This window comes from Streptomyces sp. NPDC093598, assembly GCF_044764825.1.
GTDB lineage: Bacteria > Actinomycetota > Actinomycetes > Streptomycetales > Streptomycetaceae > Streptomyces.
Map to the genome: position 1 here is coordinate 280,601 of NZ_JBIWIV010000007.1, position 41,196 is coordinate 321,796.

General features: G+C 70.8%; 43 protein-coding genes, 1 rRNA gene and 1 riboswitch (1 of these 45 running past the window's edge). Of the genes, 16 read left to right on the forward strand and 28 right to left on the reverse strand.

The features are described from left to right. Window positions 1–332 carry the 3' portion of an excalibur calcium-binding protein gene (locus tag ACIRDU_RS22925; RefSeq protein WP_403582155.1) on the forward strand. Its footprint begins 127 nt before the window's first position, so only the last 332 of its 459 coding nucleotides appear in the window; the start codon falls outside the window, past its left edge; it ends in the stop codon at window positions 330–332. A gap of 16 nt (window positions 333–348) precedes the next feature. On the opposite strand, the gene ACIRDU_RS22930 is transcribed toward ACIRDU_RS22925, so the two are convergent. Further along, window positions 349–762 carry a DUF3037 domain-containing protein gene (locus ACIRDU_RS22930; RefSeq protein WP_403582156.1) on the reverse strand — a complete coding sequence of 138 codons (414 nt, stop codon included), beginning with the start codon at window positions 760–762 and terminating at the stop codon, window positions 349–351. Then, window positions 759–1,514: a HipA family kinase gene (locus ACIRDU_RS22935; protein ID WP_403582158.1), complete on the reverse strand. Its 756-nt coding sequence runs from the start codon at window positions 1,512–1,514 to the stop codon at window positions 759–761. Before ACIRDU_RS22935 ends, ACIRDU_RS22930 begins: the two co-directional genes overlap by 4 nt. Before the next feature lie 197 nt (window positions 1,515–1,711). Here ACIRDU_RS22935 and ACIRDU_RS22940 point away from each other — a divergent pair, with 197 nt between their 5' ends. After that, on the forward strand, window positions 1,712–2,200 hold the full coding sequence (locus ACIRDU_RS22940; protein WP_403582160.1) for a Rieske (2Fe-2S) protein: 489 nt from the start codon (window positions 1,712–1,714) through the stop codon (window positions 2,198–2,200). Here the strand turns inward: ACIRDU_RS22940 and ACIRDU_RS22945 are convergent. Continuing rightward, window positions 2,187–2,837, reverse strand: coding sequence for a cysteine hydrolase (locus ACIRDU_RS22945; protein ID WP_403582162.1), 651 nt, complete (start codon window positions 2,835–2,837; stop codon window positions 2,187–2,189). The genes ACIRDU_RS22940 and ACIRDU_RS22945 overlap by 14 nt on opposite strands. A 132-nt stretch (window positions 2,838–2,969) precedes the next feature. On the opposite strand from ACIRDU_RS22945, the gene ACIRDU_RS22950 reads away from it, so the two are divergent. After that, complete coding sequence (locus ACIRDU_RS22950; protein ID WP_403582164.1) at window positions 2,970–3,446, forward strand: pyridoxamine 5'-phosphate oxidase family protein; 477 nt, start codon at window positions 2,970–2,972, stop codon at window positions 3,444–3,446. A gap of 9 nt (window positions 3,447–3,455) precedes the next feature. Here ACIRDU_RS22950 and ACIRDU_RS22955 read toward each other — a convergent pair whose 3' ends face one another. After that, window positions 3,456–4,358: a LysR family transcriptional regulator gene (locus ACIRDU_RS22955; protein ID WP_403582165.1), complete on the reverse strand. Its 903-nt coding sequence runs from the start codon at window positions 4,356–4,358 to the stop codon at window positions 3,456–3,458. 75 nt (window positions 4,359–4,433) lie between these two features. On the opposite strand from ACIRDU_RS22955, the gene ACIRDU_RS22960 reads away from it, so the two are divergent. Further along, the gene (locus ACIRDU_RS22960) at window positions 4,434–5,387 is read left to right on the forward strand and encodes a DMT family transporter (protein ID WP_403582167.1); all 954 of its coding nucleotides are present in this window, start codon (window positions 4,434–4,436) and stop codon (window positions 5,385–5,387) included. A gap of 191 nt (window positions 5,388–5,578) precedes the next feature. On the opposite strand, the gene ACIRDU_RS22965 is transcribed toward ACIRDU_RS22960, so the two are convergent. After that, window positions 5,579–6,910, reverse strand: a complete 1,332-nt coding sequence (locus tag ACIRDU_RS22965) for an aminotransferase class I/II-fold pyridoxal phosphate-dependent enzyme (RefSeq protein ID WP_403582169.1) — start codon at window positions 6,908–6,910, stop codon at window positions 5,579–5,581. Window positions 6,911–6,945: 35 nt separating this feature from the next. Between ACIRDU_RS22965 and ACIRDU_RS22970 the strand changes: the two genes are divergently transcribed. Both ACIRDU_RS22970 and ACIRDU_RS22975 read left to right on the forward strand, forming a co-directional pair. After that, entirely contained in the window at window positions 6,946–7,632 is a 687-nt protein-coding gene (locus tag ACIRDU_RS22970) for a pyridoxamine 5'-phosphate oxidase family protein (protein ID WP_403582229.1), read from the forward strand. Further along, window positions 7,632–8,264 (forward strand): FMN-binding negative transcriptional regulator, encoded by a 633-nt coding sequence (locus ACIRDU_RS22975; RefSeq protein WP_403582171.1) that lies wholly within the window; start codon window positions 7,632–7,634, stop codon window positions 8,262–8,264. Before ACIRDU_RS22970 ends, ACIRDU_RS22975 begins: the two co-directional genes overlap by 1 nt. Window positions 8,265–8,280: 16 nt before the next feature. Here ACIRDU_RS22975 and ACIRDU_RS22980 read toward each other — a convergent pair whose 3' ends face one another. From ACIRDU_RS22980 to ACIRDU_RS22990, 3 genes are all read right to left on the reverse strand, one after another. Continuing rightward, on the reverse strand, window positions 8,281–9,231 hold the full coding sequence (locus ACIRDU_RS22980) for a DMT family transporter (RefSeq protein ID WP_403582172.1): 951 nt from the start codon (window positions 9,229–9,231) through the stop codon (window positions 8,281–8,283). A 230-nt stretch (window positions 9,232–9,461) separates the two neighbouring features. After that, entirely contained in the window at window positions 9,462–10,466 is a 1,005-nt protein-coding gene (locus ACIRDU_RS22985) for an EamA family transporter (protein ID WP_403582231.1), read from the reverse strand. Between the two features lie 86 nt (window positions 10,467–10,552). Further along, window positions 10,553–11,101: a Clp protease N-terminal domain-containing protein gene (locus ACIRDU_RS22990; RefSeq protein WP_403582173.1), complete on the reverse strand. Its 549-nt coding sequence runs from the start codon at window positions 11,099–11,101 to the stop codon at window positions 10,553–10,555. Window positions 11,102–11,333: 232 nt separating this feature from the next. On the opposite strand from ACIRDU_RS22990, the gene ACIRDU_RS22995 reads away from it, so the two are divergent. Beyond that, window positions 11,334–11,762 carry an SRPBCC family protein gene (locus ACIRDU_RS22995; RefSeq protein ID WP_403582174.1) on the forward strand — a complete coding sequence of 143 codons (429 nt, stop codon included), beginning with the start codon at window positions 11,334–11,336 and terminating at the stop codon, window positions 11,760–11,762. Between the two features lie 60 nt (window positions 11,763–11,822). On the opposite strand, the gene ACIRDU_RS23000 is transcribed toward ACIRDU_RS22995, so the two are convergent. Then, complete coding sequence (locus tag ACIRDU_RS23000) at window positions 11,823–12,449, reverse strand: PadR family transcriptional regulator (RefSeq protein ID WP_403582176.1); 627 nt, start codon at window positions 12,447–12,449, stop codon at window positions 11,823–11,825. 165 nt (window positions 12,450–12,614) lie between these two features. Here ACIRDU_RS23000 and ACIRDU_RS23005 point away from each other — a divergent pair, with 165 nt between their 5' ends. Continuing rightward, window positions 12,615–13,433, forward strand: a complete 819-nt coding sequence (locus ACIRDU_RS23005; protein ID WP_403582178.1) for a PhzF family phenazine biosynthesis protein — start codon at window positions 12,615–12,617, stop codon at window positions 13,431–13,433. A 50-nt stretch (window positions 13,434–13,483) separates the two neighbouring features. On the opposite strand, the gene ACIRDU_RS23010 is transcribed toward ACIRDU_RS23005, so the two are convergent. After that, complete coding sequence (locus tag ACIRDU_RS23010) at window positions 13,484–14,284, reverse strand: CPBP family intramembrane glutamic endopeptidase (RefSeq protein WP_403582179.1); 801 nt, start codon at window positions 14,282–14,284, stop codon at window positions 13,484–13,486. Window positions 14,285–14,352: 68 nt separating this feature from the next. Continuing rightward, a complete protein-coding gene (locus ACIRDU_RS23015; RefSeq protein ID WP_403582181.1) occupies window positions 14,353–15,870 on the reverse strand; it encodes a glutamate-cysteine ligase family protein in 1,518 nt (505 codons plus the stop codon). A 541-nt stretch (window positions 15,871–16,411) separates the two neighbouring features. Here ACIRDU_RS23015 and ACIRDU_RS23020 point away from each other — a divergent pair. The 3 genes from ACIRDU_RS23020 (at window position 16,412) to ACIRDU_RS23030 (ending at window position 18,857) form a co-directional block, all read left to right on the forward strand. Beyond that, window positions 16,412–16,996: a hypothetical protein gene (locus ACIRDU_RS23020; protein ID WP_403582183.1), complete on the forward strand. Its 585-nt coding sequence runs from the start codon at window positions 16,412–16,414 to the stop codon at window positions 16,994–16,996. Between the two features lie 422 nt (window positions 16,997–17,418). Next, complete coding sequence (locus tag ACIRDU_RS23025) at window positions 17,419–17,622, forward strand: DUF5999 family protein (protein WP_350705023.1); 204 nt, start codon at window positions 17,419–17,421, stop codon at window positions 17,620–17,622. Between the two features lie 209 nt (window positions 17,623–17,831). After that, the gene (locus tag ACIRDU_RS23030; protein WP_403582185.1) at window positions 17,832–18,857 is read left to right on the forward strand and encodes a LacI family DNA-binding transcriptional regulator; all 1,026 of its coding nucleotides are present in this window, start codon (window positions 17,832–17,834) and stop codon (window positions 18,855–18,857) included. Between the two features lie 60 nt (window positions 18,858–18,917). Here the strand turns inward: ACIRDU_RS23030 and ACIRDU_RS23035 are convergent, their stop codons facing one another. The 4 genes from ACIRDU_RS23035 to ACIRDU_RS23050 form a co-directional block, all read right to left on the reverse strand. Then, window positions 18,918–19,967, reverse strand: a complete 1,050-nt coding sequence (locus tag ACIRDU_RS23035) for an endo-1,4-beta-xylanase (RefSeq protein ID WP_403582186.1) — start codon at window positions 19,965–19,967, stop codon at window positions 18,918–18,920. Between the two features lie 57 nt (window positions 19,968–20,024). Continuing rightward, window positions 20,025–20,789, reverse strand: coding sequence for a carbohydrate ABC transporter permease (locus ACIRDU_RS23040; protein ID WP_403582233.1), 765 nt, complete (start codon window positions 20,787–20,789; stop codon window positions 20,025–20,027). Window positions 20,790–20,863: 74 nt separating this feature from the next. Then, entirely contained in the window at window positions 20,864–21,862 is a 999-nt protein-coding gene (locus tag ACIRDU_RS23045; RefSeq protein WP_403582187.1) for a carbohydrate ABC transporter permease, read from the reverse strand. A 6-nt stretch (window positions 21,863–21,868) separates the two neighbouring features. After that, complete coding sequence (locus tag ACIRDU_RS23050; protein WP_403582235.1) at window positions 21,869–23,161, reverse strand: extracellular solute-binding protein; 1,293 nt, start codon at window positions 23,159–23,161, stop codon at window positions 21,869–21,871. A gap of 424 nt (window positions 23,162–23,585) precedes the next feature. Between ACIRDU_RS23050 and ACIRDU_RS23055 the strand changes: the two genes are divergently transcribed. After that, on the forward strand, window positions 23,586–25,565 hold the full coding sequence (locus ACIRDU_RS23055) for an amino acid transporter (RefSeq protein ID WP_403582189.1): 1,980 nt from the start codon (window positions 23,586–23,588) through the stop codon (window positions 25,563–25,565). Window position 25,566: 1 nt separating this feature from the next. Here ACIRDU_RS23055 and ACIRDU_RS23060 read toward each other — a convergent pair whose 3' ends face one another. Next, window positions 25,567–25,812 carry a hypothetical protein gene (locus tag ACIRDU_RS23060; protein ID WP_403582191.1) on the reverse strand — a complete coding sequence of 82 codons (246 nt, stop codon included), beginning with the start codon at window positions 25,810–25,812 and terminating at the stop codon, window positions 25,567–25,569. On the opposite strand from ACIRDU_RS23060, the gene ACIRDU_RS23065 reads away from it, so the two are divergent. The 3 genes from ACIRDU_RS23065 (at window position 25,805) to ACIRDU_RS23075 (ending at window position 26,967) form a co-directional block, all read left to right on the forward strand. Continuing rightward, complete coding sequence (locus ACIRDU_RS23065) at window positions 25,805–26,002, forward strand: hypothetical protein (protein ID WP_403582193.1); 198 nt, start codon at window positions 25,805–25,807, stop codon at window positions 26,000–26,002. The genes ACIRDU_RS23060 and ACIRDU_RS23065 overlap by 8 nt on opposite strands. Window positions 26,003–26,076: 74 nt before the next feature. Continuing rightward, a complete protein-coding gene (locus ACIRDU_RS23070; RefSeq protein ID WP_403582194.1) occupies window positions 26,077–26,472 on the forward strand; it encodes a molybdopterin-binding protein in 396 nt (131 codons plus the stop codon). A gap of 75 nt (window positions 26,473–26,547) precedes the next feature. Beyond that, window positions 26,548–26,967, forward strand: a complete 420-nt coding sequence (locus ACIRDU_RS23075) for a molybdopterin-binding protein (protein ID WP_403582195.1) — start codon at window positions 26,548–26,550, stop codon at window positions 26,965–26,967. 64 nt (window positions 26,968–27,031) lie between these two features. Here the strand turns inward: ACIRDU_RS23075 and gcvP are convergent, their stop codons facing one another. After that, window positions 27,032–29,917 carry an aminomethyl-transferring glycine dehydrogenase gene (gcvP, locus tag ACIRDU_RS23080; RefSeq protein ID WP_403582196.1) on the reverse strand — a complete coding sequence of 962 codons (2,886 nt, stop codon included), beginning with the start codon at window positions 29,915–29,917 and terminating at the stop codon, window positions 27,032–27,034. Between the two features lie 175 nt (window positions 29,918–30,092). Then, window positions 30,093–30,188, reverse strand: a riboswitch (glycine riboswitch). A 113-nt stretch (window positions 30,189–30,301) separates the two neighbouring features. Between gcvP and ACIRDU_RS23085 the strand changes: the two genes are divergently transcribed. Continuing rightward, entirely contained in the window at window positions 30,302–30,676 is a 375-nt protein-coding gene (locus ACIRDU_RS23085) for a PRC-barrel domain-containing protein (RefSeq protein ID WP_031143194.1), read from the forward strand. On the opposite strand, the gene ACIRDU_RS23090 is transcribed toward ACIRDU_RS23085, so the two are convergent. The 11 genes from ACIRDU_RS23090 to rrf form a co-directional block, all read right to left on the reverse strand. Continuing rightward, window positions 30,595–32,049 (reverse strand): DNA polymerase IV, encoded by a 1,455-nt coding sequence (locus ACIRDU_RS23090; protein WP_403582197.1) that lies wholly within the window; start codon window positions 32,047–32,049, stop codon window positions 30,595–30,597. The two genes, ACIRDU_RS23085 and ACIRDU_RS23090, sit on opposite strands and share 82 nt — an antisense overlap. A gap of 134 nt (window positions 32,050–32,183) precedes the next feature. Continuing rightward, complete coding sequence (locus ACIRDU_RS23095) at window positions 32,184–32,867, reverse strand: MerR family transcriptional regulator (protein WP_142165133.1); 684 nt, start codon at window positions 32,865–32,867, stop codon at window positions 32,184–32,186. A 294-nt stretch (window positions 32,868–33,161) separates the two neighbouring features. Then, the gene (locus tag ACIRDU_RS23100) at window positions 33,162–33,635 is read right to left on the reverse strand and encodes a bifunctional nuclease family protein (RefSeq protein WP_003988851.1); all 474 of its coding nucleotides are present in this window, start codon (window positions 33,633–33,635) and stop codon (window positions 33,162–33,164) included. A gap of 85 nt (window positions 33,636–33,720) precedes the next feature. Then, entirely contained in the window at window positions 33,721–34,449 is a 729-nt protein-coding gene (locus tag ACIRDU_RS23105; RefSeq protein WP_403582199.1) for a MerR family transcriptional regulator, read from the reverse strand. A gap of 50 nt (window positions 34,450–34,499) precedes the next feature. After that, the gene (locus tag ACIRDU_RS23110; protein WP_403582201.1) at window positions 34,500–35,453 is read right to left on the reverse strand and encodes an FHA domain-containing protein; all 954 of its coding nucleotides are present in this window, start codon (window positions 35,451–35,453) and stop codon (window positions 34,500–34,502) included. 61 nt (window positions 35,454–35,514) lie between these two features. Beyond that, window positions 35,515–36,426: a DUF881 domain-containing protein gene (locus ACIRDU_RS23115; protein WP_403582203.1), complete on the reverse strand. Its 912-nt coding sequence runs from the start codon at window positions 36,424–36,426 to the stop codon at window positions 35,515–35,517. A gap of 5 nt (window positions 36,427–36,431) precedes the next feature. Then, a complete protein-coding gene (locus tag ACIRDU_RS23120) occupies window positions 36,432–36,764 on the reverse strand; it encodes a small basic family protein (protein WP_003988855.1) in 333 nt (110 codons plus the stop codon). Then, window positions 36,761–37,675: a DUF881 domain-containing protein gene (locus ACIRDU_RS23125; protein ID WP_403582205.1), complete on the reverse strand. Its 915-nt coding sequence runs from the start codon at window positions 37,673–37,675 to the stop codon at window positions 36,761–36,763. Before ACIRDU_RS23125 ends, ACIRDU_RS23120 begins: the two co-directional genes overlap by 4 nt. Before the next feature lie 98 nt (window positions 37,676–37,773). Further along, window positions 37,774–40,269, reverse strand: coding sequence for a sugar phosphate nucleotidyltransferase (locus ACIRDU_RS23130; protein WP_403582207.1), 2,496 nt, complete (start codon window positions 40,267–40,269; stop codon window positions 37,774–37,776). 114 nt (window positions 40,270–40,383) lie between these two features. Next, the gene (locus tag ACIRDU_RS23135) at window positions 40,384–40,992 is read right to left on the reverse strand and encodes a CDP-alcohol phosphatidyltransferase family protein (RefSeq protein WP_403582209.1); all 609 of its coding nucleotides are present in this window, start codon (window positions 40,990–40,992) and stop codon (window positions 40,384–40,386) included. Between the two features lie 109 nt (window positions 40,993–41,101). Next, window positions 41,102–41,196, reverse strand: a 5S ribosomal RNA gene (gene rrf, locus ACIRDU_RS23140); the annotation flags it as partial.

A 41,196-nucleotide genomic window follows, 5' to 3' on the forward strand; every position in this document is an offset into this window, starting at 1 on the left:
CCTTCTTCGACGCGGATCCGAGCGATCCCCACAGACTCGACGAGGACCAGGGCCCGGACGACGGCATCGCGTGTGAGGCCTTGGCCCACCGCGGTGTCATCTCCCCCACCACTTCGCCCCACCCCTTCCCCAGTCCCTTCGTCAGTCCCGCCATCAGCCCCTCCGCTCCCGTCACCGCCAGTCCCACGAGCGCCCCGACCCGGGGCGTGCGAGGCGGGATCGGAGGTGCGGTGGCCTCCGGGCCGAGCGACTGGGACGTCGCCATCGGCCTGACCTTCGCGGTGGGTGCCGCCGTCGCCGCCGGTTACGTGGTGAAGCGCCGCCGACGCTGACGGCCGGGGGCTTGCGTCATCTCACCAGCAGGTCCAGCAACCGCTCGGTCTCCGCCGCCGGGTCCGTGGTCAGGCCCGTGTGCACGGGGCCGGGCTGGACGATCGTGGAGCGGGGGGCGACGAGCCAGCGGAAGCGGCGGCCCGGGTCGTCGGAGGCCGCCTGGCCGGCCGCGGTACCGCCCGCGCACAGCCCCTCCACGGCCCTCAGGGCGGCTCGGACCCCGGCCACGTCGGCCCGGGGGTCGAGGGCCAGCAGGCGGGTCTCGTCGAGGTGGGTGCGGGCACCGACGTAGGCCTCGGCGCGGCAGTAGACCAGGACGCCGGCGTTGATGCACTCACCGCGTTCGACGCGCGGGACGACGCGCAGAACGGCGTACTCGTAGACGTGGCGGTCCCGCGGCCCGCCCTTGATGATGTGCCGGTCGTTCACTTGAGCCCCTGGATGCGGTCGTGGATGACGGCGGCCCGGGCGAGCAGCGGTCGCGCGTAGGCCCGCCTCAGGTCGTCCGGAGTGGCGAAGCCGGGTTCGTCCGTGAGCCAGGCGTCCGGGATCTGCGCGGTCACGTCGGCGAGGAGTTCCTCGGTGACCAGGGGTGCCGACTCGGCGGCGGCGGAGGCGACATCGGGCGCGAAGGACGCCAGCGCGTGGTCGGAGGCGTCGTACGGGCGCGCGGCTGAGGCCTCCACGCCGGGCCAGTTGTGGTGCCAGATCATCGACGCGCCGTGGTCGACGAGCCACAGCTCGTCCCGCCACCTCAGCAGGTTGGGGTTGCGCCAGGACCGGTCGACGTTGTTGATCAGCGCGTCGAACCAGACCACACGTCCGGCCTCTTCGGGGCTCACCGAGAAGGCGAGCGGGTCGAAGCCGAGCGCGCCGGAGAGGAAGTCCATGCCGAGGTTGGTGCCGCCGCTGGACCGGAGCAGGCTCTGCACCTGCTCGTCGGGTTCACCGAGCCCCAGCTCCGGGTCGAGCTCGACGGTGACCAGGCGCGGCATGCGCAGCCCCAGGCGGCGGGCGAGCTCCCCGCAGACCACCTCGGCGACGAGTGTCTTGCGGCCCTGTCCCGCGCCGGTGAACTTCAGGACGTAGGTGCCGAAGTCGTCGGCCTCGACGAGACCCGGCAGCGAACCGCCCTCGCGCAGAGGCGTGATGAACCGGGTCGCGATCACTTCCTTGAGCATCGCCCCAGGTTACTGACGCCGGCCCGGACCCCGGCGTCGGCCTCGCGGCGCCGGCCCCGGAACCCGACAGCGAACCGACAGCCCGGCTTTACCCACGCCCCTCCCCGGACGGGTCAGGATTTCGACGGTGTCTGAACAGCCGGTCCCCAGGGGCCGTACCTCTCGGCAGATCACGAACCCCCGGAAGGAACGTCAGCATGACCAGCGAATCAGTTCAGCCGATGTCGGGACCGAACCGCCGTACCGTCGTGGCGGCGGTCGGCGCGGCGGGGCTCACCGTGGCGCTGACAGCGTGCGGCTCTGACGACAAGGCGTCCGAACCGTCCACCGGACAGAGCGCCGGAGGCGGCGGCGCGACGAACACCGAGGGCGGTTCGTCCGCCGGAGCGGGAGCCGGTGGTGCGGCGCTCGCGAAGACCGCCGACATCCCCGAGGGCAGCGGGAAGATCTTCAAGGAAGAGAAGGTCGTGGTCTCCCAGCCGGCCGCGGGCGACTTCAAGGCCTTCTCGACGATCTGCACCCACCAGAACTGCCCGATGGTGGACCTCAAGGACGACATCATCTCCTGCACCTGCCACGGCAGTCAGTTCTCCGTCCTCGACGGCAGCGTGAAGAAGGGCCCCGCGGTCAAGCCGCTGGAGGCGAAGCAGGTGACGGTGAACGGCGACTCCATCACGCTCGCCTGACCCCACGCGGACGCTCCAGACACGCCAGCACCTCGTCCGTGGTCGCGACCGTGGCGACCAACGCGAGGGTGTGCCGGATCATCGCGGGGGTGTAGTCGGACGGCACCCCCGCGATGGCGTCCGCCGGGACGACGACGGTGTAGCCGAGGTTGACGGCGTCGAACACGGCGTTGGGCACGGCCACGTTGGCCGAGACCCCGGTGACGATCAGCGTGCGGCAGCCGAGGTTGCGCAGCAGCGGATCGACGTCGGTGCCGTGCAGGGGTGACAGCCCGTGCAGCCGCCGTACGACGAGGTCCTGCTCGGTGACCTCGATCGGGGCGGCCACCCGGACCGCCGGCGTGCCGGACAGCTGCTGGACGGGCAGGCGTGCGGCGGCGCGGAAGAGGCGGGCGTTGCGGCCGGCGCCACGGCCGTCGGGGCGGCGCTCGGCGACGGCGTGGACAACCTGGACACCGACGTCATGGGCGGCGGCCACCAGGCGGGCGACATGGTCGAGGGCTCCGCCGGCGCGTGCCTCGGCGGCGAGTGCGGGCAGTGCGCTGTCCGCCCCCACGACGCCCTCCTGGCACTCGACGGTGAGCAGCACGGTGGTGTCCGGATCGAGCAGTTCGCTGAGCGCTTCGTACGAGGGCACGTCTCCCCCTGTCGCCGGCGGCTGGGCGGGCGAGCGTAGCCACCGTTGCGCACGGACGGAAGAGCACTCATCCTTTTCTGACGTGATGTCAGAGGATCTCCTCTGGCACGACGTGGGAGAAAGAGGGGGAGCATGACCGTCATGCAGCAGCGCCGGGGCCGGAAGATCATGATGACGCCGGGCGAGCTGGACGATTTCCTGACCACACAGCGCACCTGCCGGGTCGCCACGGTGTCGGCCGACGGCGCGCCGCACGTCAGCACCCTGTGGTTCGCCTGGGACGGCGCCTCGATGTGGTTGTACTCGGTCGTCCGCAGCAAGCGGTGGACCGACCTGCGGCGCGATCCTCGCGTGGCGATCGTGGTCGACACCGGCGAGGAGTACGACGAGCTGCGTGGGGCCGAGCTTTCCGGCACCGTCGAGTTCGTGGGCGAGATCCCGCGCACGGGCGAGCTGCGCGCCGAACTCGACGTGCCGGAGACGCTGTTCGGGCGGAAGAACTTCGGTCTGGAGGAGATGCCGCACGACGGCCGGCACGCCTGGATCCGTCTGACGCCACAGAAGATCGTCTCCTGGGACTTCCGCAAGCTGGCCGGGCAGCAGGTCTGACGGGGGCGTTCAGCCGACGCTCTCCCCCGCCGCCCGCAGGGCCTTCACCGCCGCCCGGATCGAGGGGCGGCGGTCCGCGTCCGCGCGCCAGACCACGTACACGTGCCGCCGGACCCGCTGCCTGAGGGGGACGGTCACGACCCCGGCGGGGACGGGTCGGCGGCCGAGCACCGGGGCGATGCACACGCCGAGGCCCGCGGCGACCAGCGCGAGCTGGGTGTGGTTCTCGGCGGCGCGGTGCCCGACGATCGGCTCGACGCCCTTGGAACGCAGCGTGAACATCAGCCACTCGTGGCAGAACTCGCCCTCGCCCCAGGTGATCCACTCGTCGTCGGCGAACTCGGCGAGATCCACCTCCTCGCGCTCCGCGAGCCGGTGGCCCACGGGCATGGCGACCTCGGCGGGGTCGTCCAGGATCGGCGCCTTGACCAGCCCGTCGGGCAGCGCCATCGGCTTGTTGTACCAGTCGAGCACCACGGCGAGGTCGAGGTCGCCCCGCACGACTCCGGCGATGCCGTGCTCCGGTTCGAGCTCGCAGGAGCGCAGCCGGAGCGCGGGATGCTGCTCGCGCAGCGCGGCCAGCGCGTGGGGGAACAGGCCGCGTGCGGCGGTCGGGAACGCCGAGAGTCTGAGCTCGCCGACGACCTGCCCGCGCTGGGCCTCCAGATCCGACTGGGCGAGTTCGACCTGGGACAGGATGCGCGCGGCATGCTCGGCGAGCAGCCGGCCCGCGTCGGTGAGCCGCACGCCCCGGCCGTTCTTGGCCAGCAGCTGCTGGCCGACATCCCGCTCCAGCTTGGACAGCTGCTGCGAGACGGCGGAGGTCGTGATGTGCAGGCCCTCGGCCGCACCGCTCACCGAGCCGTGCCGGGCGAGGGCGTCCAGGGTGCGCAGGCGCTCCAGGTTCAACATGTAAGCAATGCTACGCAGTACCGAGTGTGAAATCTCGATTGTGCTACGAGGTTCCGGTGCAGCATCGTGGCCGGCATGAGCACCGTCACCACCCCGCCCGGCCGGGTCGCCGGCGTCCCGTCCGCACCGCCCCGTCGCCGTCTCGACTGGCGTCTCCGATTCGCTGCCCTGTCCCTGATCTGGGGCTTCAGCTTCCTCCTCATCAAGGTGGGCACCCACGGGTACGCGCCGTTCCAGGTGACGCTCGGCCGGTTGGTGTTCGGCACGGCGGTGCTGGCCGCCGCGATGGTGGTGCGTCGCGAGCGGCTGCCGCGCGGGGCACGCCTCTGGGGACATCTGGCGGTCGCCGCGTTCCTGCTGAACGCCCTGCCGTTCTCCCTGTTCGCGTACGCCGAGCTGACCATCCCGTCGACGCTGGCGGGCATCTGCAACGCGACCTCACCGCTGTGGGGCATGGCGCTGTCGCTGGTGGCCCTGTCGGAGGACCGCCCGACCCGGGTGCGGGTCGCGGGGCTCGGGCTGGGCTTCCTCGGGGTGCTCACGGTGCTGGGCGCCTGGCAGGGCTTCCACGGCCTGGACGCCACCGGAACGGCACTGGCCCTGCTCGCCTCCCTCAGCTACCCGATCGGCTGGATCTACGTCCGCCGCACCCTGGCCGGCACCGGCCACTCGCATCTGTCGATGACCGGCGCCCAGCTGCTGCTCGCGACGGCCCAGCTGGCCGTCGTCACGCCGCTGTTCACGACCCTGCCCACCCGCGTGTCCGTCGTGCCGCTGCTGGCGATCGCCGCCCTGGGCGCCCTGGGCACCGGCCTCGCCGTGCTCCTGCAGTACGGCCTGGTCGCCGAGGTCGGCCCGACGACCGCCCAGATGGTCACGTACTTCGTCCCGGTCATCGCCACGGCCGCGGGCGTCGCCCTCCTCGGCGAGGCGGTCACCTGGTCGACACCGGTCGGGGCGCTGATCGTCCTGACGGGCGCGGCGCTCACCCAGGTGCGACCGAAGCCCCGTCCGGCACCTCAGCCGTAGCTGCGGGGCGGCCCTAGGGGGTGTCCGCAAAGTCGCGTCGTTCGCCCGGAGGGCGGGCCCCAGGGACAAAGCCGGTGCCCCGGTCGTGACCCCGGGCCGGGCCCCCTGGGGCCAAGGCCGGGTGTCCCACTCACAGCTCCACGTTGGTTCCCGAGGGCCGAGGTGATGTCTGCGCGGGCCGAGGCCGTGTCTCAGTCGTAGCTGCGCGCGGGGGCGGGCCCGACGGCCGAGGCGATCGCGTCGGCCAGCGCCTCGATCTCGTCGCCGGCGAGCGTCGAGACGGTGACCCGGATGCCGGGCGGCGCGCTCAGCCGGAAGCGGGCGCCGGGGGCCACCGCCCAGCCGGCGTGCAGCAGCCGGGCGACGGCGCCGGTCTCGTCCGGCACGGGCACCCACACGTTCATGCCGCTGCGCCCGTACGCCACGACACCGCGCCGGTCGAGCGCGCCGATCAGCGCGTCCCGCCGCCGCCCGTACGACGCCGCCACCTCCGCCGTGTCCACCGCGCCGTCGGCCCACAGCCGGACCAGGGCCCGCTGCATCAGCCGGCTCACCCAGCCCGGTCCGAGCCGGTGCCGCCCGCGGACCCGGTCGACGGTGACGTCGTCCCCGGTGAGTACGGCGAGCCGCAGATCGGGGCCGTACGCCTTGGCGGCAGAGCGCACGAACGCCCAGTGCCGGGTCGTGCCGGCCAGCGGATGCAGGGGCACGTCGACGATGCCGTGGCCGTGGTCGTCCTCGATCAAGAGGACCTCCGGGTGCTCGCGCAGCACGGCTCGCAGGGCACGCGCGCGTGGGGCGCTCACCGCGGCGCCGGTCGGGTTCTGCGCCCGGTCCGTGACGATCAGGGCCCGCGCCCCGGCCTCCAGCGCCCGGCGCACGTCCTGTGCGCGCGGCCCCTCGTCGTCGACGCCGACGGGGACGGTCCGCAGCCCGAGCGCGGGCACGAGATCGAGGGTGCGGCCCCAGCCGGGGTCCTCGACGGCGACGGTGTCGCCGGGCTTGAGGTGGGCCGCCAGCACCCGTTCGACGCCGTCGAGGGCCCCGGAGACCACGGCGAGCGGCCCGTCCGGCACCCCGTCGGCGTCGAGCCCGGCTCGTGCGATCCGGGCGAGCTCCGGCTCCACGGGGGTGTCCCCGTAGAGCACGGGCGCCCGGTCGCCGTCGGCGGCCGCCGCCGCGAACGCGCCGGCGAGCGGCGGCAGCAGCGCCGGGTCGGGGTTGCCCTGCGCGACGTCCCGCACGCCCTCGGGGACGTCCACCCTGATGTGATCCCGCCCGGTCGTCGCCGGTGCCGGCCGCACCCGGCTTCCGCGCCGCCCCGCGGTCTCGATGACCCCGCGCTCGCGCAGGGTCCGGTACGCGGCCGCGACCGTGTTGGGGTTCACCCCCAGTTTCTCCGCCAACTGCCGCATGGGAGGCAGCAGTTGACCCGGCCGCAGCTCACCGGCCCCTACCGCGCGCTCGATGCTCGCGGAAATGTCCGCTGCGCGACGCCCACTGATCGGATACTCTCCTAGCACAAAGTAGATTATGCACTAGTGCAATGGAGAACGCCATGCAGGGGACCGCGCAGACGCCGTCGCAGCCCGACACCGGTTACCGCCCGACCGACCGCACCGTCCCCACCCGCTCCCCGGACCGGGCCTCGTACGACAGGGAGTTGGTGCACTCGATACTCGACGAGGCCTACGTCTGCCATCTCGGGTTCGTCCGCGACGGGGCGCCGGTCGTGCTGCCCACGCTGTACGCCCGGGTCGGCGAGCGGCTGTACGTGCACGGCTCGACGGGCTCGCGTCCGCTGCGGGCGGCCGGTCAGGCCGACCCCGGCCTTCCGGTCTGCCTGACGGTCACGCACGTCGACGGTCTGGTCCTGGCCCGCTCGGCCTTCCACCACTCGATCAACTACCGGTCCGTGGTGGTGCACGGCGTCGCCCACGACGTGACGGACCCCGAGGAGAAGCGGCAGGCCCTGGACGCGCTGGTGGACCACGTCGTGCCCGGCCGCTCCGCCGACTCGCGGCCCGCCGACAAGAAGGAGCTGGCCGCCACCGCCGTGATCCGCCTGGACCTGGACGAGGTCTCCGCGAAGCTCCGCACCGGCGGCGTCAACGACGAACCGGAGGACCTCGCGCTCCCCCATTGGGCCGGTGTCGTCCCGGTACGGCGCACCTACGGCGCGCCGGTCCCCGACCCTGGCCTGGCTCCCGGCACCGAACTGCCCGGCTACCTCGAAACCCTGTGATGCTGGTCCACCCCTGGGACGCGCCCCGCGACGACACCGAATGGCAACAGTGGCTGGCAGGTCACGACTTCGGCCAGCTCGCCGTCAACGGCCTGCCGGGCGAACCGCCCCACGTCCAGCCCCTGCACTTCGCCTACGACGCCGGGCGCCGCGAGGTCGTCACCCACCTCGCCCGCCCGAACCCGCTCTGGCGCGCGCTGGAGGCCCACCCGGACGTCCTGCTGAGCGTGGTCGACGACTACGTGTTCGTGCCCGGCCCCTGGCAGGCCGCTCCGGACGTCCCGCCCGAGCACGGCACCCCTACGAGCTTCTACGCGGCCGTACAGCTCCGCTGCCGCGCCCATGTCGTGGACGACCCGGCGGAGAATGCCGCGCTCCTCAACCGCCAGGTCGACCACTTCCAGCCGCGCGGCGGCTCCGCACGGGCAGCGGCGGGTCAGGCCCCGTACGGCAGGATGCTCGCCGGCATTCGTGGTCTGCGCCTCGAAGTGACGGACGTGCGGGCCAAGTTCAAGTACGCGAACCACAAGCCGGCCGAGATCCGGGACCGGATCGCCGCGGGCCTCGCGGCCCGCGGCGGTCCGGGCGACTCGAGGGCTCGCGACCATCTCCTGCGCAGGCGGGAGGCGTAGGCCGCGGGGCCCCGCCTCACCCAGCCATCACCGGCTCCTCGCGCGTCCGGGCACCTCGCGCCTCCCCCACCGCGAGGCCCGCCACCGAGCCGAGCATCAGCAGCGTCCCGGCCAGTGTCGCCGCCGTGAGGTGCTCGCCGAGCAGGACGACGGCGAGCACCGCCGCGCTCACCGGTTCGAGCAGCATGATCACCGAGACGGTGGCGGACCGTACGACGGCCGCGCCCGCGAAGTAGAGGCCGTAGGCGAGCGCCGTGGGCACGGCGGCGACATAGGCCAGCAGAAGGAGGAGCCTGCCGGGATCCCCGGTGTGCGGCAGCAGTCCCTCGGCCAGGGCGAACGGCAACAGGCACAGGCTCGTGACGGCGAAGGCCCCGGCGGTCGTCCGGGAGGCGTCGGCCTCGCCGTCGCGGCCCCACCGGCGGATGAGCAGTGTCATCACGCAGTATCCGGCCGCGGACAGCAGCGCGAGCAGCACACCCACCGGGTGTACGGCCGTGCCTCCGCCCCCGAGGACGAGAACCGCGAGCCCGGCGAGGGCACCCACGACGGCGACGGTGCCGCCCCGGCCCAGGCGCTCGGCCAGGGTCAGCCGGGCGCCGAGCGCGATGAGGACGGGGCCCGCGCCCAGGGTGACGACGGTGGCCACGGCGAGGCCGGTGGCGGAGACGGCCGCGAAGTACGCGGTCTGGAAGACGGCGAGCCCGAGCCCGGTGACCCCGGCCCGCAGCACCCGGCGGCCGAGCGGCTCCCGCACGGGCGTCGCGGCGCGCGGCCGCATGAGGCGGACGGCGAGCAGCAGCACGAGACCGGCGGCGCAGCGCCAGAAGGAGAGGGCGACGGGCCCCATGTCACTGGCCCGGTAGACCAGAGAGGCGGCCGCGCCCGCGGTGCCCCAGGCGACACCGGCGACGATCAGATAGAGGAGGCCTCGCCCGATGGGCAGGCCGGAGGCAGTGTTCGACACGTGTTCTCTCCGCAGACGCGCACGGCGTGCCGCACCCGCGTCGGGCGGCGGCTGGTGCGCGGAAGTTCGGGAAGGGCCCCGGATCAGTAAGGATCAGCGGGGTCCGCGGACTTCGTCTGCGGGCAGCACCGTTCGGCCCGGCGGCCAATCGCCGGGCACGGTTTCCGGAGGGCCCGCCTCAGGCGGCCGGAGGCGGAAGAACGAGTGCGTTCGAAGGCATGATCGACACCCTATGCGCTGGTCCCGCGCCCGGACAATTCCCTTTCCGGGCCGCCGCTCGCCACCGGCTGCGGGGAACCCTTGGCGGGCGCCGAGGACTGCGCGATGAACGCGCCCACCAGCACGATCACGCCACCGGCGATCTGCGGCGCGGAGAGGTGCTCGCCGAGCAGGACCCAGGCCAGGACGGTGGCGATGACCGCCTCGAGACAGGCCACGACCCCCGCGACCTGCGGGGAGAGCCGGCGCACCGAGACCACACCGGTGACGTAGGCGACGACCGTGGCGACGAGGACGATCCACGCCAGCAGGACGGCGGCGGCGACGGGCCTGCCGTCCATGCTCGCGGTGCCCTGGAGCACCGGCCAGTCCATGGTCCAGGGCCGGGCGACGACGGTCAGCACGGCCGCGCCGACGAGCAGCCCGTAGGCGATGACGCCGAGCGGGTCGGGCGCCTCGTCCCCGGCGCCGCTGCCCTGGTCCGAGAGCACGAAGTAGCCGACCTGGCAGCAGGCCGCGCCGAGCGCGAGGAGCAGCCCGAGGGCGTCGAAGCCGAGGCCCGACCAGACCTCGACGACACAGGCGAGTCCGCCGACCGCGAGGACGACACCGACGGCCGCGGCACGCGTCACGGGCCGCTTCTGCACGAACCGCACCCAGCCCAGCACGAGTGCGGGCGCCAGGTATTCGATGAGCAGCGCCACCCCGACGGGGATCCGGGAGAGGGCGGCGAAGTAGCAGGCCTGGACACCGGCGACGGCCAGCAGCCCGAACCCGGCGAGCAGCCCGGGTCGCCGGCGCAGCAGCGCTCGGTGCCGTACGGCGAGCGGCAGCATGACCAGGGCCGCCCCGGCCACGCGCAGCCACACCACGTGCAGCGGGTCCAGACCCGCCTCGATCAGCGGCTTGGCCGCGACACCGGATCCGCCGAAGGCCACCGCGGACAGGAGCGCGAGGCCGAGCCCCACACCCCTGCCGCGCCCGCTCGCGCTGCTGTCAGAGGTACGCACCGGCACATGATGGCAGGACATGACAGGAGCGTCATCCTCTATGGCACCTGTCTCACAGCCTGGACGGCGCGGACGGCCCCGGGCCGCGCCGCTCAGTGAGTGGCTTCGCCGCACTCCTCGGTGATGCCGGACCAGTCGTCCAGCCGGGCGTACACCTCGCGCGGGTCGATGCCGGCCCGTTCGAGCACCTCGACCGCGCGCGCCTGCGGGTCGACGACGATCGCCGCGAGCAGGTCGGTGCCACGGGCCGGTCCGCCGTGCTCGGCGGCGCGTTCACAGGCGTACTCCATGCAGGCGGCGGCGAGCGGGGAGAAGCCCGCCGCCCCCGTCACCACGGGGACGGCGCCGGAGTCCTCGACACCGCTCTGCCAGCGCAGGCCGTAGCCGATGCTGCGCTGGACGAGATAGCCGAGCAGCCGCGCGATCTGCGGTCCCTCACCGAAGACGGCACGCGCCTCGGGGTCGGACTCGAGCAGAGAGTGAAGCAGATGGGCGGTGTCGATCTGCCGGTCCCCGTCCCGGACCGCCCGGCGCCGGGCACCACCGACCACCGACGCCAGCTCGTCACTGAGCCTGGCATCGTTGTCCACGCGCTGAATGCCAAGCTCATGGGCCGACTGCCGGGGGGTACGGGGTTGCACATCCCCACCCCATCAGTCCCGCGGGGCCGGGTCATCCCCGGCGGGAAGCATCTTCGCGTCCCACGGGAAGTGGACCCGACAGGCCGCGATCTCCTCCTCAGGGAGGAGATCAGGCGGATTCGATGAGGCTCCGGCCTGGCTGACAGTTCGTCAGTATTGAACATTGCGGCCGCCGCGGCTACGTTCCGCGACACTCAGCCCGACACTCAGCCGGACACGAAGAGGTGGTCGCATGGCCGAAGTCAGCGCGGAGGCACGCATCGGGGCGCCGGCCGAGAGTGTGTGGACGAGACTCACGGACTGGTCCGCGTACGGCGAGTGGAACGCGACCCACACGAGCTTCCCGGCGGGCGGCCCCGAACCCCTCGAAGTGGGGGCGACGTTCCAGGAGAACATGCGGCTCATGAACTTCCCGGCCGAAGTGGCCTGGACCGTCGAGGAACTCCAACCGGCCCGCGTGCTCGCCATCCGCGGCAAGGGCCCGATGGCGGTGACCGTCGCGACGCGCTACACCCTCGTGCCCGACGGCGACGCCACGACGGTCCGCATCGACGGAGAGTTCACGGGCGCGACGGTGTCCCTGATGGCGGGCAAGCTCAAGGACTCCGCCACCGCGGCCCTGAACGAGTCGCTGCGCAGGCTGGACGGGCTGGTGACCTGAGCCCCCGGCACACAGAAGCGCCCCCGGACCACTCCGGGGGCGCTTGTCGTCCTGTGCGGTTCAGTCCTCGTCGGCGAGGATGAGATACAGCTTCTTGCGCGCTTCGTTGATGACACCGAGCGCCTTCTCCCGCTGCTCCTTGCTGCCGGTCTTCCAGACCTGGCCGAAGGCCTCCATCAGACCGAAGCCGGCCTGGCGGATCTCACCGAGAGCTTCCCAGTCGACCCCGCGGGAGGCCTCCTCCCAGGGCGCCTCGGGCCCCTCCTCGGCGGCCTCGCGGCCCGCCTCGGTGAGCGAGAACAGCTTCTTGCCGCCCTCGGACGCACTGGCGATCAGCCCTTCGTCCTCCAGCAGCTGGAGGGTGGGGTACACCGAACCGGGGCTGGGCTTCCACGCCCCGCCGCTGCGCTCGGCGATCTCCTGGATCATCTCGTAGCCGTGCATCGGCCGGTCCTTCAGCAGGGCCAGGATCGAGGCGCGTACATCACCGCGCCGCGCCCTGCCCCTCGGCCCCCCGCGTCCTCGTCCACCCCAGGGGCCCGGACCGAAGCCCGGTCCACCGGGTCCGCCCCAGCCGGGGCCGCCGGGCCCGAACGGACCGAAGGCCGCACGCAGCCCTTCGAAACCGCCCCGACCGGGATGCGGGCCGCCGTGTCCATGTCCACGCTCGAATCCGTGGGTACGCATCGAAGCCACTCTCCATTCCATCGTTGATCTGTCGCGATGCTTCAACGATATATCGGTACGACTGCGGAGGCAAGACCCGGCTCGTGGGTTCCGGTCGCCGGAACCGGGCCGCCACTCATGAATTGGCCTTGGCCTGCGGCTTCGGTGGAGCCCTAGCGTCGGGGCATGCGGATCCGAATCGTCGACGCCTTCACCGATCGCCCCTTCTCCGGCAACCCGGCCGGGGTCCTGCTCCTGACCGACACCGACGTCTTCCCGGACGACACCTGGCTGCAGAACGTCGCCCTGGAGGTCAACCACGCCGAGACGGCCTTCGCCCACCCCCTCCCCGAGGGCGCCGAGGCCGACTGGGCGCTGCGCTGGTTCACGCCGGCCGCCGAGGTGGCGATGTGCGGCCACGCGACCCTCGCCACCGCCCACGTGCTGCACACGACCGGCGCCCACGAGGGCCCGGTGCGGTTCGCCACGCGCAGCGGCGTCCTGGTCGCCACCCCCGCCGCGGACGGCTCCGTCACGATGGACTTCCCGACGGCCCCGCTCACCCGCCTCGATCCGCCCGACGGCCTCGCCGAGGCCCTGGGCACCGACCTGCTCACGGTCCTCGACACCGGCCCGACCGTCGGCGACCTGCTCCTCGAGGTGGCCGACGAGAAGACGGTGCACGCCCTCACCCCCGACCTGAAGAGGCTCGCGGCTCACTCCGAGCGCGGCGTCATCGCCACGGCCCGCGCCGAGGATCCCGCCCGGGGCTACGACTTCGTCTCGCGCTGCTTCTTCCCGAACGTCGGCATCGACGAGGACCCGGTGACCGGCAGCGCCCATACCGCACTCGCCCCGTTCTGGTCCGAGCGCCTGGGCCGTTTTTCCCTCACCGGACTCCAGGCCTCACCCCGCTCCGGCCGCGTCCGCACGGAGCTGCGGGGCGACCGCACCCTGCTGACCGGCAGGGCGGTCACCGTCATCGACGGCGACCTGCTGGCCTGAGACGAACGAAGGGGCGTACGACACCGCCGTACGCCCCTTCCCTCATCGCTTCACGCCGTCGGCAGCCAGCCCACCTTGCCCGCCAGCAGCGCGTACCCGACGAACGCGCCGATGTCGAGCAGTGAGTGGGCCACCACGAGCGGGCCGACCCGCCCCCACCGGCGGTAGAGCCAGACGAAGACGACGCCCATGACCATGTTCCCGACGAAACCGCCGATGCCCTGGTAGAGGTGGTACGAGCCGCGCAGAACGGCGCTGCCGGCCAGCGCGGCCGTCGGGGTCCAGCCCAGCCGGCCCATGCGGCGCAGCAGATAGCCGACGACGATCACCTCCTCCAGCACGGCGTTCTGGATCGCCGAGAGGATCAGCACCGGGTACTTCCACCACACCCCGGGCAGCGCCTCGGGCACCACGGTGAGGTTGAAGCCGAGGCCGCGGGCCGCGAGGTAGAAGGCGATGCCGGTGCTGCCGATGACGGCTGCGACCGCCGCCCCGCGGCCGAGGTCGGGCCAGGGGCGGGTGCGGTCGAAGCCGATCGTGCGCAGGCTCGCGTTCTCGCGCAGCAGGAAGTGCGCGACGAGCGCGACGGGCACGAGGGCCGTGGTGATCCCGAAGAGCTGCCAGGCGAGGTCGAGCCAGGGCCGGCCGGGAGCGGCCGAGGCGTTCATCGTGGCCGCCTGGTCCTTGAGCCCGCCCGGCTCGGTGACCGACCCGATGAAGCTGATCAGCGCGGACACTCCGCTCGCGCCCAGAGACAGCGCGAGGACGAGCAGTGTCTCGTTGCGGAGCATCCGCCGCGAGAGCCCCTGCCGGGGAATGGAATCGCCCACCGGGCTCGCCTCCGCCTGCACACCTGCCTCCACTTCACCGATCTGTCGGATCAGTATGGCGGCAGCGGGATGTCACCCCGGCGGCGGCGTCAGCCCAGCGACACCGGCTCCGGCAGTCCCACCGGCCAGCTGTGCACCGGCTCTCCCTTGTGCATCAGTTCGCGGTAGCGCCGGGTCGTGGCGGCCAGGGCGTCCTCCCGGGTAAGGCCCGCGTCCAGCGCCTTGTGGAAGGTGGCGGCCTGCCAGCTCGCCCCGTTCACCCGGCGCCGGCACCGTTCCTCGATCACTCCCAGGTACAGGTCGCGGTCGGCCGGTTCGACACCCCAGGCGTCCAGCCCGGACTCGGCGAGCGGCAGCAGCTCGTCGCGGATCAGGCTCACCGCGTCGACCTCGGCGGTGCCGCTGTACCGGCCGCGCCGTGGCCAGGTGAGGCGGGCGTCGATGCCGTCCCTGCACGCTGCGTCGAAGTTGGCGGCGGCCGCCTCGAACGGCATCCGGGACCACACCGGCCGGGACTCTTCCGCGAGCGCCCGGACGACTCCGTAGAAGAAGGCCGCGTTGGCGATGACGTCGATGACGGTGGGCCCGGCCGGCAGGACGCGGTTCTCCACGCGCAGGTGCGGGACGCCGTCGGCGATGCCGTAGACCGGCCGGTTCCAGCGGTAGATCGTGCCGTTGTGCAGGACGAGTTCGGCGAGCGAGGGCGTGCCGCCCTGGTCGAGGACCTTCAGTGGGTCCTCGTCGTCGCAGATCGGCAGCAGGGCCGGGTAGTAGCGCAGATTCTCCTCGAAGAGGTCGTACGCCGAGGTGACCCAGCGCTCCCCGAACCAGGTGCGCGGCCGGACGCCCTGGGCCTGGAGCTCGGGCGGGCGGGTGTCGGTGGACTGCTGGAACAGCGGGGGCCGCGACTCGCGCCACAGCTCGCGGCCGAACAGGAAGGGCGAGTTGGCGCCGACCGCGATCTGCGCGGCGGCGACCGCCTGGGCCGCGTTCCACACGTCGGCGAAGCGGGCGGGGGTCACCTGGAGGTGCAGCTGCACGGAGGTGCAGGCGGCCTCGGGCGCGATGGACTTCGAGGTGCAGCTCAGGTGCTCCACGCCGTCGATGTCGAGGGTGAACTCCTCGCCGCGGGCGGCCACGATCTGGTCGTTGAGGAGGGTGTAGCGGTCGACGTCGGAGAGGTTGGACGACACCAGGTCGTCACGGTCGAGAGTCGGCAGAATACCGATCATCACAATACCGGCGTCGACCTCTCCCGCTTTTCGGTCGGCATATGCCAGTGACGTGCGGAGTTCCTCCGCGAGCCGGTCGAATACCCGGCCCCCCAGACGGTGTGGGGGAATGTTCACTTCCAGGTTGAACATGGCGAGTTCTGTTTGGAAATCGCGGCTCGCGATGCGCTCGAGGACTTGCCCGTTCAACATTTTAGGCATGCCGTCGGAGCCCGCGAGATTCAATTCGATCTCCAGCCCCATGAGGTTCTTGGGGCGATCGAACCGCTTCTCCGCCAGGAGTCGCTCCAAGCCCGTCAGGCACTGACGCAGCTTGTCGCGGTAGCGCTGGCGATCGGACAGGTCGAACCGGCCTGCCACGACCTTCTCCCCCATCGAAGCGTCCCTTCTCGGTGATACGGGCCGGGATCCGGCCGCCTGGGTCCCGGTCAGGTGGAGGATGCCCAGCGAAAGCGATCGATAACGTCCCCGGCGGGCCCGCCGACCGCTACGCTGGGCATGTGTGACCGGTGGCACATTCCCTCGGCATGACGCACCGGACAGGTTTCGGGCCCTGCCGGACTCGTGAAAAACGCCGACGAGAATAGGCCGACCGGTTCGCGGACATTCGCCGAGGTCATCGTCGTACACCTCCGCCCGGAATCGGGATAATTCTCGCGTATCGCCGACCGAATGTACCCTTGTTCTACTCACCGGAAACGGCTAGACGAAACACAGTTCGAACCCGTGTCGTATAAACTCCGCGAACAAGGCAGAAGGTTGGCGCCCACGGTCGATGGGTCCGGCCGTCGAGGCGACGCGGACCCCACCCCCCTCTCGTTCAGACCCGGCCCCTGCCTCTCTGACCCTCGTGAGCTGACAGCGCCGTCCGCCCCGCCCTCGCGCCACCGTGCCTTTGAATGAGAGGCGACCCACCATGCCGCTGCATGTCCCTCCGGCTCCCGCGCCCGCACTCCGTTCCGTCCTCACCGCGCTCTCCTCTCCCACAGCGGTCCGTGAAGCCCGAACTCCCTCCCTGCTCGGCACTCAGGGACCTGCCACACCCGAGCTCCCCCTGCCCGTCCACGTGCTCGACCACGTCACGGCCGAGGGCGCGTCCGCGACCCGGCTGGCCGGGTGGCGCTTCCTGATCCGCTGCGGTGATCGCGCCGTGGCCGCGGCGGAGACCATGCTGACTCCCGACGGCTGGGCTTTCTCCCACTTCTTCGAGGGCCCGTACATCACCTCCACGGAGCGCGCCCTGCGCCAGGCGGAGACGATGCCGCAGCCGTACCAGCCCCGTCTGCTGTCGGTGCCCGGCCTGTACATGCTGACGCTCTGGCTCCACGAGGACTGCACCGCCGACGGTGCCGCCGGCCACCCCGCCGCCACCGACCTGCTCGTCCCGCTGGCGCCCGCACCCCCCGGCATCGCGGCCCATCGTCCGCACCGGGTCGCCGAACTCCTCCCGGTGCTGACCCACCGGGTGACTCCCACCAGACTGCTCGGCTCACCCGCCTGAAAAGCCACGACGTTCCCCGTGCCCCGTCGCCGAATTCCGGCGGCGGGGTCGGTCATGTGACGCCCGGACGCTCGCACGATCGCCTTTCCGCTCAGACGATCGCTCGTACGAGCATCAAATGGCTCGTACGAGCCAGAATTGCCGCCGACCCGAGCGGACTAGCCCCATCCGGCCACTGCGAACCACCCGAAGGGACAGTCCAGTTGGAGTGAACCGTCCGCGTGGGTGACGCGTCCTGAACCTGTGAGAGGCGGTGCCGCGAAATCCCTGCGGATTGACGCCCGTGGGGCAACACTGGGTTCCGACGACTTAAACAACGGGGGGCGGCCATGAGCGATACTTCCAGCCGCGGAACAGACACGACAGCCAACTCGACCCACTCGGTCTCATCGTCCATCTCGACCCAGCGAAAGATCCCACCCATGTGCCAGCACCAGACCCAGTGCCCCTCAGCCGACTCCGCCGACCGGGAATCCGCCCGCCTCGTGGCGCACCACCCGGAGCAGGGATGGAGCCTGCTGTGCAACGGCGTGGTGCTCTTCGAGGACACCGGCGAACTCCTGCCGGACGGCCGGGTCATCGCCCCGCACCGTCCGCTGGCCGGCCAGGTGATGACGGCCGCCTGAGGCCGCTCGGCGGGGGGACGCCCCGCCGCCCGACATGAGGGGCCGGCCGTGGGACACCCTGCGAACCGGCCCCGACGCATGTCCGGAGGTCGTCACGTAAGGTCACCACCCGCGACGTCCCGTTCCCGGCTCGTAGCCTTCCCACGGCTGCCCGTTTTCCGGAAGACTCCTGGAAGTTTCGCGGTCACCCGTCGACGGAGGTGGGGCAAGTGGGAGCACGTGAGGCCGACGCCGCAGGCAAGGTCACGATCACGGAGATCGCCCGGCAGGCCGGGGTCTCCGTACCGACCGTGTCCCGGGTCGTCAACGGCCGGTCCGACGTGTCGCCGCAGACCCGGGCCCGTGTCGAGGACCTGCTGCGCCGGCACGGCTACCGCAAACGCCCCGCGGCCCCGGGCGCCCGTGCCGCCCTGCTCGATCTGGTCTTCAACGACCTCGACAGCCCCTGGGCCGTGGAGATCATCCGCGGAGTCGAGGAGGTCGCGCACGCGGCCGGGGTCGGCACGGTGGTGTCGGCCATCCACGGGCGCTCCGGCGACGCCCGCGAGTGGATGCGCAACCTGAGGGCCCGCGCCTCCGACGGCGTCATCCTCGTCACGTCCGCCCTGGATCCGACGCTGCACGAAGAGCTGCGGATCCTCGGCGTGCCCCTGGTGGTCGTCGACCCGGCGGGCTCCCCCTCCCTGGATGCCCCCACGATCGGCGCCGCGAACTGGTCGGGCGGTCTGGCGGCCACCGAGCACCTGCTGTCCCTCGGACACCGGAGGATCGGCCTGATCGCCGGCCCGTCCCGCCTGCTGTGCTCCCGGGCCCGCCTGGACGGCTACCGCGCGGCCCTGGAAGGCGCCGGCATCACGATGGACGCGTCCCTCGTCGTCACCGGCGACTTCCGCCCCGAGTCCGGCTTCACCGCCTGCACCGCCCTGCTCGACCTGCCCGAGCCGCCGACCGCCCTCTTCGCGGCCAGCGACCAGATGGCACTCGGCGCGATCGAGGCACTGCGCCGGCGCGGGCTGCGGGTGCCGCAGGACATGAGCGTGGTCGGTTTCGACGACCTTCCCGAAGTCCGCTGGTCCGCGCCGCCCCTGACGACGGTCCGCCAGCCCCTGGCCGACATGGGCAAACTGGCCGTGCGCACGGTGCTCCGGCTGACCCGCGACGAGCAGCCCGACTCACCGCGGGTGGAGCTGGGAACCGACCTGGTGGTCCGGGCGAGCACAGCACCTCCGGCCTGACCTCGGCGCGAGGAACGGCGCCCCGCCACCCCCTGTCCGGCAGGGCGCCGCCCACCCCCGCTACCTCCCTCCGAGCGCCTCACGCAGAGCGAAGTACGCCGGCTTCCGCCGCAGTTCCTCGTCCCACGGCAGCGCCGCACCCTCCCCGGGGAAGAACGCCGGGATCCACGAGTACTTGTCGGTGTAGTCCCACAAGGTGATGCCGACGCACCGGCGGACCGCCAGGCACGCCTCGGTCAGGTCGGCGTACCACTCGGCCTGCTGGGCCAGTTTCTCCTCGGTCGCGGGCAGTTGCATCCGTATGTCGACCTCGGTGAGCGCGGTGTCGAGGCCGAGCCGCGAGAAGCGGCGGAGGTTGTCCTCCAGGGTGGCCGGATAGCCGTACTGCAGGGCCAGATGGGCCTGGAGGCCGATGCCGTGCAGCGGGACGCCCGCGGCCTTCAGCTCCTTGGCCAGCTTGTAGTACGCGTCGCTCTTCGGGCCGATCCCCTCGATGTTGTAGTCGTTGAGGTACAGCTTGACCCGCGGATCGGCCTGGTGCGCCCAGCGCAGTGCGTCGGCGATGTAGCCGGGGCCGAGCGTCTTGTAGAACACCGACTCGCGGTAGGTGCCGTCCTCGTTGAACGCCTCGTTGACGACGTCCCAGGCGAACACCTTGCCCCGGTAGTGCCGTACCTCCGTCTGGATGTGCTTCTTCAGTACGGACCTCAGCTCGGGGGCCGTCCACTCCCTGCTCGTGATCCACCCGGGCAGCTGGCTGTGCCAGACCAGGGTGTGGCCGCGCACCTTTTGCCGGTTGGCCCGGGCGAGATCCACGATCTCGTCGCCCTGGGAGAAGTCGAACACACCCTGCTGGGGCTCGGTGGCGTACCACTTCATGCCGTTGCCGGGGGTGATCTGGTCGAACTCGCTGCCGAGCACGGCCGTGTACGGCCCGTCCACGAGCTCGGGGTTGTCGGTGGCGCTGCCGAAGTAGCGGCCGTGCCGCTGGGCGAGGTCGGCGAGGGTGGGCTGATGGTGCCCGGCCTGGGCGGGGGTGCCGGCGCCGATGCCGGCGGCGACCAGGAGCGCCGTGACGGCGCCGACGAGTCTCAGACGGTTCTTGCGCATGGTGCGACTCCTCACGACGGGGACGGGGAGAACAGAGCCGTACGTTCGCGGTGCGCGTCAGCCCTTGGTGGCGCCGGCGGTGAGGCCGCCGACGAGCTGACGCTCGGCGACCGAGTAGAAGGCGAGGGCGGGAACCATGGCCAGCACCAGGTAGGCGAAGACCTTGGCGTACTCCGCGGAGTACTGCCCCTGGAACTGCTGGACGCCGATCGGCAGCGTCCACCACTGGGCGTCGGTGAACACCAGCAGCGGCAGGAAGAAGTTGTTCCAGCTGGTGACGACGGCCAGCACGGAGACGGTGCCGAGCGCGGGCCGGGCCATGGGCAGCAGCACCCGCCAGAAGAAGCCGAACGAGCTGCACCCGTCGAGCGTGGCCGCCTCCTCCAGCTCACCGGGGATCTGCCGGAAGAAGCCCCGCAGGATGATGATCGTCATCGGCAGTCCGAAGGCGGCCTGCGGGAGGATCACGCCGAGGGGGTTGTCCAGCAGGTCCAGCGAGCGCAGCAGCAGGAACAGCGGCAGGGCGGCCACCGCGAACGGGAACATCAGCCCCATGGTGAACAGGGTGAAGAGCGCCTCCCGGCCCCGGAAGGCGAACCGCGCGAAGGAGAAGGCCGACAGGGCGGAGACCGCGACGACCAGGACGGTCGTGCCCACGGCGATCAGCGTGCTGTTGCCGATCAGCCGCCAGAAGTCCCCCGAGCCGAGGATCTGGGTGTAGTTGGAGGTCACCCACGACTCGGGCAGGCCGACCGGGTTACGGGAGAGCTCGTCGGTGGACTTGAAGCCGGAGAGCGCGGCATACAGGAGGGGGACGGCCATGACCGCTCCGACGACGGTCAGGACGAGGTGCAGGCTCCAGGTCTTCCTGCCCCCACGGATCTTCTGACTCGCTGTCACTTTCCGTCACCCCGCATGGTCGTGGTGGCCCCTTCCAGATCGCGCCGGAGGACGAACCGCTGGTAGGCGAGGGCGAAGACGAGGCTGATGCCGAACATGACCACGCTGATCGCGCTGGCGTAGCCGACCTGATAGCGCTTGAAGCCGTACTGGAACATGGTCACGGCCATGGTTTCCGAGTGATGGTCGGGACCACCCGCGGTGGTGACCCACACCAGGTCGAAGAGCTGGATCGACCCGATGACCGACAGGAACACGCTGATGCGCAGGGTGGGCGCGAGCAGCGGCAGCGTCACGTTGCGGAACCGCTGCCAGGCACTCGCCCCGTCGATGAGCGCCGCCTCCGTGAGTTCCCGGGGAACGGCCTGGAGCCCGGCCAGGTACAGCATCATGTGGAAGCCGAAGTACTTCCAGGTCATGACCAGGAACACGGTGGCCATGACGGTGGACGGATCCGCGAACCACTCCCCGCCCAGCCCGTCCAGCCCGATCCTGCCGAGGACCTGGTCGGCGAAGCCGTCGTCCGGGGCGAAGATCATGCCGAAGAGGATGCCGGTGATGGCCTCGGACAGGACGTACGGGGCGAAGAACAGCATCCGGTACACCGCCCGGCCGCGCATCCGCTGGTTGAGCAGGACGGCCATGGCGAGCGCGAACGGCAGCTGGAGGGCGAGCGACAGCACCACCAGGACCAGGCAGCGCCACAGGTCGCCGAGGAAGACGTCGTCCTGGAAGAGCCGGGTGAAGTTCTCGCCGCCGATGTGGTCGGAGGGCATGCCGAAGCCGCCCCAGCGGAAGAACGCGGCGTACAGGGCGAACAGCATCGGCAGCAGCACGAGCCCCATGAACAGCACCAGGGCGGGGAGCTGGAAGCCGACCGCGGTGAGCCAGTGCAGCGCGCGTCGCCGGGCCCGCCCGTCGGGCCGGTCAGCCGCCGGGGGCGGGGAACCGGTGCCGGGGCCGGTCCGTTTGTCCGGCAGGAACGTGGAGGTCATCGCCGGCTACTGCTCTTCCTTCGCGGTCCTGGTGATCGACTGGGCGACCTGCCCGGGTGACTTGGAGCCGGCGATGAGCGCGGCCACGCTGTCGTTGACCTCCTGGCCGACGGCGGGCGCGTAAGCCTGGTCGAGGTAGAGCTGGAAGCCGGTGGCCGCCTTCAACTGTGCCTGTACGGCCTTGATGTTGGGGTCGGCGATGGCGCTCTCGGCCGCCGGGACCACGGGCAGGACACCGGTCTTCTTGACCAGCTCCAGGTCGGTGGCCTCGGACGCGAAGAACTCGAGGAAGTCGACGGCTGCCTGCGGGGCGCCCCGGCGCAGAGCGTGTCCGCCGCCCCCGCCGAACACCTCGGTGATGGCGCCCTTGCCGCCCTCGACCGCGGGGAACGGGAAGAAGCCGAGGTCCTTGCCGAGGCCCTTGCCCGCGTCGGCCTGCACGGTGGGCGCCCACTGGCCCATCAGCTCCATGGCCGCCTTGCCGTTGCCGACGGTGGCGGCCTGCCCGGTGGGCGAGGAGTAGGCGGCGCCCAGGAAGCCCTTCTGGAACGGCTGGAGAGCGACGAGTTCGTCCAGGTGCTCGCCAGCCTCGACGAACGGGGCGCCGGTGAAGTCCTTGTCCTCGTAGGCCTTCTGCAGCGCTTCGGCGCCGGCGGTGCGCATCGCCAGGTAGGCCCAGTAGTACATGCCGGGCCACTTCTCCTTGCCGGCCAGGGCCAGGGGTGTGACCTCGGCGGTCTTCAGCTTGCGTACGGCGTCCAGGAAGCCGTCCCAGGTGGTCGGCGGCTCGGCGATGCCGGCCTTCTTGAAGAGCGCCTTGTTGTACCAGAAGCCGATCATGCCGATGTCGAACGGGATGCCGTAGACCTTCTCGTCGAGCAGGTACGGCTCCTTGGCGACCGGGAGCAGGGCGTCGGCCCACGGCTTGGTCCGGTCCGTGAGGTCCTCGACGAGTCCGGCGTCGACCTGCTGTTTCAGTACGCCGCCGCCCCAGGTGTGGAAGAGGTCGGGCAGCTTCCCCGAGGCCGTCAGGGCCGTCATCTTCGACTTGTAGGCGTCGTTCTCCAGCTGGACGATCTTTATCTTGACCTTGGGGTTCTGCGCCTCGAACTTCCGGGCGAGGGCGGCCCAGACGTCCTTGGCCGGCTGGGTGGTGGAGATGTTCCACCACTCGATCGTGGTCGTGCCGGACGCCCCTCCGTCCGAGTCCCCGCCGCATGCGGTCAGTGCCGTGGTTGCCAGACCGGCCGCGGCGGAGGCCGCCAGGAAGCAGCGGCGAGACAGTGCCGGGTCGCCCATCATGCGCTCCTCGAAAGTTTCGAATGAGATCCAGAAAGCTTCGCTGTTGCCGCACCCTAGAGACAGCGGCCAAACGGTGGCAACCCCTTGGGCACGGTGAATCTTTCGTCGACAAAGGGACGGGATGAGCGGGACGAAACATTCGAAGTAGCAGTCGAACCTTACGAAGTCGGCGCAGCGGTGATCACACAGGGTGTCGCCCACGCGCCGACGGATCGACGCCCCGCTCCCCTCCGGCAGGGCCGTCCCACGCCCTCTCAGCTCGCGTTTTCACAGGTGCGGCGGTCTCGGCCATCAGTCTTAACGGAAGCTTGACGCGCACGGCCCCCTCATCCACGGGCCACGGCATCACGCTCCGCTTACAGTGATCGGGCCGTCCAGTGATGGCCGGAACCACGCTGAGCCGCACATCGGGAGCACGTCGATGGCCACCACCGAGCACCCGGCACCGAGCCGTCCTGAGCCCACCCCACCCAGCCGCCTGCGCGCCTGGATGCTGGAGGGCCTGTCCGACATGGGCAAGGGCGGCGGCCACACCGGGCCCCATGCCGAACCGGAGCCCCCGCACCGGGGTCAGCCCTGGTGGCGGGTGATGTGCCTGACCGGCGTCGACTACTTCTCGACCCTCGGCTACCAGCCGGGCATCGCGGCCCTCGCCGCCGGACTGCTGTCACCGATCGCGACCATCGTCCTGGTCGTCGTCACGCTGGCCGGTGCCCTGCCCGTCTACCGCCGCGTGGCCGAGGAGAGCCCGCACGGCGAGGGCTCGATCGCGATGCTGGAGCGGCTGCTCTCCTTCTGGCAGGGCAAGCTGTTCGTACTGACCCTGCTGGGCTTCGCCGCCACCGACTTCCTCATCACCATCACCCTGTCGGCCGCCGACGCCTCCACCCACCTCGTCGAGAACCCGCATCTGACCGGTGTCCTGCACGACCGGCAGATGCTGATCACCCTGGTCCTGGTGGCGCTGCTCGGCGCGGTGTTCCTCAAGGGCTTCCTGGAGGCGATCGGCGTCGCGGTCGCCCTCGTCGGTGCCTACCTCGCCCTGAACGTGGTCGTGGTGGCCGTCGGCCTCTACCACGTCATCACCGCGGGTCATGTGGTCACCGACTGGTCGAACGCCCTCACCACCCAGCACAGCAACGTCTTCGCCATGATCGGCGTCGCCCTGCTCGTCTTCCCGAAGCTGGCACTCGGCCTCTCCGGGTTCGAGACCGGCGTCGCCGTGATGCCGCACGTCAAGGGCGACCCGGACGACACCGAGGCACGGCCGAGCGGCCGCATCCGTGACACGAAGAAGCTGCTCACCACGGCCGCTCTGATCATGAGCGTCTTCCTGATCACCACGAGCTTCATCACCACGCTCCTCATCCCGGAGAAGGAGTTCGAGGCGGGCGGCCAGGCCAACGGCCGTGCGCTGGCATACCTGGCGCACGACTACCTGGGCAACACCTTCGGCACCGTCTACGACGTCTCGACGATCGCCATCCTCTGGTTCGCCGGCGCCTCCGCGATGGCCGGCCTGCTCAACCTGATGCCGCGCTACCTGCCCCGCTACGGCATGGCCCCGCACTGGGCCCGCGCGGTACGGCCCATGGTCATCGTCTTCACCCTGATCGCCTTCCTGGTCACCTGGATCTTCGACGCCGACGTCAACGCCCAGGGCGGCGCCTACGCCACCGGTGTGCTGGTCCTCATCAGCTCCGCCGCGATCGCGGTGACCATCGCCGCCCGCAAGGCCCGCCAGCGGAACTGGACCATCGGGTTCGCGGTGATCTCCGCGGTGTTCCTCTACACGACCGTGCTCAACGTCATCGAGCGCCCGGACGGCGTGAAGATCGGCGCCTGCTTCATCGCCGGCATCATCCTGGTCTCCCTGCTGTCCCGGCTGGCCCGGGCGTTCGAACTGCGCGTGACCAGCGTGACGCTGGACGACATGGCGCAGCGCTTCGTCCGGGACATGGCCAGCCGCCGGATACGGTTCATCGCCAACGAGCCCGACCGGCGCGACATCGCCGAGTACCGCGACAAGATCGAGCAGATCCGGCACGACAACGACGTACCGGGCCAGGAGGACTTCGTCTTCGTCGAGGTGACGGTCACCGACCCGTCCGAGTTCGAGGCGGGCCTGACCGTACGCGGAGAGGTGCTGCACGGCCGCTACCGCGTCCTGACCCTGGAGTCGTCCTCCATCCCGAACGCCCTGGCCGCTCTCCTGCTGTACGTCCGCGACGCGACCGGCCGCACCCCCCACATCTACTTCGAGTGGACCGAGGGCGGGCCCTTCGCCAACCTCCTGCGCTTCTTCCTGTTCGGCCAGGGCGAGGTCGCCCCGGTGACCCGCGAGGTGCTGCGTGAGGCGGAACCGGACCGAAGGCGGCGGCCGAGGGTGCACGTGGGCTGAGTCAGGCCGTCCCTCTCCTGCGGCCGAGGCCCCGGCGCGGCGGCCGCACCACGACCTGCCCGAAGTCGATCTCACCGGTGATCCGAACGCGCAGCAGGACCGGGGCGTCAGCCGGCCGGCGGGCCTTGATCCCGGAGTAGTTCACCACCAGGTCGCCGGTGTCCACCACGACCCCCGGCCGGGTCAGCAGCTTCAGGGCGCCGGCGCGCAGATCCACATCGATGTCCAGCGTGTCGTGCGTGATCACCGCGTCGGAGAAGTCGAGCGTCACCTCGCCCCACGCCGAACGGATCTCCAGCCGCCGCGGCACCACCCAGCCGTCGCCCCGTCGGATGGAGGCCCTCCTGCCGGATCCGGACGATGTCCTCGGCCTCGCCGGATGTCCCACCGGCCACCGCGGGCAGATCCGCCGTCAGCACGGCGAGCTCGACCACTGACGCTATATCGCGTTATACCCAACGGCCAACCCCGCATCCACCGTTCCCTTCCCCCGCCCCATATCGTGACCGGCATGCAGTCCTACACGATCGGCCAGGCAGCGCGGCTGCTCGGCGTGAGCCCGGACACCGCCCGGCGCTGGGCGGACGCGGGCCGCGTCACGACCCACCGCGACGAGGCCGGGCGACGGCTCATCCACGGGCGGGACCTGGCCGCCTTCTCGGTCGAACTCGCCCGGTCCGGCGCCGCCGAGGAGGACGCCCCGTACACCTCGGCCCGCAATGCCTTCCCCGGCATCGTCACCGCGGTCAAACTCGGCGACGTCGCCGCCCAGGTCGAGATCCAGGCCGGCCCGCACCGGCTCGTCTCCCTGCTCACCCGCGAGGCGGTGGAGGAACTGGGCCTGGAGGTCGGCATGGAGGCGACGGCCCGCGTGAAGTCGACGAACGTCCACATCGACCGCGTCTGAGCCCGGGGTGACAGTGCGGGCGACGCAGACGCACGCATACCGGGCCTGACGCACCCGCGGGGCTACCGTGCGCCTATGAGCCTGAGCATCCGCAACCAGCTCCCCGGCACCGTCACCGACGTCACCCCCGGCGAGGCCATGGCGACCGTCAGGGTCCGCCTCACCGGCGGCCAGGACCTCACCGCGGCGATCACCCGCGAGGCGGCGGCAGACCTCCGCCTCGCTCCCGGGAGCGCCGTGCGCGCCCTGATGAAGTCGACGGAGCTGTCGCTGGCCACGGCCCCCGTCGAGGGCCTGTCGATCCGCAACCAGCTCCCCGGTACGGTCACGGACGTCGCGGCCGGGGAGGCCATGGCGTCCGTCCGCGTCACGGTCGAGGGCGGCGAGCTGACCGCCGCGATCACCAGGGACGCCGCGGACGATCTCGCCCTGTCGCCCGGGATCCCCGTCGTCGTCCTGATCAAGGCGACCGAGGTGTCACTCGCCACCGCATGACTCGCCGGCGAACGGCGAGAGGGGCCCCGCACCGCGGAGCCCCTCCCTGTGACCGGTCCGCCGGTCAGTCCTCGTACGCGTCCAGCGGCGGGCAGGAGCACACGAGGTTCCGGTCGCCGAAGGCCTGGTCGATGCGGCGCACCGGCGGCCAGTACTTGTCGGCGGTCGACACCCCGGCCGGGAACACGGCCTCCTCACGGCTGTAGGCGTGCTCCCACGCCCCGGCGAGCGCGCCGGCGGTGTGCGGGGCACCGCGCAGCGGGTTGTCGTCGGCGGGCCACTCGCCGGAGCCGACCTTTTCGATCTCCGCGCGGATGGCGATCATCGCCTCGCAGAACCGGTCCAGCTCGGCCAGGTCCTCGGACTCCGTCGGCTCGATCATCAGCGTCCCGGCCACCGGGAACGACATGGTCGGCGCGTGGAAGCCGTAGTCGATCAGCCGCTTGGCGATGTCGTCGACGCTCACTCCGGTCGCCTTGGTCAGGGGCCGCAGGTCGATGATGCACTCGTGGGCGACGAGACCGCCGGGGCCGGTGTAAAGCACCGGGTAGTGCGGCTCCAGCCGCTTGGCGATGTAGTTGGCACTGAGCACGGCCACCTGCGTGGCCCGCTTCAGCCCCTCACCGCCCATGAGCCGGACGTACGCCCACGAGATCGGGAGGATGCCGGCGGAGCCCCACGGCGCCGCGGAGATGGGACCGACGCCCGTCTCCGGGCCCGCCTCGGGCTGCAGGGGGTGGTTCGGCAGGTAGGGGGCGAGGTGCTCGCGCACCGCGACCGGGCCGACGCCGGGACCGCCGCCGCCGTGCGGGATGCAGAAGGTCTTGTGCAGGTTCAGGTGCGAGACGTCGCCGCCGAAGTGCCCGGGCTTGGCGAGCCCGACGAGCGCGTTGAGGTTGGCCCCGTCGACGTAGACCTGCCCGCCCGCCTCGTGCACCTGCGCGCAGATGTCGGCGACGTGCTCCTCGAACACACCGTGCGTGGACGGGTACGTGATCATCAGCACGGCCAGCTCGTCGCGGTGCTGCTCGATCTTCGCCCGCAGGTCCTCGACGTCGATCTCGCCGTCCTCGGCGGTCTTCACGACGACGACCTTCATGCCCGCCATCACCGCGCTGGCGGCGTTGGTGCCGTGCGCGGACGACGGGATCAGGCACACGGTGCGCTGCTCGTCCCCGTTGGCCCGGTGGTACCCGCGGACGGCGAGCAGACCGGCCAGCTCGCCCTGTGACCCGGCGTTCGGCTGGAGGGACACCTTGTCGTAGCCGGTGACCTCGGCGAGCCGGTCCTCCAGCTCATGGATGAGCGTGAGGTAGCCCGCGGCCTGCTCGGCGGGCGCGAAGGGGTGCAGCTGCCCGAACTCGGGCCAGGTGACCGGCTCCATCTCCGTGGTCGCGTTGAGCTTCATGGTGCAGGAGCCCAGCGGGATCATGCCCCGGTCGAGCGCGTAGTCGCGGTCGGCCAGCCGGCGCAGGTAGCGCAGCATGGCGGTCTCGGAGCGGTGCTGGTGGAAGACGGGGTGCGTCAGGTAGTCGTCGGTCCGCAGCAGGGCGTGCGGAAGCCCCTCCTCCGTGGCCGCGTCCAGCGCCTCGACGACACCCTCGACCCCGAAGGCGGCCCACACGGCCCGCAGCTGGGCACGCGTCGTGGTCTCGTCGCAGGCGATCGAGACGTGGTCGGCGTCGACGAGACGCAGGTTGACCCCGTTGTCCCGGGCGGCGGCCACGACCTCGGCGGCGCGGCCCTCGACCCGCACGGTCAGGGTGTCGAAGTAGGCGCCGTGCACGACCTCGACGCCGCCGTTCGCCAGCCCGGCGGCGAGGACGGTGGCGTACCGGTGGGTGCGCCGCGCGATGCCCTTCAGGCCCTCCGGGCCGTGGTAGACGGCGTACATGCCCGCCATGACGGCGAGCAGCACCTGAGCGGTGCAGATGTTGCTGGTGGCCTTCTCCCGGCGGATGTGCTGCTCACGGGTCTGCAGCGCCAGCCGGTAGGCCTTGTTCCCGTCGGCGTCCACGGAGACGCCGACCAGCCGCCCGGGCAGGCTGCGCGCCATCTTGTCCTGGACCGCCATGTAACCGGCGTGCGGTCCGCCGAAGCCCATCGGCACACCGAAGCGCTGCGTCGTGCCGACCGCGATGTCCGCCCCGAGCTCACCGGGCGACTTCAGCAGCGTCAGCGCCAGCAGATCGGCGGCGACGGTGACGAGCGCCCCGAGCTCGTGCGCCCGGTCGATGACCGGCTTGATGTCCCGCACGGCACCGGAGGCGCCCGGGTACTGGATCAGCACGCCGTTGATCTCGCGCTCGGCGACCTCGGCGGGGATGCCGTCGCCGAGGTCGGCGACGACGACCTCGACGCCCGTCGGCTCCGCGCGGGTCTGGATCACGGCGATGGTCTGCGGCAGCGCGTCCGCGTCGACCAGGAACAGGCCCTTCTTGTTCTTGCCCAGACGCCGCGACAGCGCCATGGCCTCGGCGGCCGCGGTGCCCTCGTCGAGCAGGGAGGCACCGGAGGTCGGCAGTCCGGTCAGATCGGCGACCATCGTCTGGAAGTTGAGCAGCGCCTCGAGCCGGCCCTGCGAGATCTCCGGCTGGTACGGCGTGTAGGCCGTGTACCAGGACGGGTTCTCCATGACGTTGCGCAGGACGACCGGCGGCGTGAACGTGCCGTAGTACCCGAGGCCGATCATCGAGCCGAGGACCTGGTTGCGGTCGGCGAGGGAGCGCAGCTCGGCGATCACCTCCGCCTCACTGCGGGCACCCGGCAGGTCCAGTGCCTCGGCGCTCGCGATCACGGCCGGGACCGCGGCGGTGGTGAGTTCGTCCAGCGAGCCGTAGCCGACCTGCGCGAGCATCTTGGCGCAGGCCTCGTGGTCGGGGCCGATGTGGCGCTGCTCGAAGGGGACTGCCTCTTCGAGCTCGGAGAGCGGAATGCGGTGGGCGGTCATTGCGGAGGCCTCCTGGTCGACACGACCTTCGAGGGGCACCACGGCGCGGGTACCCGGACGGCCTCCCCCTCTGTCATCTCAACCTGAGAGCTTCACCGGAGCGCCCGAAGACGTCCGGCTTTCACCGTCGGTGAGAGCGGAAGCCGTCGACACCCGCCCTGCTTTCCAGAGTGACCTCGTCCGTGCGGTACGTGAGCCTGAGAGATTCCGGGGAGGATTTGCTCCTTCGGCGCCTCCGATGGTGTCTGGAGGACTCTCCCGCACGGGGTCAACAGCCGCTGCCAGCGTACCAGCGAGGTCAACGCACGAACCTTCGAGTGGCCGCATCCCCGCTTGTGCCGTTTTGTAGTGCTTACGGATGAGGTGCGACCATGTGGAGGGCCCGTGCGAACCGATATCGATCCGCGCAACCTGATCGGCCGCAAGGCGTTCGACCGCAACGGGACCAGGATCGGCACGATCGACGAGGTCTACCTCGACGACGCCACCGGCGAACCGGAGTGGGCGGCCATACGGACCGGCCTGTTCAGCAGGGACGCTTTCGTCCCCCTGGAGCCGAGCGAACTGATCGAGGGCGCCCTCCACGTCCCCTTCGACCGCGCCCTGATCAAGGACGCCCCCGACTTCGGCGTGGGCCGCCATCTCTCACCCGAGCAGGAACTGCAGCTCTACCACCACTACGGCCTCGACGTCGCCGCCCCGCCCCCGCTGCCGGACCACGACTTCGGCAAGCTGGCGGGCACCGACGAGACGGCCTGAGACCCCGCCCCGGGGGCCCCGCCTCCCGCTTCCGGCCCTCGTAACACCAACGGCAACGGATCCGCCGCCTCCAGCTCCGGATCGTCGACCCGGAAGGTCCGCACGCGCCCGGGCTCCGAGGAGGGCGTCTCGAAGCGGACGGTGACCCGCCCCAGGCCGCTGCCCTGCACCCATCCGTGGCCGAACTCGGCGTGCCGCACGTCGTGCCCGGCAGGCCATCTGCGCTCGGCGAGCGACGGCCGCTCCTCGGCCGGCGCGGCGGAGGGCTCCTCGACCGGGCCCTCCGCGACCGTCCGCTCCCCCGCCGCCTGCGCGAACAGGTCTTCCTGTGTGTAGTCGGCGAGCCCACTGACGCCCACCCCCAGCAGCCGCACCCCGCCCGTCGTGTCGACCGAGTCCAGCAATCTGCCCGCCGCCTCACGGATCACCGCCGGATCGTCCGTCGGCCCGCGCAGCGTCTCGGACCGGGTGAGCGTCGAGAAGTCGTAGCGCCGCACCTTCAGGACGATGGTCCGGCCCGACAACCCGGCTCCGCGCAGTCGCCGCACGCACCGCTCGGCGAGCCGCTGCACCTCCAGCCCGACCCGCGTCCGGTCGTGGATGTCCACGTCGTAGGTGTCCTCGACCGACACCGACTTCGCCTCGCGCTCCGCCACCACGGGCCGGTCGTCCCGCGCCAGGGCCATGGCGTACAGACCATGCCCGTGCGCCTTCCCCAGCAGCCGGACCAGCTCGTCCTCACCCGCCTCGACGATCTCCTCGACCGTGGTGATCCCCGCCCGCCGCAGGTGGTCACCCGTCGCCGGCCCCACCCCGGGCAGCGTCCGCACCGACATCGGCCCCAGCATCGCCCGCTCGGTCCCCGGCTCGATCACCACCAGCCCGTCGGGCTTGGCTTCCTCCGAGGCGATCTTCGCGAGCATCTTGGAGGCGGCGAGCCCCACCGACCCCGTGAGCCCCGTAGCGGCCCGGATGTCCGCGCGCAGCTTCACCCCGGCCAGCCGCGCCGACCGCTCGTCCCAGGCCACTCCCCCGGCCTCCAGGTCCACGAACGCCTCGTCCAGGCTCAGCGGCTCCACCAGCGGCGACAGCGCACGCAGCAGCTCCATCACGCGCTCGCTGATCGACCGGTAGAAGGTGAAGCGCGGCACGAGGTACGCGGCGTTGGGCGCGAGCCGCCGGGCCTGCCCCATGGGCATCGCCGAATGCACCCCGAAGACCCGCGCCTCGTACGAGGCGGTCGCCACCACGCCTCGCGGTCCGAGCCCGCCCACGACCACGGCCTTCCCGCGCAGACTCGGCTTGGACGCCTGCTCCACCGAGGCGAAGAAGGCATCCATGTCGAGATGCAGGATCGTGGGCGCGGTTCTCACACCTCCGATGCTGCCCTACGCCACTGACAACGCCCCGCGCGACTGCCCTGCCGGCCCCACGGGAAACCGCTTACGGCCCGGCGCGGAAACGTCCGGCCTCCTGCGGCCACGTGCGCCCCGCGCTGCCGGGCGGCTCAGACAGCGCGGTTCCGCCGACGCGCCAGTTCGTCCGCCGGATTGGGCCCGACCAGGGTCTCGCCGGTGTCGATCCGCTCGCCGTGCAGCTGGGACAGCGCGCTCTCGACGTCCCGCCACACCACGCCCACGGCGATCCCGAACACGCCCTGGCCTCCCTGGAGCAGGGCATGGACCTCGTCGGGCGAGGTGCACTCGTAGACCGTCGCGCCGTCGCTCATCAGCGTCATGCGCTCCAGGTCGCTGAAACCGCGTTCCCTGAGGTGCTGGACCGCCGTGCGGATGTTCTGCAGCGACACCCCGGTGTCGAGGAACCGCTTGACGATCTTCAGGACGACCACGTCCCGGAAGCTGTACAGCCGCTGCGTCCCGGACCCGTAGGCGGGGCGCACGCTCGGCTCGACGAGCCCCGTGCGGGCCCAGTAGTCCAGTTGGCGGTAGGTGATACCGGCGGCCGCACAGGCCGTGGGGCCGCGATAGCCGATCTGCTCGGACGCCATGGACGTCGTCCCTCCGCTGCTCGGCACCGCCGTCGGCCGCTGCGGAGCGTGATCGGCCGCGCCACCGGGCTGGGGGCACCCTCCACCCGGGAGGGGCCGTGAGCCGGGGGGAGGGTACGGACCGCTCGCCCTGAGACTGCGCTCGGGGCCGCCCCCAGCCGTACCGTCGCCGCTGCTTCTCACGCCGACCTCCGTCCTTGACCTGCCTTCTCGACGGTAGGCAGTCACCAGGGGTGCGTCAACGATCGCCACACTCGCCACGCCGAGTGATAATCACCCTGAGAGTGGTTTCCCGTGCCCCGCCGCGGGGAAAGGCTAGCCGAATGCCTTCGGCACGGGCCGTGTGACGCTCTCACTCGCCACCGGCACATGCGGGCATTTCACCCGTGACACATACGGCGGGCGGCCCTGCCGCGGACCACATCGTCCGCCGGGCCGCCCACACGCCTCTGAGATTCCTGCCGCCGACCGCGCGGCTCACTGACTGCTGCTGCCGAAGTCCTCCGGGGAGATCTGGTCGAGGAACTCGCGGAACTTCTCCACCTCGTCCTCCTGCTCGTCCGGGATCGCGATACCGGCGTCGTCGAGCACCGTGTCACTGCCGTAGATCGGCGTCCCGGTGCGCAGCGCGAGCGCTATGGCGTCGGACGGGCGGGCGCTCACCTCGACGCCGCTGGCAAAGACCAGCTCCGCGTAGAAGACGCCCTCACGCAGGTCCGTGATGCGCACTTCCGTGAGCTCCTGGCCGACCGCTTCCAGCACGTCCTTGAACAGGTCGTGGGTCAGCGGCCGCGCGGGAGCCATGCCCTGCTGGGCGAAGGCGATCGCCGTCGCCTCCCCCGGTCCGATCCAGATGGGGAGGTAACGGTCGCCTCCCACTTCACGCAGCAGCACGATCGGTTGGTTGGAGGGCATCTCGACCCGGACACCTACGACATCGAGCTCGTTCACACAGCAACCCTAGGCCGTGCTCGGGACGTTTGGGTAGTCGGGCCGGGATGAGGCGCCTGATCCGGCCCCCGGGCACCGGGCCCCGTCAGGGCAGCCGCACCCCGAGCGCCGTCTGCACCAGCGCGGCGTGCAGCTTCACCGTGAGCCCCGCCAGCTCCTTGATGCGGTCCTCGGCGTGAGCCCTGGTCTGCGGGTTCCGGTGCCGCCTCAGTGGGGCCACCACCTGGTCCACGAGCCCGGCCTCCCGGTCGGCGGCGGCCTTCATCACCCGCAGGTGCCTCGGCTCGATCCCGAACCGCCCGAGCTCGGCGATGAGCGAGGCGACCGTGACCGCCTCCGCGTCGTAGGCCCCGTCCTCCAGCGGAGTGAGCAACCCGTAGGACTCCCACTCCCTGAGCTCCTGCTCGTCGACGCCGGCGGCGGCGAGCAGCTCCGCACGCCCGATCCTGGCCGCCGTGGGCCCCTCGGGCGCGGGCTCACCGTCCCGCTGACGGCCCACGACCGGCAGCGGGACGGCATCACCACGCTCCATGGCCGCCAGGTGCTCCCGGATGACCTTCAGGGGCAGATAGTGGTCCCGCTGCATCCTCAGGACGTGACCGAGACGCTCGACGTCGCGGGCGCTGAACTTGCGATACCCCGACGGGGACCGCTGCGGCTCGATGAGCCCCTCCGACTCCAGGAAGCGGATCTTGGAGATGGTCACTTCGGGGAACTCGTCGCGCAGCACGTTCAGCACCGTGCCGATGCTCATCAGCCCACTGTCCGTGGCGGCGGTGCCGTGCCGGGCACCGCCGCTCGGTGTTTGAAGCATGGACCTTTCCTGACGGACGGACCTTCGCTGGGCCTCCCCGGAGGAGCCGGTCAGTAGCCCCGCTGGCTGGCGTAGAAGACCAGCCGGTACTTGCCGATCTGCACCTCGTCGCCGTTGTTCAGGGCGACCTGGTCGATCCGCTCCCGGTTCACATACGTGCCGTTCAGGCTGCCCACGTCGGCCACCGTGAACGAGCCGTCCTGACCACGGCGGAACTCCACATGCCGCCGGGACACCGTGACATCGTCCAGGAAGATGTCGCTCTGCGGGTGCCGGCCGGCCGTGGTCAGATCGCCGTCCAGCAGGAAACGGCTGCCCGAGTTCGGCCCACGGCGCACGACCAGGAGCGCGGAACCCAGCGGCAGCGCGTCGACGGCCGCCTGCGCCTCGGGGGACAGGGTCGGCATCGGCGTCTGGCCGGTGGTCTCACTGTCGTAGGCCTCGAGACCGGAGATGGAGATCGTGGAGGTCGTCTCGGACGGACGCTCCGGCGTCGCCCCCGCCCGCAGCGGCGCGCCGCAGTTGGAGCAGAAACGGCTGTTCTCCGCGTTGCGGTTACCGCACCTCGTACACACCAGGGCCGACATCGGATCCTCCTGCCGCGGCTGCCCACCGGGGGCGTTGGACGCGTACGGGTCGGAAAACCCTCCACCCGCACTTGAGGTTGACGGTTGCCCGAAACCTATGCCGCCGGGCTGCGCAGGGTCAACCGACGGCGCGCCCTGACCACCGGAAACACCGCCGCCCGGGCCACCGACCTGGTCCCGGAACAACGGCCGCTGGCCCTCCGCGTCAGGCTGTGCGCGATGACGGGCGGTGGCGTTGTCGCTGCCCTCTCGCGCGCTCTTGCCGAACAACTTCGCAAACAACTTCACGGGCGATTCCCCTTGACCGAAACAGACCCGCCCGTGGGGCAGGACGAACCCTGACTGAACACTCTGGCCGACCCGGACATCCTGACAACGTCCGTCTGCACCAGACAGTTTCCACCACGCACCGCCCATTCGGTGCGCCGACCCCCCGCAACCTCATGCCCTCGCCCGACGCCGCCCATGCACCCCCGGTTCACTGCGAGGACGACCGAGCGTAGTCAGGCCGCTTCGCTGCTCGCAAGGCGTCCACGACGATCTTGGTCGACCGCTCGATCGTGACGGTGGCCTGTTCCTTCTCAAGAGTCTGCACCACGCCTCCGGGGATGTTGAGCGCCGGCTCGAGGTCCTGCGGCTTGCCGATGACCTTGAAACGATAGGGCGCGTTGATCTTGTTCCCGTCGACGCCCACGCCCTTGCCCGAGTCCGTGAGATACGTGCCCGCGACGACCCGAACGCCGTTGACCTGGATCGCCTCGGCACCCGCCGCACGCAGCTCCTGGATCGCGTCGAGCAGCATGTCCGCCTCGACCGTCCCCTTCGTGTCCTGGATCGTCATGGTGATGCCGGGCCCCTGCGCGGCCACGGTGCCCGCCAGGATGCCGAGTTGCCTCTCCTTCTCGATCGTCTGCTTGCGGGCCTCCTCGGCCTGGTCCGAGCTGTTCTCCAGCTCGTCGCGCTGCTTCTCGAGACCCTGCTTCTCGTCCTCTAGACGCTGAGTACGGTCATCCAGTTCATCGAGGATGCGGACAAGATCTTCCTGCCGCGCTCCCCGCAGGGCGCTGTCACTGTCACTGTTCGAGGCCACCTGCACGGCCAGCCCGAACCCGAGGCCGAACAGCAGCACCGCGACGATGAGTTGGGCCCGGGTGACCCGCGGTGGCCACACCCCCTGCACCAGCCGCTGCCGTCCGGTCAGTCGCGGCTCGGGGTCCGGCTGCTGATCCGGTGCCTGCTCGGGCTCCGGCTCCTGCGGGGCCTCCTCCGCGGCAGGCGCCGCCGCGGGCACCTCCTGGGGCAGTTCCTTGCGCAGCCTGTTCCCCGAATCGCCGCCGCCGGCGCGCGTGTCGCCCCGCTCCTCGGCGGGCGTCTCGTCGTGATCGCTCATCGGCCTCACGCCCGGAACACGTGCCGGCGGATCGCCGCGGCGTTGGAGAAGATCCGGATGCCGAGGACGACCACCACACCGGTGGACAGCTGGGCACCCACGCCCAGCTTGTCGCCCAGGAACACGATCAACGCGGCCACGACGACGTTCGACAGGAACGACACCACGAAGACCTTGTCGTCGAAGATGCCGTCGAGCATGGCCCGCAGACCGCCGAAGACGGCGTCGAGCGCCGCCACGACAGCGATCGGCAGATAAGGCTCGACCACCGCCGGAACCTCAGGCCGGACCAACAGGCCGGCCACGACTCCCACGACGAGGCCCAGTACGGCGATCACGATGTGCCCTTCTCGCTCTTCTCAATGCTCGGCTGTGCTGTACGTACGGTCACACTCGGAGCGGCAGGCAGCCGGAGGTCGTCCTCCACGGAGATGCCTGTCCTGATGCCGTAGCTCTCCTGCAGCGCGTTCAGATACAACCCGTCCGCACTGTTCTGGAACCGCGTGCTCAGCCGCTGCCCGTCCCCCACCGCGAGCACCGTGTACGGCGGCACCAGCGGCTTGTTGTCGACCAGTATGGCGTCCCCCGCCGCCCTGATCGCGGACAGCGCCGTCAGCCGCTGCCCGTTGATGGAGACGGCCTCGGCACCCGACTCCCACAGCCCGTTGACCACCCGCTGCATGTCCCGGTCACGCACCCTGCCGGTGTCGGAGAACCCGGAGGCCTCGCGCGGGTTGCCGTCGCCGCCCGAGGCGGCTTCCTTGGCGTCGTTCACCACGAGCTTCACACCGGGGCCGTGCACCGCGACCGCGCCGGACAGGATTGCCGCCAGGTCGGAGTCCGCGCTGCCGCGGCTGTGCTTCAGTGCCTCGCGCTGCCGCGCGCTCACGTCCGCGCGCAGCTCGTCGACGGAGTCCTCCAGCTTGTCCGCCGCCTCGGTCTCCCGGTCGATGCGGTCGACCAGCTCTCCCCGTTCCTTGGCCACGACCGGAGCGGCGACCCGTGCCTGCGCCGCTCCCACGGTCACGAGGAGGGCCGCCAGCACCAGGCCGGCGGCGAGCCCGAGCTTCGCCCTGAGCGTCTTCGGCATGCCGCTGTCGCCCGCGGCCTTCTTGCGCGCGGCGGCCTCGGCATAACCGTCGTCGAGGCTGTGGTCCATGACGTTGGTGAGCAACGACATGGACGCATCCGGGCGCCGGGGCCGCGCGGGAGTGCTCCGAATGGGGGGTGGCTGCGGCATGCCGCACATCGTCGCACGTCGCGAGCGCTACCTCCGAACGGCCCCACCGGCGTGCCGGACAGGCCCCGTTGAGGACACGTGTCCGGCACGCACGCGTGCAGCCCGTTCTACCGGCCGGCGCTGTCCACGACCGCCGACCATTCGTCCAGCAGGGCCTGCGCGGAGGCGTCGTCCGGCCCCTCCGCCCACAGGTGGGTGACGGCCTCGGCCGGGTCGGGCAGGACCATCACCCAGCGGCCGTCGGTCTCCACCACACGCACCCCGTCCGTGGTGTCCACGAAGCGGTCTCCGGCCGCTTCGACGACCCGCCGCATCACCAGACCCTTGACGGCCCACGGGGTCGCCAGATCCCGCTTCAGGACGTGCGCCCGCGGGATCCGCGCGTCGATCTGGCTGAGCGTGAGCTGCGTCCGCCCCACGAGCCCGATGAGCCGTACGAAGGCCGCGGTGGCGTCGTACACGCTGCTGAACTCGGGGACGATGAAGCCGCCCTTGCCGTCACCGCCGAAGATCGTCCCTTCCTCACCGCCCACGCGCGTGAGGTCGTCGGGAGAGGTGGTCGTCCACTCGACCTGTGTCCCGTGGTACGCCGCCACCTGCTCGGCGATCCGGGTCGTGGTCACCGGCAGCGCGACCCGGCCGCTGCGCCGCTCGGCGGCGACGAGGTCGAGCATCACGAGCAGCGCCCGGTCGTCCTCGATGATCCGGCCCTTCTCGTCGACGAGGGACAGCCGCTCACCGACAGGGTCGAACCGGACGCCGAACGCGGCACCCGAGGACGCCACGATCTCCCCGAGACGCACCATCCCCGACCGCCGCATGTCGGCCGTCTCAGTCGGCCTGGACTCGTCGAGCCCGGGGTTGATCGTCAGCGAGTCGACACCGAGCTTGCCGAGCAGGCTCGGCAGCACGAGGCCGGCGCTTCCGTTGGACGCGTCCACGACGACCTTCAGCCCGGATTCCGCGATCCCGGTCGTGTCGACGTTCCGCAGCAGCGACCCGGTGTACGAGTCGAAGACACTGGCCGGGAAGTGCAGGTCACCGATCTCCCCGGGGAAGGCACGGCGGTACTCCTGCCGCGCGAACACCCGGTCCAGCTTCCGCTGGCTGCCCTGCGACAGGTCGGCGCCCTGACCGTCGAAGAACATGATGTCGACGGAATCCGGCACCCCTGGGGTGGTACGGATCATGATGCCGCCCGCACTGCCCCGCGCGGTCTGCTGCCGGGCCACGGGCAGCGGCACGTTCTCCAGGTCCCGCACGTCGATCGCGCTGGCCTGCAACGCGGAGATCACCGCCCGCTTCAGCGCACGGGCACCACGCGAGTGGTCCCGGGCCGTAGTGACGGTCGAGCCCTTCTTCAGGGTCGTCGCGTACGCACCGGCGAGACGCACCGCGAGTTCCGGCGTGATCTCCACATTCAGGATGCCGGAGACACCGCGGGCACCGAAGAGATGCGCCTGGCCCCTGGACTCCCAGATCACCGAGGTGTTGACGAAGGCGCCGGCCTCGATGGTCTTGAACGGGTAAACCCGCACATTGCCCTGGACGATCGATTCTTCACCGACCAGGCACTCGTCACCGATGACCGCCCCGTCCTCGATCCGCGCCGCGCGCATGATGTCGGTGTTCTTGCCGACCACGCAGCCGCGCAGATTGCTGTGCGGCCCCACGTAGACGTTGTCGTGGACGACGGCCTTGTGGAGAAACGCGCCGCTCTTGACGACGACGTTGGAGCCGACGACGGTGTGCTCGCGAATTTCGGAGCCGGCCTCGACCTTGGCGTAGTCACCGATGTAGACGGGCCCGCGGAGAACAGCGTCGGGATGGACCTCGGCGCCCTCGGCGACCCACACGCCCGGAGAGATCTCGAACCCGTCGATGTCGACGTCGACCTTGCCCTCCAGGACATCGGCCTGCGCCTTCACATAGCTCTCATGGGTACCGACGTCCTCCCAGTAGCCCTCGGCGATATAGCCGTAGATGGGCTTGCCTTCCTTCATCAGCTGAGGGAAGACGTCACCGGACCAGTCGACGGGCACGTCGGGCTCGACGTAGTCGAAGACCTCGGGCTCCATCACATAGATGCCGGTGTTCACAGTGTCGGAGAAGACCTGGCCCCAGGTGGGCTTCTCGAGGAAGCGCTCCACCTTCCCTTCCTCGTCGACAATGGTGATACCGAATTCCAGCGGATTGGGCACACGCGTCAGACAGACCGTGACCAGCGCGCCCTTCTCCTTGTGGAAATTGATGAGCTCAGTGAGGTCGAAGTCCGTCAGAGCATCGCCGGAGATGACGAGGAAGGCATCGTCCTTCAACGCCTCTTCGGCGTTCTTGACGCTTCCGGCGGTACCGAGTGGCTTCTCCTCATTGGCATAAGTGAGCTCCATCCCGAGCTCTTCGCCGTCACCGAAGTAGTTCTTGACGAGCGAGGCCAAGAACTGGACAGTCACGACTGTTTCGTTGAGCCCATGCCTTTTGAGCAGCCGCAGAACATGCTCCATGATCGGCCGGTTGGCCACCGGCAGGAGCGGCTTGGGCATGCTTGAGGTCATAGGGCGAAGGCGCGTGCCTTCGCCTCCGGCCATCACGACGGCCTTCATGTCGGAAGCGTCCTCCTCGAAGAGACGGTCTAGCCGACTTCCCCCGCCAGGATTGTCCCGCACTTATCCAGCACGGGCCATCGCTCCGCTACGGCAGCAGGACCATCCGGGAGTTCAATCGGCCGTGGCGTCCGCACGGACCAGGCGGCGGACTTGTACCACGTAGAGGACTCCTGCCCACCAGTACAGCGTTGTACCCCATCCAGCGAACGCCCATCCGAAAATAGCAGCCAGTGACGAGATCCAGCCAGTTCCGTCACTGAGCAGAAGCAGGGGGAAGGCATACATCAGGTTGAAGGTGGCGGCCTTACCCAGGAAGTTCACCTGAGGTGGCGGATAGCCGTGCCGGCGGAGGATACCCACCATGACCAGCAGCACGAGCTCTCTCGCCAGAAGTACAGCGGTCAACCAGAGGGGCAGGATCTCGCGCCAGGTGAGGCCGACCAAGGTCGAGAGAATGTAGAGCCGATCGGCCGCAGGATCGAGGAGCCGGCCGAGGCTGCTGATCTGGTTCCACCGCCGCGCGAGCTTCCCGTCCAAGTAGTCGCTGATGCCGCTCCAAGCCAGCACCAGAAGGGCCCAGCCGTCACTCTTGGGGCCACCGAACTCAGGCCGCAGGATCAGCCACAGGAAGACGGGCACGCCGACGAGGCGGGCCATGCTGAGGATGTTCGGGATGGTGAGCACACGGTCCGTCTGGACGCGAGTCTCCTGAACCTCCACCCGGGGGCCTCCTGTGGGAAACGTGCCAACGATGCCCCCTGACCCTACCTCAACGCAAAAAAGCTCTGGCTCTTGGGCTGCGTGCCCAAGAGCCAGAGCTCTAAAAGGAGTTCGGCGGCGTCCTACTCTCCCACAGGGTCCCCCCTGCAGTACCATCGGCGCTGTAAGGCTTAGCTTCCGGGTTCGGAATGTAACCGGGCGTTT

Coding starts and splice junctions, on each gene's coding strand:
- ACIRDU_RS23025 (WP_350705023.1), top strand. CDS start 17,419: ATGTGCCAGCACCAGACCCAGTGCCCCTCAGCCGACTCCGCCGACCGG.
- ACIRDU_RS23015 (WP_403582181.1), bottom strand. CDS start 15,870: ATGGGGGAGAAGGTCGTGGCAGGCCGGTTCGACCTGTCCGATCGCCAG.
- ACIRDU_RS23005 (WP_403582178.1), top strand. CDS start 12,615: ATGCGGATCCGAATCGTCGACGCCTTCACCGATCGCCCCTTCTCCGGC.
- ACIRDU_RS23040 (WP_403582233.1), bottom strand. CDS start 20,789: ATGGCCGTCCCCCTCCTGTATGCCGCGCTCTCCGGCTTCAAGTCCACC.
- ACIRDU_RS22940 (WP_403582160.1), top strand. CDS start 1,712: ATGACCAGCGAATCAGTTCAGCCGATGTCGGGACCGAACCGCCGTACC.
- ACIRDU_RS22975 (WP_403582171.1), top strand. CDS start 7,632: ATGCTGGTCCACCCCTGGGACGCGCCCCGCGACGACACCGAATGGCAA.
- ACIRDU_RS23075 (WP_403582195.1), top strand. CDS start 26,548: ATGAGCCTGAGCATCCGCAACCAGCTCCCCGGCACCGTCACCGACGTC.
- ACIRDU_RS23110 (WP_403582201.1), bottom strand. CDS start 35,453: ATGGGCGGTGCGTGGTGGAAACTGTCTGGTGCAGACGGACGTTGTCAG.
- ACIRDU_RS23020 (WP_403582183.1), top strand. CDS start 16,412: ATGCCGCTGCATGTCCCTCCGGCTCCCGCGCCCGCACTCCGTTCCGTC.
- ACIRDU_RS22935 (WP_403582158.1), bottom strand. CDS start 1,514: ATGCTCAAGGAAGTGATCGCGACCCGGTTCATCACGCCTCTGCGCGAG.
- ACIRDU_RS23115 (WP_403582203.1), bottom strand. CDS start 36,426: ATGAGCGATCACGACGAGACGCCCGCCGAGGAGCGGGGCGACACGCGC.
- ACIRDU_RS23055 (WP_403582189.1), top strand. CDS start 23,586: ATGGCCACCACCGAGCACCCGGCACCGAGCCGTCCTGAGCCCACCCCA.
- ACIRDU_RS23035 (WP_403582186.1), bottom strand. CDS start 19,967: ATGCGCAAGAACCGTCTGAGACTCGTCGGCGCCGTCACGGCGCTCCTG.
- ACIRDU_RS22995 (WP_403582174.1), top strand. CDS start 11,334: ATGGCCGAAGTCAGCGCGGAGGCACGCATCGGGGCGCCGGCCGAGAGT.
- ACIRDU_RS22960 (WP_403582167.1), top strand. CDS start 4,434: ATGAGCACCGTCACCACCCCGCCCGGCCGGGTCGCCGGCGTCCCGTCC.
- ACIRDU_RS23045 (WP_403582187.1), bottom strand. CDS start 21,862: ATGACCTCCACGTTCCTGCCGGACAAACGGACCGGCCCCGGCACCGGT.
- ACIRDU_RS22955 (WP_403582165.1), bottom strand. CDS start 4,358: ATGTTGAACCTGGAGCGCCTGCGCACCCTGGACGCCCTCGCCCGGCAC.
- ACIRDU_RS22970 (WP_403582229.1), top strand. CDS start 6,946: ATGCAGGGGACCGCGCAGACGCCGTCGCAGCCCGACACCGGTTACCGC.
- gcvP (WP_403582196.1), bottom strand. CDS start 29,917: ATGACCGCCCACCGCATTCCGCTCTCCGAGCTCGAAGAGGCAGTCCCC.
- ACIRDU_RS22950 (WP_403582164.1), top strand. CDS start 2,970: ATGACCGTCATGCAGCAGCGCCGGGGCCGGAAGATCATGATGACGCCG.
- ACIRDU_RS23000 (WP_403582176.1), bottom strand. CDS start 12,449: ATGCGTACCCACGGATTCGAGCGTGGACATGGACACGGCGGCCCGCAT.
- ACIRDU_RS23050 (WP_403582235.1), bottom strand. CDS start 23,161: ATGGGCGACCCGGCACTGTCTCGCCGCTGCTTCCTGGCGGCCTCCGCC.
- ACIRDU_RS23125 (WP_403582205.1), bottom strand. CDS start 37,675: ATGTGCGGCATGCCGCAGCCACCCCCCATTCGGAGCACTCCCGCGCGG.
- ACIRDU_RS23105 (WP_403582199.1), bottom strand. CDS start 34,449: ATGCTTCAAACACCGAGCGGCGGTGCCCGGCACGGCACCGCCGCCACG.
- ACIRDU_RS23130 (WP_403582207.1), bottom strand. CDS start 40,269: ATGAAGGCCGTCGTGATGGCCGGAGGCGAAGGCACGCGCCTTCGCCCT.
- ACIRDU_RS23070 (WP_403582194.1), top strand. CDS start 26,077: ATGCAGTCCTACACGATCGGCCAGGCAGCGCGGCTGCTCGGCGTGAGC.